General features: G+C 74.1%; 45 protein-coding genes (1 of these 45 running past the window's edge). 14 read left to right on the forward strand and 31 right to left on the reverse strand.

Features of this window, described 5'->3' with window-relative positions; all coding sequences use genetic code 11:
* The 7 genes from ACIA5F_RS00005 to ACIA5F_RS00035 form a co-directional block, all read right to left on the reverse strand.
* The coding region (locus ACIA5F_RS00005; RefSeq protein WP_399347378.1) for an adenosylhomocysteinase at positions 1–776 on the reverse strand (776 nt) is incomplete at its 3' end.
* A 298-nt stretch (positions 777–1074) separates the two neighbouring features.
* Positions 1075–2040, reverse strand: a complete 966-nt coding sequence (locus tag ACIA5F_RS00010; protein WP_399347380.1) for a cation diffusion facilitator family transporter — start codon at positions 2038–2040, stop codon at positions 1075–1077.
* A 71-nt stretch (positions 2041–2111) separates the two neighbouring features.
* Positions 2112–3269, reverse strand: a complete 1158-nt coding sequence (gene manA, locus ACIA5F_RS00015; protein WP_399347382.1) for a mannose-6-phosphate isomerase, class I — start codon at positions 3267–3269, stop codon at positions 2112–2114.
* 55 nt (positions 3270–3324) lie between these two features.
* Positions 3325–4458, reverse strand: a complete 1134-nt coding sequence (locus tag ACIA5F_RS00020) for an SIS domain-containing protein (protein ID WP_399347384.1) — start codon at positions 4456–4458, stop codon at positions 3325–3327.
* A 49-nt stretch (positions 4459–4507) separates the two neighbouring features.
* The gene (locus tag ACIA5F_RS00025; RefSeq protein WP_399347386.1) at positions 4508–4693 is read right to left on the reverse strand and encodes a Trm112 family protein; all 186 of its coding nucleotides are present in this window, start codon (positions 4691–4693) and stop codon (positions 4508–4510) included.
* Between the two features lie 378 nt (positions 4694–5071).
* Positions 5072–6442: a phosphomannomutase/phosphoglucomutase gene (locus tag ACIA5F_RS00030; protein ID WP_399347388.1), complete on the reverse strand. Its 1371-nt coding sequence runs from the start codon at positions 6440–6442 to the stop codon at positions 5072–5074.
* A gap of 77 nt (positions 6443–6519) precedes the next feature.
* Positions 6520–6984: a DUF3499 domain-containing protein gene (locus ACIA5F_RS00035; protein ID WP_399348134.1), complete on the reverse strand. Its 465-nt coding sequence runs from the start codon at positions 6982–6984 to the stop codon at positions 6520–6522.
* A gap of 133 nt (positions 6985–7117) precedes the next feature.
* Between ACIA5F_RS00035 and ACIA5F_RS00040 the strand changes: the two genes are divergently transcribed.
* Complete coding sequence (locus ACIA5F_RS00040; protein ID WP_399348136.1) at positions 7118–7618, forward strand: metallopeptidase family protein; 501 nt, start codon at positions 7118–7120, stop codon at positions 7616–7618.
* A gap of 122 nt (positions 7619–7740) precedes the next feature.
* Here the strand turns inward: ACIA5F_RS00040 and ACIA5F_RS00045 are convergent, their stop codons facing one another.
* The 3 genes from ACIA5F_RS00045 to ACIA5F_RS00055 all read right to left on the reverse strand — a co-directional run bounded on the left by ACIA5F_RS00045 (position 7741) and on the right by ACIA5F_RS00055 (position 13213).
* Positions 7741–9231, reverse strand: a complete 1491-nt coding sequence (locus ACIA5F_RS00045; protein WP_399347390.1) for a DUF5719 family protein — start codon at positions 9229–9231, stop codon at positions 7741–7743.
* Positions 9228–12710, reverse strand: a complete 3483-nt coding sequence (locus ACIA5F_RS00050) for a glycosyltransferase family 2 protein (RefSeq protein WP_399347392.1) — start codon at positions 12708–12710, stop codon at positions 9228–9230. Before ACIA5F_RS00050 ends, ACIA5F_RS00045 begins: the two co-directional genes overlap by 4 nt.
* Before the next feature lie 239 nt (positions 12711–12949).
* A complete protein-coding gene (locus ACIA5F_RS00055) occupies positions 12950–13213 on the reverse strand; it encodes a WhiB family transcriptional regulator (RefSeq protein WP_003983763.1) in 264 nt (87 codons plus the stop codon).
* Positions 13214–13868: 655 nt separating this feature from the next.
* Between ACIA5F_RS00055 and ACIA5F_RS00060 the strand changes: the two genes are divergently transcribed.
* The 3 genes from ACIA5F_RS00060 to ACIA5F_RS00070 all read left to right on the forward strand — a co-directional run bounded on the left by ACIA5F_RS00060 (position 13869) and on the right by ACIA5F_RS00070 (position 16774).
* Positions 13869–14411, forward strand: a complete 543-nt coding sequence (locus ACIA5F_RS00060) for a cysteine dioxygenase (RefSeq protein WP_399347394.1) — start codon at positions 13869–13871, stop codon at positions 14409–14411.
* 102 nt (positions 14412–14513) lie between these two features.
* Positions 14514–15473 carry a 2-phospho-L-lactate transferase gene (gene cofD / locus ACIA5F_RS00065; protein ID WP_399347396.1) on the forward strand — a complete coding sequence of 320 codons (960 nt, stop codon included), beginning with the start codon at positions 14514–14516 and terminating at the stop codon, positions 15471–15473.
* Positions 15470–16774: a coenzyme F420-0:L-glutamate ligase gene (locus ACIA5F_RS00070; RefSeq protein ID WP_399347398.1), complete on the forward strand. Its 1305-nt coding sequence runs from the start codon at positions 15470–15472 to the stop codon at positions 16772–16774. Before cofD ends, ACIA5F_RS00070 begins: the two co-directional genes overlap by 4 nt.
* A gap of 21 nt (positions 16775–16795) precedes the next feature.
* On the opposite strand, the gene ACIA5F_RS00075 is transcribed toward ACIA5F_RS00070, so the two are convergent.
* On the reverse strand, positions 16796–17845 hold the full coding sequence (locus tag ACIA5F_RS00075; RefSeq protein WP_399347400.1) for a DNA-3-methyladenine glycosylase family protein: 1050 nt from the start codon (positions 17843–17845) through the stop codon (positions 16796–16798).
* 364 nt (positions 17846–18209) lie between these two features.
* Positions 18210–19601 carry a peptidoglycan recognition protein gene (locus ACIA5F_RS00080; protein ID WP_399347402.1) on the reverse strand — a complete coding sequence of 464 codons (1392 nt, stop codon included), beginning with the start codon at positions 19599–19601 and terminating at the stop codon, positions 18210–18212.
* Positions 19602–19761: 160 nt separating this feature from the next.
* Between ACIA5F_RS00080 and ACIA5F_RS00085 the strand changes: the two genes are divergently transcribed.
* The 4 genes from ACIA5F_RS00085 to ACIA5F_RS00100 all read left to right on the forward strand — a co-directional run bounded on the left by ACIA5F_RS00085 (position 19762) and on the right by ACIA5F_RS00100 (position 25734).
* The gene (locus ACIA5F_RS00085) at positions 19762–20517 is read left to right on the forward strand and encodes a TIGR03089 family protein (protein ID WP_399347404.1); all 756 of its coding nucleotides are present in this window, start codon (positions 19762–19764) and stop codon (positions 20515–20517) included.
* A gap of 229 nt (positions 20518–20746) precedes the next feature.
* Positions 20747–21982: an LCP family protein gene (locus ACIA5F_RS00090; protein ID WP_399347406.1), complete on the forward strand. Its 1236-nt coding sequence runs from the start codon at positions 20747–20749 to the stop codon at positions 21980–21982.
* Positions 21983–22205: 223 nt separating this feature from the next.
* Complete coding sequence (locus ACIA5F_RS00095; RefSeq protein ID WP_399347408.1) at positions 22206–23936, forward strand: LCP family protein; 1731 nt, start codon at positions 22206–22208, stop codon at positions 23934–23936.
* Between the two features lie 103 nt (positions 23937–24039).
* Positions 24040–25734, forward strand: a complete 1695-nt coding sequence (locus tag ACIA5F_RS00100; RefSeq protein WP_399347410.1) for an LCP family protein — start codon at positions 24040–24042, stop codon at positions 25732–25734.
* Between the two features lie 141 nt (positions 25735–25875).
* On the opposite strand, the gene ACIA5F_RS00105 is transcribed toward ACIA5F_RS00100, so the two are convergent.
* Positions 25876–26901: a glycosyltransferase family 2 protein gene (locus ACIA5F_RS00105; RefSeq protein WP_399347412.1), complete on the reverse strand. Its 1026-nt coding sequence runs from the start codon at positions 26899–26901 to the stop codon at positions 25876–25878.
* A 275-nt stretch (positions 26902–27176) separates the two neighbouring features.
* Between ACIA5F_RS00105 and ACIA5F_RS00110 the strand changes: the two genes are divergently transcribed.
* Positions 27177–28568 carry an LCP family protein gene (locus tag ACIA5F_RS00110; RefSeq protein WP_399347414.1) on the forward strand — a complete coding sequence of 464 codons (1392 nt, stop codon included), beginning with the start codon at positions 27177–27179 and terminating at the stop codon, positions 28566–28568.
* A 19-nt stretch (positions 28569–28587) separates the two neighbouring features.
* On the opposite strand, the gene ACIA5F_RS00115 is transcribed toward ACIA5F_RS00110, so the two are convergent.
* The 3 genes from ACIA5F_RS00115 to ACIA5F_RS00125 all read right to left on the reverse strand — a co-directional run bounded on the left by ACIA5F_RS00115 (position 28588) and on the right by ACIA5F_RS00125 (position 32101).
* Entirely contained in the window at positions 28588–30102 is a 1515-nt protein-coding gene (locus ACIA5F_RS00115; protein ID WP_399347416.1) for a glycosyltransferase family 39 protein, read from the reverse strand.
* 129 nt (positions 30103–30231) lie between these two features.
* Entirely contained in the window at positions 30232–31410 is a 1179-nt protein-coding gene (locus ACIA5F_RS00120) for an acyltransferase family protein (protein ID WP_399347418.1), read from the reverse strand.
* Between the two features lie 154 nt (positions 31411–31564).
* The gene (locus tag ACIA5F_RS00125; protein WP_399347420.1) at positions 31565–32101 is read right to left on the reverse strand and encodes an acyl-CoA thioesterase; all 537 of its coding nucleotides are present in this window, start codon (positions 32099–32101) and stop codon (positions 31565–31567) included.
* Between the two features lie 105 nt (positions 32102–32206).
* Here ACIA5F_RS00125 and ACIA5F_RS00130 point away from each other — a divergent pair, with 105 nt between their 5' ends.
* Complete coding sequence (locus tag ACIA5F_RS00130; RefSeq protein ID WP_399347422.1) at positions 32207–33583, forward strand: LCP family protein; 1377 nt, start codon at positions 32207–32209, stop codon at positions 33581–33583.
* 185 nt (positions 33584–33768) lie between these two features.
* Here the strand turns inward: ACIA5F_RS00130 and ACIA5F_RS00135 are convergent, their stop codons facing one another.
* From ACIA5F_RS00135 to ACIA5F_RS00145, 3 genes are all read right to left on the reverse strand, one after another.
* Positions 33769–34578 (reverse strand): polyprenol monophosphomannose synthase, encoded by an 810-nt coding sequence (locus ACIA5F_RS00135; RefSeq protein WP_399347424.1) that lies wholly within the window; start codon positions 34576–34578, stop codon positions 33769–33771.
* A gap of 48 nt (positions 34579–34626) precedes the next feature.
* Positions 34627–35709: a sugar phosphate nucleotidyltransferase gene (locus tag ACIA5F_RS00140; protein WP_399347425.1), complete on the reverse strand. Its 1083-nt coding sequence runs from the start codon at positions 35707–35709 to the stop codon at positions 34627–34629.
* 276 nt (positions 35710–35985) lie between these two features.
* The gene (locus ACIA5F_RS00145) at positions 35986–37158 is read right to left on the reverse strand and encodes an acyl-CoA dehydrogenase family protein (RefSeq protein ID WP_399347427.1); all 1173 of its coding nucleotides are present in this window, start codon (positions 37156–37158) and stop codon (positions 35986–35988) included.
* A gap of 262 nt (positions 37159–37420) precedes the next feature.
* Between ACIA5F_RS00145 and ACIA5F_RS00150 the strand changes: the two genes are divergently transcribed.
* The gene (locus ACIA5F_RS00150) at positions 37421–38764 is read left to right on the forward strand and encodes a UDP-glucose dehydrogenase family protein (protein WP_399347429.1); all 1344 of its coding nucleotides are present in this window, start codon (positions 37421–37423) and stop codon (positions 38762–38764) included.
* Between the two features lie 148 nt (positions 38765–38912).
* Here ACIA5F_RS00150 and ACIA5F_RS00155 read toward each other — a convergent pair whose 3' ends face one another.
* The 3 genes from ACIA5F_RS00155 to ACIA5F_RS00165 form a co-directional block, all read right to left on the reverse strand.
* Positions 38913–40106: a dipeptidase gene (locus ACIA5F_RS00155; RefSeq protein WP_399348138.1), complete on the reverse strand. Its 1194-nt coding sequence runs from the start codon at positions 40104–40106 to the stop codon at positions 38913–38915.
* Between the two features lie 65 nt (positions 40107–40171).
* Positions 40172–40720 (reverse strand): 5-(carboxyamino)imidazole ribonucleotide mutase, encoded by a 549-nt coding sequence (gene purE / locus ACIA5F_RS00160; protein ID WP_399347431.1) that lies wholly within the window; start codon positions 40718–40720, stop codon positions 40172–40174.
* Positions 40717–41856 carry a 5-(carboxyamino)imidazole ribonucleotide synthase gene (locus ACIA5F_RS00165; RefSeq protein WP_399347433.1) on the reverse strand — a complete coding sequence of 380 codons (1140 nt, stop codon included), beginning with the start codon at positions 41854–41856 and terminating at the stop codon, positions 40717–40719. Before ACIA5F_RS00165 ends, purE begins: the two co-directional genes overlap by 4 nt.
* Positions 41857–42072: 216 nt before the next feature.
* On the opposite strand from ACIA5F_RS00165, the gene ACIA5F_RS00170 reads away from it, so the two are divergent.
* Positions 42073–42591 (forward strand): GtrA family protein, encoded by a 519-nt coding sequence (locus ACIA5F_RS00170; protein ID WP_399347435.1) that lies wholly within the window; start codon positions 42073–42075, stop codon positions 42589–42591.
* A 237-nt stretch (positions 42592–42828) separates the two neighbouring features.
* Here ACIA5F_RS00170 and ACIA5F_RS00175 read toward each other — a convergent pair whose 3' ends face one another.
* Both ACIA5F_RS00175 and ACIA5F_RS00180 read right to left on the reverse strand, forming a co-directional pair.
* Positions 42829–44094 (reverse strand): ATP-binding protein, encoded by a 1266-nt coding sequence (locus ACIA5F_RS00175; RefSeq protein WP_399347437.1) that lies wholly within the window; start codon positions 44092–44094, stop codon positions 42829–42831.
* A gap of 14 nt (positions 44095–44108) precedes the next feature.
* Positions 44109–44786 carry a response regulator transcription factor gene (locus ACIA5F_RS00180; protein ID WP_399347439.1) on the reverse strand — a complete coding sequence of 226 codons (678 nt, stop codon included), beginning with the start codon at positions 44784–44786 and terminating at the stop codon, positions 44109–44111.
* A 513-nt stretch (positions 44787–45299) separates the two neighbouring features.
* On the opposite strand from ACIA5F_RS00180, the gene ACIA5F_RS00185 reads away from it, so the two are divergent.
* A complete protein-coding gene (locus ACIA5F_RS00185; protein ID WP_399347441.1) occupies positions 45300–46817 on the forward strand; it encodes a peptide MFS transporter in 1518 nt (505 codons plus the stop codon).
* A 103-nt stretch (positions 46818–46920) separates the two neighbouring features.
* Here the strand turns inward: ACIA5F_RS00185 and ACIA5F_RS00190 are convergent, their stop codons facing one another.
* The 6 genes from ACIA5F_RS00190 to hutU all read right to left on the reverse strand — a co-directional run bounded on the left by ACIA5F_RS00190 (position 46921) and on the right by hutU (position 55437).
* A complete protein-coding gene (locus ACIA5F_RS00190) occupies positions 46921–48324 on the reverse strand; it encodes a hypothetical protein (RefSeq protein ID WP_399347443.1) in 1404 nt (467 codons plus the stop codon).
* Entirely contained in the window at positions 48321–49397 is a 1077-nt protein-coding gene (locus ACIA5F_RS00195; protein ID WP_399347445.1) for a neocarzinostatin apoprotein domain-containing protein, read from the reverse strand. The genes ACIA5F_RS00190 and ACIA5F_RS00195 overlap by 4 nt, the downstream gene beginning before the upstream one ends.
* Positions 49398–49533: 136 nt before the next feature.
* Positions 49534–50826: an imidazolonepropionase gene (hutI, locus tag ACIA5F_RS00200; protein WP_399347447.1), complete on the reverse strand. Its 1293-nt coding sequence runs from the start codon at positions 50824–50826 to the stop codon at positions 49534–49536.
* Between the two features lie 17 nt (positions 50827–50843).
* Complete coding sequence (locus ACIA5F_RS00205) at positions 50844–52187, reverse strand: formimidoylglutamate deiminase (protein ID WP_399347449.1); 1344 nt, start codon at positions 52185–52187, stop codon at positions 50844–50846.
* Positions 52188–52372: 185 nt separating this feature from the next.
* Positions 52373–53656: a Zn-dependent hydrolase gene (locus ACIA5F_RS00210; protein ID WP_399348140.1), complete on the reverse strand. Its 1284-nt coding sequence runs from the start codon at positions 53654–53656 to the stop codon at positions 52373–52375.
* Positions 53657–53760: 104 nt separating this feature from the next.
* Positions 53761–55437, reverse strand: a complete 1677-nt coding sequence (gene hutU / locus ACIA5F_RS00215; protein ID WP_399347451.1) for a urocanate hydratase — start codon at positions 55435–55437, stop codon at positions 53761–53763.
* Between the two features lie 47 nt (positions 55438–55484).
* On the opposite strand from hutU, the gene ACIA5F_RS00220 reads away from it, so the two are divergent.
* On the forward strand, positions 55485–56969 hold the full coding sequence (locus tag ACIA5F_RS00220) for a diaminopimelate decarboxylase (RefSeq protein ID WP_399347453.1): 1485 nt from the start codon (positions 55485–55487) through the stop codon (positions 56967–56969).
* 49 nt (positions 56970–57018) lie between these two features.
* On the opposite strand, the gene ACIA5F_RS00225 is transcribed toward ACIA5F_RS00220, so the two are convergent.
* Positions 57019–57671, reverse strand: partial view of a MurR/RpiR family transcriptional regulator gene (locus tag ACIA5F_RS00225; RefSeq protein WP_399347455.1) — the 3' portion only. The gene runs 193 nt beyond the window's last position; only the last 653 of its 846 coding nucleotides appear in the window; its start codon lies off the right edge, out of view; the stop codon is at positions 57019–57021.

The following is a 57671-nucleotide window of genomic DNA, read 5'->3' on the forward strand; positions in this document are numbered from 1 at the left end:
TTGCCACCGATCAGGACATCCGTCGCACGGTTGATCCCGTCGATCAGCGAATGACGGCAGCCGTACTTGTTGTCGAACTTCGACTTCGTCACCGCGTCGTTCACATTGATCGCCGGGAACAGCAGAGTCCCCTCGGCCATCATCTCGTACAGACGGTGCACACCCGTGGTCGTCTCCTCCGTCACCCCACGGATCTCCGACGCGAGCTGCGTCCACTTCTGCGGGGACTCGCCCAGGGTGCGGTTCAGCAGCGTGAGGATGTAGGCGTACTCCTCGGAGTCCGCCGTCGACGGGTCCGGAGCCGCGCCCGCCTTCTCGAACTCGACGCCCTTGTGGACGAGGAGGGTGGCGTCACCACCGTCGTCAAGGATCATGTTCGGGCCGCCGGTGGGGGTGTTCGGCCAGGTCAGCGCCTGCTCCGTGCACCACCAGTACTCCTCCAGCGTCTCGCCCTTCCAGGCGAAGACCGGAATGCCCCGAGGGTCCTCCGGAGTACCGTCCGGGCCCACCGCGATCGCGGCGGCCGCGTGGTCCTGCGTCGAGAAGATGTTGCAGGAGGCCCAGCGGACATCGGCGCCGAGCGCGACGAGCGTCTCGATCAGCACCGCCGTCTGCACCGTCATGTGCAGCGAACCCGTGACCCGGGCACCCGCCAGCGGCTGAGCCTCCGCGTACTCCCGGCGGATCGACATCAGACCCGGCATCTCGTGCTCGGCCAGCGTGATCTCCTTGCGGCCGAAAGCGGCAAGGGAAAGGTCTGCGACCTTGAAGTCCATGGGTGCTGCTCCTCATGGTGAGAGAGGGTGGGTACGGCTGAGCCGCGCGGCGTCCGGGAGGACGACACGCCGGGCACAGTCCGTCGGGGGCCCTCTCTCCCCTCGGCCGGTCGCGAGGACCGCCCGACCGCCATCAGCAGCGACGCCTGGCACTGGGGACGAATCTACACCGGGCGGTGGAGCCCGCCCCAGTCCCCCGGGGAAATCGGTTCCGCCCGCAGGGATGTCCGCACGAATCTCCGCACGGGGCTCCGGCCGGGTGCGCGTGCCGGGCTCCGCCCCGGCCGGCCGCGCGGCCTCAGTGGCCGTCGCCGCCGGGCGGGCGGCCCGGGTCGGTACCCGCGGCGGCGGACTCGGCGTGGTGGATGTCCGGCTCCAGGTAGATCACCCGGGCGATCGGGACGGCCGCCCGGATGCGGGCCTCGGCCGCGTCGATGGCGTCGGCCACCTGGGCCGCCGTGTCGTCGTGCCGGACGGCGATCTTGGCGGCGACCAGGAGTTCCTCCGGGCCGAGGTGGAGGGTCCGCATGTGGATGACGCCGGTGACGGTGGCCCCGTCGACGGCCGCGGCCTTGATCTTCTCGACCTCGTCCGTGCCCGCGGCCTCGCCGAGCAGCAGGGACTTGGTCTCGGCGGCCAGGACGATCGCGATGACGATCAGCAGGACGCCGATGCAGAGGGTCCCGATGCCGTCCCAGACGCCGTCGCCGGTCAGCAGGGCGAGGCCGACGCCCGCGAGGGCCAGGACCAGGCCGACGAGCGCGCCGAGGTCCTCCAGGAGGACCACCGGGAGCTCGGGGGCCTTGGCGCGCCGGATGAACTGGCCCCAGCTCAGGTCGCCCCGGGTCCGGTTCGACTCCTGGATCGCCGTCCGGAAGGAGAAGGACTCGGCGATGATCGCGAAGACGAGGACGCCGACCGGCCAGTACCAGTTCTCGATCGGGTGCGGGTCGTGGACCTTCTCGTAGCCCTCGTAGATGGCGAACATGCCACCGACGGTGAAGAGCACGATGGAGACGAGGAAGGCGTAGATGTAGCGCTCGCGCCCGTACCCGAAGGGGTGCTCGGGTGTCGCCTCGCGCCGGGCCCTTCTGCCGCCGAGGAGCAGCAGGCCCTGGTTCCCGGAGTCGGCCACGGAGTGGACGCTCTCCGCGAGCATCGAGGAGGAGCCGCTGAAGAGGAAGGCCACGAATTTGGCCACAGCGATGGCGAGGTTGGCGACGAGTGCCGCCACGATCGCCTTGGTGCCGCCCGACGCGCTCATGGGTGCAGGGTGTCCCTTCTGGCCGCTGACTACGGCCGCACATTGTTGCAGCCGCGGGGGCGGACAGGGCGTCAGATCACCACCGTGGCGCGGAAGACCGTACCGGTTCCCGACAGGACGGCGCTCTCCCCCGCCGGGACGAAGACCGACCCGCCGGGGGCCAGGGTCAGTTCACCGGCCTTCGGGGAGCCCTCGGTGCAGAGGAGGATCTGCGGGGCGGTGTCCGCGAGGACGCGGGGGGCGCCGCCGGGGGCGAGGACGAAGCGGGAGAGGCGGAACTCGTCGACGGGGGTCTCGTAGACCTCCTCGCCGTTGCCCTCGGGGCGCAGGATCGCGGGGTCGGCCGGGGTGAAGCGGACGACCTTGAGCAGTTCGGGGACGTCGATGTGCTTGGGGGTGAGCCCGCAGCGCAGCACGTTGTCGGAGTTGGCCATGATCTCGACGCCGAGGCCGTCGAGGTAGGCGTGCGGGACGCCCGCGCCGAGGAACATGGCCTCGCCGGGCTGGAGCCGGACGTGGTGGAGCAGCATGGCCGCGATCACGCCCGGGTCGCCCGGGTAGTGGTGCACGAGCGAGGCGTACGGGGTGTACGGGCCGCCCAGGCGGTCGGCGGCGGCGGCGGCCTCGGTGACCGTACGGGCCATCTCCTCGGGGTCGGCGGTCAGGACGGCGGTGAGGACCTCGCGCAGGGCCGCCTCCTCGGGGCGGGCGTGCAGGAGGTCCACGTACGGCTTGAGGCTGTCCACCTCCAGGCCGGCGAGGAGCGCGGCGGCCTCCAGGGGCGGGCGGAAGCCGCACAGGCCCTCGAAGGGGGTGAGCGCGCAGATCAGTTCGGGCTTGTGGCTGGCGTCCTTGTAGTTGCGGTGGCCCGCGTCGATCGGGATGCCGTGCCGCTCCTCGCGCGCGAAGCCCTCCCGGGCCTGGGCCAGGTCGGGGTGGACCTGGACGGAGAGGGGCGCGCCCGCGGCGAGGAGCTTGAGGAGGAAGGGGAGCCGGGGGCCGAACGCGGCGACGGTGGCGGCTCCGAGCTCGCCCACCGGGTCGGCGGCGACGACGTCCGCGAGGGTGACCTCGCCGGCGCCCCGGTCGAGGCGGGAAGGGGCACCGGGATGGGCGCCCATCCACATCTCGGCCTGGGGTTCACCGGTGGGCTCGGCCCCGAGGAGTGCGGGGATCGCGGTGGTGGAGCCCCAGGCGTAGGGGCGGATCGTGTTCGTCAGGCGGTCCATCGGTCGTCTTCCTGCGTCTTCCTGGATCTGGATGGTGCGGGCACAGGTGTGTGCCTCAGTGGTGTCCCCGGGAGGCCAGCGCCAGGTAGGCGGTGGCGAAGTCGGTGACGGCGAGGAGCTCGGCGAGCTGTTCGAGCTCCACGCCCTCCTCGGGTTCGAGCTCGCTGATGGCGGTGTCGTGGCCGAGGGCGAGTTCGCGGGCGGCGGTGGCGGCGGTGAGGCCGCCGGCCGGGCGGTCGCGCAGCAGGACGATGCGGGCGCGCAGGGCCTGGGGCTCCTCGACGCGGTCGCGGAAGAAGTCCCCGGGGTCGGCGCCGGCGGCGAAGGCTCCCGCGAGGAGGACGCCGTGGGCGGGCAGCGCCTCGGGGAGTTCGGCGGCGAGCGCGGGGCGCCCGGCGAGTTCGGCGAGGGTCGCGGCGAAGCGGCGGCCCGCGGGGCCGGCGGCGGCGCCCTCGCTCCAGATGAGCGGGAGGGAGTCGGCGAGCTCGGAGGCGAGGGTCTTGGCCGGGTTGGAGTAGGTGGCGACGGCGGGCCCGCAGCGGGCGGCGGTGCGGTCGAGCCGGTCCGCGACGAGCTGGAGGGTCCCGGGGTCGGCGGTGACCAGGCCGACCCTGTCGAGGAGGACCAGCAGCGGGGTCAGCAGGGCCCAGAGGGCGCCGGGTCCGGCCGCGGCGGATTCGTCGTACTCCTGGTACGGGGCCTTGGCCATCGGGACGAGGAGGCCGTGCGCGCCGTCGACGGCCTCGCTGAGCGGTGAGCGCTCGGGGGCGACGGCGACGACGGTGCAGCCGCGCCGGTACGCCTGTTCGGCGAGGACGGCGAGGCCGGGCTCGGTGCCGTCGGTGGTGGCGAGGAGGAGCAGGTCGACGGGGCCGGCCCAGCCGGGGAGCGCCCAGCGCAGCGCGCCGGCGGCGGGCGCGACGCCGGTCGGGTGCAGCCGGGTGACGGGGGCGCCGGCTCCGGCGAGGGCGCCGAGCAGGTCGGCGACTCCGGTGGCGGCGGTGCCGGGTCCGGCGATGAGGACGGCGCGGGGGCGGCCGTCGGGGCGCAGGTCGGCGAGGCCCGCCTCGGTGGCGTGCCGGGCGGCGGTGCGGACTCTGGCACCGGCCTCGGCGGCGCCGCGGAGCAGGCCGCGGCGGTCGGCGCGGACGAGTTCCTCCGGTGCGTCGAGCAGCGACTCGTCGAGCATGGCGGCCTCCGGCGGGGTGGGCGGGCGGGCGGCGGGGTGGCCCGGTGGCTCAGGCGGGGCGGCGGGCCTCGTCGACGAGGAGGACCGGGATGCCGTCGCGGACGGGGTACGCGAGACCGCAGCCCTGACCGGTGCAGATCAGCTCGGGGGCCGCCTCCTCGGCCGACTTGTCCTCAAGGGGCGAGTGGCAGGCGGGGCAGGCGAGGATCTCCAGAAGGCCGGCTTCGAGCGGCATGGGGGGTTCCCTTCGAACATGCGGTTTGGGCGAGGTCAGCGTACCGCCGAGTCACCTCCGGTGCGGTCCTGTGGGGTCCGGGCTGCGCCCCGGACCTGCGGGGCGGGCTGCGCCCGGGCGGGGTCGGGGCGTGCGGGGCGGCGGGGTCGGGGCGTGCGGGGCGGGCTGCGCCCGGGGCTTTACGGGGCTCCGCCCCGCACCCCGCGCCTCAAACGCCGGCGAGGCTGAGAATGCGGCCGGTGGCCCCTGGCGAGGCGGAAAAATGCGCCGGGGCTGAGAATGCGGCCGGGGCCCCCTGGCGAGGCGGAGAAGGGGCGGCGGGGGCGGGCGTGGCTGAGCCCCCGCCCGGGGGTGGGCGGGGGCTCGGAAGGCGGCGGGTCAGGCGCGGATGAGGGACAGGACCTCGTCGCGGACCTTGGCGAGGGTGGCCGCGTCGCGGGCCTCGACGTTCAGGCGGAGCAGGGGCTCGGTGTTGGAGGGGCGCAGGTTGAACCACCAGTCGGCGGTGGTCACCGTCAGGCCGTCCAGTTCGTCGAGGGTGACGCCGTCCTGGGTGCCGTAGGCCGCCTTGACGGCGGCGGTGCGGCCCGCCTGGTCGGCGACGGTGGAGTTGATCTCCCCGGAGCCGGCGTAGCGGTCGTAGGAGGAGACCAGCTCGGAGAGCGGGCCGTCCTGGCCGCCGAGGGCCGCGAGGACGTGGAGCGCGGCGAGCATGCCGGTGTCCGCGTTCCAGAAGTCCTTGAAGTAGTAGTGCGCGGAGTGCTCGCCGCCGAAGATGGCGCCGGACCTGGCCATCTCCTCCTTGATGAAGGAGTGGCCGACGCGGGTGCGGACGGGGGTGCCGCCGTGCTCGCGCACGACCTCGGGGACGGACCAGGAGGTGATCAGGTTGTGGATCACGGTGCCGGAGCCGCCGTTGCGGGCCAGCTCGCGGGCGGCGACCAGGGCGGTGATCGCGGACGGGGAGACTCCCTCGCCGCGCTCGTCGATGACGAAGCAGCGGTCGGCGTCGCCGTCGAAGGCGATGCCCAGGTCGGCGCCCTCGGCCTTCACGCGGGCCTGGAGGTCGACGACGTTCTTCGGGTCGAGGGGGTTGGCCTCGTGGTGGGGGAAGGTCCCGTCCAGCTCGAAGTACATCGGGACGAGGTCCAGCGGGAGGCCCGCGAAGACGGTGGGGACGGTGTGGCCGCCCATGCCGTTGCCCGCGTCGACGACGACCTTGAGCGGGCGGACGGCCGTGAGGTCGACCAGGCCCTTGAGGTGGTCGGCGTAGCCGGTGAGGGTGTCCTGCTCGGTGACGGTGCCCGGGACGGTGCCGGCGGGGATCGCGGGGGCGCCCTCGTCGCTCCACTTCTCGGCGAGCGCGCGGATCTGCGCGAGGCCGGTGTCCTGGCCCACGGGGGCGGCGCCGGCGCGGCAGAGCTTGATGCCGTTGTACTGGGCCGGGTTGTGCGAGGCCGTGAACATGGCGCCGGGCAGGTTCATGGACCCGGAGGCGTAGTACAGCTGGTCGGTGGAGCAGAGTCCGATGAGGGTGACGTCCACGCCGCGGGCGGCGGCGCCCCGGGCGAAGGCGCCGGACAGGCCCGGGGAGGAGGGGCGCATGTCGTGGCCGATCACGATCGCGGTGGCTCCGGTGACCTCCACGAACGCGGCGCCGAACAGCTCGGCCAGGTGCTCGTCCCACTCGTCCGGTACGACGCCGCGTACGTCGTATGCCTTGACGATGTTCGAAAGATCTGCGGCCACTGCCTGCCCTCCTGAGGTTCTGTACGGTCGGGCAAACCTACCTTGTACGGAGAGCGGCTTTTCGGACAATCGGAGTGTCAGGAGTCCGGTGAACGCAGGACGCGCAGGTGTCCGCGCCGGGTCTCGCCGGTCGCCGGGCCACTCTGGCCGGGAGTGGTGGCGGAGGAGGGGGCGCCGGGTTCGGCCGGGCGCTCGTAGGGGCGGGCGGACTCCCGGACGGCGTTGGCCAAGGCTTCGAGATCGTCGCCGCCGGGACGGGCCGGGGCCGTGGCGTCGGCCAGCCGGACGACCTCCCAGCCGCGCGGGGCGGTGAGGCGTTCGGAGTGCTCGGCGCACAGGTCGTAACAGTGGGGCTCGGCATAGGTGGCGAGCGGGCCGAGAACTGCGGTCGAATCGGCGTAGACGTACGTCAGTGTTGCGACGGCAGGGCGACCGCACGCGGTGCGCGAACAGCGACGTACAGGGCTCACGACGTTGGACGGTACCTCACTCTTGACCGGGCCGCGACGACGCTCCCGCCGGTCACTCCCCCGTGTCGTGATCACCGTGGGGCCGCGGGCGGGCCGGGGAAGGGCGGAGGGGCCCCGGGTGCGGCCCCGGCCGGGGGTGACACCGGGCCGGGACCCGGGCGTGGTCCGCCGTGCGGGCTACCCTGCGGGGGTGACGGACAGCCCCCTGACTCCACGCCCTGCCGGGACCCCCGGGCAGCCGCCCGCCGGTCCCCCCGCCGGGGCTCCGGCCGGTCCCCCCGCCGAGCCCCGGACCCGTCGGCGGGACCGGCACGGGCGCGGGATGCGCGGGCCGCTGGCTCCGCCCCAGGTGCCGCTGTCGGCGAGCCGGGCGGAGCTGTTCGGGGACCTCGTACGGGACTCGGTGGAGCGGCTGGAGCGGCGCTGGCCGCAGTTGGCCGAGGTGGAGTTCCTGGTCGGTGACGTCCCGGGGCCGCCGGGCGGCGCGGACGGCGGCTGGAACGACGAGGCGGTGCCGCTGGGCGCGCTGTCGGAGCCCGGCGAGGGCCGCCCGGCCCGGATCGTGGTCTTCCGGCGGCCGGTGGAGATCCGTACGAAGACGCGGGACGAGAAGGCGCTGCTGGTCCACGAGATCGTGGTGGAGCAGGTGGCGGAGCTGCTGGGGCTCTCACCGGAGACGGTGGACCCCCGCTACGACGAGGACTGACGGGACCGGCGGCGCTGACGGGGGTTCACCCGGGCCGTGCGGCCCGGGTGAACCCCCGTCACACCGGCAGCGCGTCACACCCTCGTCCCCCCTCATCTCCTCGCCCCCTCATCTCCTCGCCCTCATCGCGTCAGGACCGAGAGGTCCTGGGCGGCGCGGGGCACCGAGACCGTGGAGCGGTCGTCCGCGAGGGTCTGGACGGTGAACATCGGGACGCCCTCGTGCGGGAGGGTCAGGGTGCGGGCCGCGTGGACCGGGCCGCCCGAGAGGGTCTCGACCGTCAGGGCGTAGGTACCCCTACCGGCCCCGGCCGGGGCCAGGGAGAGCGTCCGGGTCGTGCCCGCCTTGACCGTGACCTCCCGGGTGGCCGCCTCGCCGCCCTCGGTGGCGGCCGAGGCCACCACCTTGACCTTGGCGTCGGTCCCGCCCGGGGCCGTCAGGGAGAGCAGCGTCGCGTTCTCCTCGGCCCGGTTGCCGGACACGGTGGCCCGCGCCCCCACCGGCCCGGTCGCCGGGACGAAGCCCAGCTCCTGCTTGGTGCCGGCGCCGCGGACCACCCGTACCGCCGCGACCACCGGGACGGGGTTCTTCTCGTCCACCGGGGTCAGCAGCAGTGAGCCCGGTTCGCCGCGGGTGAGGTCCTTGAGGTCCAGAGCGGCCGTCAGGCCGGCCTTGACGTGCAGTTGTTCGTTGCCGGCCGGGGTGAGGGAGCCGTTCGGGCCGGCCAGCCGGAGCCGGAGGTCGGCGTCCTCGTCGCCGGGGGCGAAGGCGACCAGCCGGACGGAGGTGGCGTCCGCCGGGATGCCGGGGAGGACCAGCGAGCCCGCCGGGTCGGTGGAGGCGGGCAGCCAGTCGGCGCCCACCCCCTCCTCGGCGGCCTGCACCGAGGCGCCGACCCGGCCCGCGCGGGTGGTGACGTGGGCGGTGACGTCCGCGAGCTGGGCCCCCGGGGCGAGGGAGGCCAGGGAGACGGTCCGGGTGGAGCGGGGGTCGATCCGGATGTTCTCGCTGGTGCCCTCGTCGGGCTCGGCCGCGCCGTCCGGGCCGAAGAGGGTGATGTCGACGACGGCCGCGGTGGCGTCCGGGTTGGTCAGGTGGAGGTAGTCCTCGCGGCCCTTGGCCGTGCTCGTCCCGGGGAACCAGAAGTCGGTGCCCGGCGCGGTGCAGGCGACGCCGAGGACGCCGCGGGCCCGGCCGGCCGTGACCCTGGTGGTCTGCTGCGTGGTCCAGCCGGGGGCGAGGGCCCCGTCGGCGGTCCCGGTCAGCGCGGGCGCGTCCGCCCCGGTGGCGGTGGCCCCGGCGGGCCGGCCCGGCTCCTTGGGTTCCAGTACGGGCCTGGCGTCCTTGGTGGCGCCGAGCAGCCGGGCCGAACCGGTGCGCCCGGGTCCGGGCGGGCCCGGGGTGTACGCCGTGTACGCCGTGTCGGCGGTGTCCGAGGCGCTGGGCGCCGGGCAGACCAGCAGGGACCGCTCCACCGGCATCCGGGCGGCGGCCGTGGCCCGGCCACCGGTGCCCGCCGGGCCCGCGGGGGTCCCGGTGAGCGCGGCGAGGGCGGTGACGGCGGCCAGCGCCGCGGCCACGGCCACCGGCGGCAGGAGTGCGCGCTGCTTCACTGCGTGGGGCTCCCGTCCGGACGCGGGTCGTGCGGTCCGTAGGTGTCGTGCGGCTCGTACGGGTGGGGGTGGGGCGGGGCCGGGTGGCCCTGCGGGGGGTACGGGTACGGCTCGTGCGCGTACGCCTCCTGCGGGTGCTGCTGGGCCGGGATGTGCGGGGGCGGGTCGGTGGCGGGGGGCGTGGGGGCCGGGGCGGGGCCGGCCCGTGCGCGCAGGCGGCGGGCCCGGCGGCCCTCGCCGGGCACGGCCGGGCCGGGCTGCGCCGGGACGGCGGCCTCCTGCTCGGGGAGGTCGTCGTCGAGCCGTGTCCGGCGGCCCGGCAGGGCCATGACCAGCAGGACCAGGGCGGACAGGCCCTGGGTCCCGTGCCAGGCGGTCCGGGTGAGGGAGTCCTCGTGGACGAGGTCGAGCCTGCCTCCGGCGGCGGGGAGGGCGAAGGCCTGGGCCCAGCCGTCCAGGGTCCTGGGCGCGAGCGGCCTGCCGTCGAGCGTGGCCCGCCAGCCGGGGTCGGCCCGGTCGGCGATGCGCAGGACGCGGCCCGCCTCCCCGGCCGGGATCTTGGTGTGGGCCTCGACGGGGCCGGAGGCGACCGGGATCGGGGCCTCGCCCGGCCGGGCGGGGACGATGACGGCGCGGGGCAGCCAGGGTTCGACGGCCCAGAGGGCGGTGCCGTCCTGCTGGTGGCGGCGGCTGAGTCCGGGGGTGGCGTCGAGGACGCGGCGGATCTCCTCGGGGCCGCCCGCGCGGAACATGACGAAGCGGACGGCGTAGCCGCCGAGCTGGCCGGACTGGTCGGCGCCGGAGCCCGCGACCAGGTGGGAGACCACCGTGTCGAGGCGGGCGTCGCCGCCGGTGGCGTCGGTGAGTTCGGCGTCGCCGAGGACGGCGCCGGAGCCCCGGACCAGGCTGTAGGAGACGGTGGCGGGCGGGCGGAGGTCGAGGACCAGGGTGCGGGTCCGGTTGTCGTCCCCACCGGCCTCGGCGACGAAGGCCGGGACCTGGACCGGGTCGCGGCGCTCCAGGGGGCCGTCCGCGCCGGAGAGCGTCCAGGCCGCCGCGGCGAGCAGCGGGCCCACGGCGGCGGCGAGCGCGACGAGGACGGCCAGCGGCTGGCGCCAGCCGAAGCTGCGGGCGGCGACCCGGTACTTGGCGCCGTCGGCGCCGACGAGGGCGGCGGCGAGCAGGGCGAGCCCGTACACGAGGGTGGCGGGTCCGGCCCAGCCGGTGCGGTCGAGGAGGACGGCCAGGAGCAGCGCGGCCAGGGCGGTGGCCCAGGCGGTGCGGACGGCGAAGGTCCGGTCGGCGCGGAGCAGGGCGGCGAGGGCGGCGAGGACGACTCCGGCGAAGAGGAGCCCGCCGGTGGTGCCGGGGCCGCCGGGGCTGGTGCCGAGGAGGCCGAGGGCGGTGGCGGAGCCGGTCGCGTAGGGCAGTCCGGCCTCGCGCAGGAGGCGGCCGGGGTGGGCGAGGAGCGTCAGGGACCAGGGGGCGAGGACGAGGAGGGGCACGGCGAGGGCGACGAGGAGCCTCGGGCCGTACGTCCTGAGGTGCGCGCGGCGCACGAGGAGCGCGGCGGCGCCGAGGACGGCGGCCAGCGGCCAGACGACGGGGGTGAAGGCGGTGGCCACGGTGAGCAGCAGGGCGTACGTCCACACCGCGCGCCGGGTGGTGCGGGCGGCCTGGCGGGGGTCGTCCGCGCCGAGGGCGAAGGTGGCGACGGCGGCGCGGGCGGCGAGCGGCAGCAGGACGGCGAGGACGGCGGTGCCTAGGCGGCCCCCGGCGAGGGCTCCGGTGACGGCGGGCAGGAAGGCGTAGGCGACGGCGGCCCAGGCGCGCAGCAGCCGGGAGGTGACCAGGGGCCGGGAGGCGAAGTAGGCGGTGAGTCCGGCGAGCGGGACGGAGCCGACGAGGAGCAGGGTCAGGGCGGCCTGGGGGGAGCCGAGGAGCAGGGTGGAGAGGGCGCCGAGGACGGCGAGGTAGGGGGGTGCTCCGGCGGTGGAGCCGGTGGAGACGGGGTGCCAGTCGCCGGTGTAGGTGTGCCAGAGGCCGAGTCCGGTGGCGGGGGCGGGCAGCAGGGCGCCGCCCATGAGGGAGCCGGTGGTGAGGAGGGAGCGGCAGGCGAGGAGGGAGGCGAGCAGGAGGAGGCCGAAGAGGGCGGGCGCGGGGTTGCGGGCGGTGCGCCGCAGGCGGGCGAAGGGTTCGGTCCCGGGGTGTCCGGGCCCGGATTCGGCGGCCGGGCCGTGCCGGCCGGAGGGGGTGGTGGCGGCGGTCTCGGTGGCGCGGCTCTCGCCGAAGTACCCGGCGAGCTGTTCGGCGTCGGCCCGCAGGGTGGCGCCGGGCGGCGGGAAGAGGTGGCGCAGTTCCCGGGCGGGGACGGCGGTCTTGCGGCGGGCCTTGCGGGCGGCGAGGACGCGGCCGGGGCGGAGCAGGGTGGTGAGGAGTCCGGCGATCTCGTCGACGGCCTGGCCGGGGGCCTTGCCGACGAGGTAGGCCAGGGCGCGGAGCACGGTGGAGAGCAGGACGCGCAGCAGGACGTAGGGCAGGGCGCGGGCGGAGGAGTTGGCCAGCATCGTGTAGACGCCGCCGGCCTTGTCGACGCGGTGCGGTCCGGTGGCCGTGCGTCCGGCGCAGTCCAGGGTGCGGCGTTCGCGGGCGGAGGCCTCGGCGTGGCGCAGGACGGCGTCGGGGGCGACGAGGACGGTGTGGCCCGCGCTCTGGGCGCGCCAGCAGAGGTCGACGTCGTCGCGCATGAGGGGGAGGCGGCGGTCGAAGCCGCCGAGGGCGTCGTAGACGTCGCGGCGGAGCAGCATGCCGGCGGTGGAGACGGAGAGGACGGGGCGGACCTGGTCGTGCTGGCCCTGGTCCTGTTCGCGGCGGTCGAGTCCGGTCCAGCGGCGTCCGCTGCGGGCGATGGTGACGCCTGCTTCGAGGAGTTGCCGCTCGTCGTACCAGCCGCGCAGTTTGGGCCCGATGACGGCGGCCTCGGGGTTCTCCTCGGCGACGCGCAGGAGTTCGGCGAGGGCGTCGGGGGCGGGGGCGCAGTCGTCGTGGAGGAGCCAGAGCCACTGGACGGGTTCGCCGTGGGGGAGGTCGGGGAGTGCGTACGCGTCGTCGTGCCAGGTGCGGGTGGCGGGGTCCCAGCCGCTGGGGCGCTTGAGGTACGGGAGGTCCTCGGGTGTCAGGGTGCCCGCGGTGCGGGCCGATTCGTCGACGGCGGCGCCGAATCCGGTGCGGCGGGCGAGGTGGAGGACGCGGTCGGGGCCCAGGGCTTCGGCGAGGAGGCGGGCGGAGTCGTCGGCGCTGCCGGTGTCGGCGGCGATGTGGTGCTGCGCGGGGCGTTCCTGGCCGAGGAGGCCGGCGAGGGTCCGGGGGAGCCAGCGGGCGCCGTCGTGGGCGACGACGACCGCGGTGACGACGTGCCGGGGGAACTGGGGGGTGGCGGCAGCCCGGTGGGAGGCCGTCGACTGGCTGTGCAGGGACATCGCGGTACGGGCCCTCCGGCCGGGGGTCCGGGGGCTGTTGGGCCCTCGGAGGCTGCTGGACAGCGCCCCACACTAACGGCTGGGCCAGGGCCGGTCCGCCTCCTGCGGGGAAGGTGCGGGAGGCGGGCCGCTGGTCTCCGAGGTGCCCTGCCGGCGGGTGTGGCCGGGGGGTGTGGCCGGTCGGCCGGATATGTCGCGCGATGAGGGGTGGCCGCCCGGGAGGGGGGTTTTCGGCCGGATCAGACCGCTGCCTTCTTCAGGCGGCGGCGCTCGCGTTCGGACAGGCCGCCCCAGATGCCGAAGCGCTCGTCGTTGGCGAGGGCGTACTCAAGGCATTCGGAGCGGACTTCGCAGGCGAGGCAGACCTTCTTGGCCTCGCGGGTGGAGCCGCCCTTCTCGGGAAAGAAGGACTCGGGGTCGGTCTGGGCGCACAGCGCGCGCTCCTGCCATCCGAGCTCTTCGTCCGCCTCCTCGACCAGCAGTTCCTGAAACAGCTCGGTCATGTGCGCCCCTCGCTCTGTCTGTGCGTCCCCGTCGGTGTCGTCACTGATCGCTACGTAACGACACGAGTGAAATTACAAGTGCGTGGCTCCAGCCCAGTCAAGCCGAGGTCTGCTATTGGGCCCCTTATTCACTCTGCGGAACCAAGCGTATGCAGAAAGTGTTCATATCGCTAAAAATCGTGACACATGCCCCGGGTACCCCCAGAGCACCCGACTTCACCCGTCATCGACGCGTCACCCCGGGGGGTGGTTGCGATCCGGCCAAAGAAGCGGCGCAGATCACATTCCGGTCACGGGCCGGTCATCGGGTTTGAACCCGGCCCCCGTGTGTTCGGCGGGTTCCGGTGTGGTTTCAGCGCCTTTGCCCCTGCGTGACGTGCACAAACCTTTCTCCGCCCGACCTGACCGAATGAGGTGAAATTGTTCGGCGAACCGGGTGGCGGGTTGACAGTCCGGCCCCCGACCCGCTCTCCTAGTTCGCATGTCAGCAACCTCAGCCGCCACTCGGACCCCCATTCGTGGGTTCCTCTGCGCCGGCCAGGTTCGCTGTTGCTGTCGCGGCTGTTGATGCCCACGGAGCCTTCGCTCCCTTGCGCTCCGGCCGGCCCCCGCAGCAACCGCCAGCACGACTGACATACGCCGAGGTACCTTCCCGATGAACACCACCACCGCGACCACCGCCACCCCGCAGCCCGCCGCCCCGGCGGACTGCGAGAGCGACCTCCAGATCGCCGGTGACATCCTCGCCGTCCAGCACCTCCTGCAACCCGCCCGTGAACACCCGGTCACCGTCGCCGAGTTCGCCGGACTCGCCCGTGACCTCGCCGGGGACCGGGCCGCCTGGGAACACCTGGTCCGCTACGACGCCACCACCCGCTGGTACCACCGGCTGCGCACCGGCCCCGGCTACGAGGTCTGGCTGCTCAGCTGGGTCCCCGGCCAGGGCAGCGGCCCGCACGGCCACGGCGCCTCCAGCGGAATCCTGACCGTCCTCGACGGCGAGCTCACCGAGCACACCGCCCGCGGGACGCTCGCCCTCGGTGCCGGGGCCCAGCGCGTCTTCGCCCCCGGCTACGCCCACGAGGTCGTCAACGACACCCTCGACGGGGCCGTCAGCCTGCACGTCTACTTCCCCGGGCTGACCGAGATGCCGATGCACAGCTGCTCGCCGGCCCACCCGCGGACCGTCCCGGCCTGACCTCCGCCCGCCCGCCTGGGCCGACCGGCTGGCCGTGCCGCGGCCGGGACGCGGGGCGGGGCGGGGAGCGGGGCGGGGCCCGGCCCTGACAGACTTCGGCGCATGCGCATTGTTGTTCTGGCCGGCGGTATAGGCGGCGCCCGTTTCCTCCGCGGACTCCTGTCGGCGGCCCCCGACGCGGAGATCACCGTCATCGGCAACACCGGTGACGACATCCACCTGTTCGGACTCAAGGTCTGCCCCGACCTGGACACCGTGATGTACACCCTCGGCGGTGGCATCGACGAGGACCAGGGCTGGGGCCGCGCCGAGGAGTCCTTCACCGTCAAGGAGGAACTCGCGGCGTACGGGGTCGGCCCCACCTGGTTCGGCCTCGGCGACCGCGACTTCGCCACCCACATCGTCCGTACGCAGATGCTCGGCGCGGGCTACCCGCTCAGCGCCGTCACCGAGGCGCTCTGCGACCGCTGGCGGCCCGGGGTGCGGCTGCTGCCGATGACCGACGACCGGGTCGAGACCCACGTCGCGATCACCGACCCCGACAGCGGCGAACGCCGGGTCGTCCACTTCCAGGAGTACTGGGTCCGGCTGCGCGCCTCGGTGGACGCGCAGGCCGTCGTCCCCGTCGGGGCCGAGCAGGCGAAGCCCGCGCCCGGCGTGCTGGAGGCCCTCGCCGCCGCCGACGTGATCCTCTTCCCGCCGTCCAACCCGGTCGTCTCCGTCGGGACGATCCTCGCCGTGCCCGGGGTCCGCGAGGCCGTGGCCGCCGCCGGGGCGCCCGTCGTCGGCCTCTCCCCCATCGTCGGGGGCGCGCCCGTGCGCGGCATGGCCGACAAGGTGCTGGCCGCGGTCGGCGTCGAGGCCACCGCCGCCGCGGTCGCCCTGCACTACGGGACCGGGCTGCTCGACGGCTGGCTCGTGGACACCGCCGACGCGGACGCCGTCGCCGAGGTGGAGGCCGCCGGGATCGCCTGCCGCGCGGTGCCGCTGATGATGACCGACCTCGCGGCCACCGCGCGGATGGCCCGCGCGGCGCTGGAGCTGGCCGAGGCCGCCCGGTGAGCGCCGGGCGCGTGCCCTCGTACGAGGTACGGGCCGTCGGCGGCATCCCCGAGGTGCGGCCCGGCGACGACCTGGCGGAGCTGATCGCGGCGGCCGGGCCCGCCCTGCGCGACGGCGACGTCCTGCTCGTCACCTCGAAGGTCGTCTCCAAGGCGGAGGGCCGGATCGTGGCGGCCTCCTCGCGGGAGGAGGCCATCGACGCGGAGACCGTACGGGTGGTCGCCCGCCGGGGCGCCCTGCGGATCACCGAGAACCGGCAGGGGCTGGTGATGGCGGCGGCGGGCGTCGACGCCTCGAACACGGCGGCGGGCACCGTGCTGCTGCTGCCCGAGGACCCGGACCGCTCGGCCGCCGCGATCCGCGCGGGGGTGCGCGAGCGGCTCGGCGTCGACGTGGGCGTGATCGTGACGGACACGTTCGGGCGACCCTGGCGCGCCGGGCTGACGGACGTGGCGATCGGCTCGGCCGGGGTGCGGGTCCTGGACGACCTGCGCGGCGGCGCCGACGCGCACGGCAACCCGCTGAGCACGACGGTCGTGGCGACCGCCGACGAGCTGGCCGCCGCCGGCGACCTGGTCAAGGGCAAGGCGGCCGGGCTGCCCGTGGCCGTCGTGCGCGGGCTCGCGCACGTCCTGGGCGAGGGTTCCTCGGCCCGGGACCTCGTCCGGGCCGCGCGGGACGACATGTTCCGGCTCGGGACCTCGGAGGCGGTCCGGGAGGCCGTGGCGCAGCGCCGCACCGTACGGGCCTTCACCGCGGAGCCGGTCGACCCGGGCGCGGTGCGGCGGGCGGTGGCGGCGGCCGTGACGGCCCCGGCGCCGCACCACACGACGCCGTGGCGGTTCGTCCTGCTGGAGTCCGCCGCCGCGCGGACACGGCTGCTCGACGCGATGCGCGACGCGTGGATCGCGGACCTGCGGCGCGACGGCCGCTCCGAGGAGTCGGTGGCGAAGCGGGTCCGGCGCGGCGACGTGCTGCGCCACGCGCCCTACCTGGTGGTGCCCTGTCTGGTCACGGACGGCGCGCACGCGTACGGCGACGCCCGCCGGGACGCGGCGGAGCGGGAGATGTTCGTGGTCGCCATGGGCGCGGGCGTACAGAACCTGCTGGTCGCGCTGGCCGGGGAACGGCTGGGCTCGGCGTGGGTCTCCTCGACCATGTTCTGCCGGGACGTGGTGCGCGAGGTGCTGAAGCTGCCGGACGACTGGGACCCGATGGGCGCGGTGGCGGTGGGCCACCCGGCCTCGGCGCCCGGCGGGCGGCCGGAGCGGCCGGTGGACCGGTTCGTCGAGGTCCGGTAGACGGGCGCCCTGCCCCCCCGGCTACCAGCGGCCGATGTCGCCGCGAGGCATCCGGGGCGCGCGGCGGGGCGGGGTGCGGCCCGCGAGGAGGATCAGCCGGACGGCGCGGTGGCGCTGCCCGGCGTAGGGGGCGAGGAGCTCCAGCATGGCGGCGTCGTCGGCGTCGCGGTCACCGGCCAGGGCGTACCCGACGATGCCGGGCAGGTGGAGGTCGCCGGTGGTGACGGCGTCGGCGGCGCCGTTGCTGCGCTGGAGCGTCTCGGCGGAGGTCCAGGGGCCGATGCCGGGGACGGTCTCCAGCCGGGCGGCGGCCTCGGCGAGCGGCATCCGGGCCGCCTCCTCCAGGCGGCCCGCGACCCGGGCGGCCCGGACGACGACGGCGGAGCGCCGGGCGTCGACCCCGGCCCGGTGCCAGTCCCAGGACGGGATCAGCGCCCAGGCGCGGGCGGCGGGCGGGACGCGCAGCTCCGGCGGGCCGGGGCCGGGGGCGGGTTCGCCGTACCGGCACACCAGGCGGCGCCAGGAGCGGTACGCCTCGTCGGAGGTGACCTTCTGCTCCAGGACCGTGGGAACCAGGGTCTCCAGGACCAGGCCGGTACGGGTCAGCCGCAGGCCGGGGCTGCGGCGGTGGCTCGCCAGGACGAGGCGGTGGCGGGGGACGAAGGCGGCGGGGTCGTCCCCGGCGCCGATCAGGTCCGGCATCCGGTCGAGGAACCACGCGGCGCCGGGGCCCCACGCCTCGGCGTGGATCTCCGCGCCCGACGCGGCCAGGCGGAGCGTGGCGGGGCCCTCGGGGGTCCGGGAGGCCCGCCAGAACGCCCCGTCGGGGGTGGTCCGGAAGGTGGGGTCGCCGGGGCCGCGCCGGAGCGGGCCGAGCGTGAGCCCGAGGTCGACGGGGACCGGGCCGCCGGGCCCGTCGCCGGGACTCCAGCGGCGGACCCCGCCGGACGCGGTGGGGGCCGGGCCCCTGGGCGGCGGGGGCTGCGCGGGCGCCCCGCCCGGGACCGGGGGCACGCGGGCCGGGCCGCCGCGCGTCGCGGTACGGGAGCGGGGATCGAAGCGTCCGGCCATCCTCCGAGCGTAGGCCCTCCCGGGCGGGGTACGGGCGCCGCCCGGGTCCGGCGGTGCGGGCGTGCCGACCCGCACGGGTACGGGCGTGCCCGGACCGCCGGACCCGGCGCCCCTGCCCCGGCGGGGCCCGGACCGCCGGGGGCACGGCCGTGACGGGTCCTGCCGTACGGGTACGGGCGCCGCCGGGGGCGGCGGAGCCGGGGCCCGGCCCGGGGAAGCCCGGCTCCGGTACCCCGTCCCGACCCGCTGCCGGGGCGGCCGGGACGGGGGGCGCTGCCCGCCCCGACTCATGGGGCGGGGCGGCAGCCGCGCCCTCCCGCCGGGGGCCCGGTGGCGGCCCGGGGGACCCGCCCGGCCCCGGTGGCTACGGGCGGCCCTGGAGGCGGGCCGAGGCCGTGCGGGTTGCCGGGAGCTTGCCGTACAGCAGCCGTCCCGGGCATTCCGTGGCGAAGCCGTCGCGGTGGCCCGAGATGACGTTCAGGCGCGCGTTGCGGCCCTTGCCGTAGAGGTTGCCGCCGGCCGACTTCAGGGTGGTCCTGCCGCGCGGGTCCGCGCCGAAGAGGCCGAGCTTCCAGGCCGTCAGCCGCGAGACCGCGTCGACCGCCGCCCTGGGCGGGGCCGTGGAGCCGTAGGAGCCGATCACCGCGATGCCCATGCTGTCGCTGTTGAAGCCCATGGTGTGGGCGCCCAGGACCGGCTTGGCGACCCCGCCCGCGCGGCCCTCGTAGACCGTGCCGCACTTGTCGACGGCGAAGTTGTAGCCGATGTCGCGCCAGCCGCTGCTGACCACGTGGTAGCGGTAGAGGCTGCGCAGCACCGCCGGGGCGTCCGCGCAGGCGTAGTTGTTGCCGGAGGCGGTGTGGTGGACGAAGGCGGCCTTGACCGTGCCCGTGTAGACGAAGCCCTTCTCGCGCAGGCTCTCGTTCGCGCCCCAGCCCTTGCGGGTGACGATCCGGGGGCGCGGGCCGATGTACGGGCGGGCCGCCGGGACCAGCGCGCCCTCGCTCGCGAAGAGCGCGTCGGCGGTGGAGTCGGCCTTGTCGAGCGCGGAGAGTTCCGTCGCGCCGAGCGGGGCGTGCGGGGCGTTCGCCGAGGACGCCTCGGCCGCCGCCATCGACAGGCCGGGCCGGGTGGCGCCGGACGCGCCCTTGTCGTCGTCCTCGGGGCGGCCGGTCTTGCCGTCGAGCACCGCCACCGGTTCCGCCTCGCCCGGGTCGACCAGTTCGATGCGCATGCCCGAGGGCAGCCGGGCGGCGACGCGGCCGGCCGGGGCGTCGGGCTCGGCCTGGACGCGGACCTCCACGCCGTCGGACTCGCCGACCCACAGCGGGGCGGTGGCGCCCCGGACCCGGCCGGAGCCGCGTTCCGCCGTGCCGGGGTCGGCCGCGTGCTCGCTGTTGTGGGTCTCCACGTCCTGCCAGCCGGACCAGGCGGCGGTGGCGGTGGAGCGGGTACGGACCTGCACGTGCCCGGAGAGCTGGGTGCTCGCGTCGTCCCAGACGACGCCGACCAGCGAGAACGTCCTGACATCGTGTGCGGCCAGGCCCCGCGCCTCGGGCAGGTGGGGCGAGGTGTCCGTGGAGGGGACGCCGGACCGGTCCGCCGCCCGTCCCAGGGGGACGAGCGGCAGCGACTGGGTGGACCCGGCAGGGGTCACGGGGACGGACTCTGCCAGGGCCGGGGTGGGAAGCGCGACGGGCAGGGCCAGGGCCGCTGCCGTCGCGACGACGATCGAGGAAGCAAGGAGTCCACGCATGAGAAAGATGCTGGGCACAGTCACCGCCGGGCGCCATCCGAGAACTGATACTCCGTCCGATATACCCTGAATAACCCCCCCTCATACGGAGCATCCCGTTTCGCTCTGACGGAGGACCGGGGCCGCCGCCGGGGAGGGGCGCCCGCGTACCCTGTGCCGGGTGAACGCCACTGACCGCACCCCTGCCGACCTGCTGCGATCCGCGCTCGCCGCCGATCCGGGCCGCCCGCTCGTCACCTTCTACGACGACGCCACGGGCGAGCGCGTCGAATTGTCCGTCGCCACCTTCGCCAATTGGGTGGCCAAGACCGCCAATCTGCTCCAGGGCGACCTGGGCGCGGAGCCGGGCGACCGGCTCGCGCTGCTGCTGCCCGCGCACTGGCAGAGCGCCGTGTGGCTGCTCGCCTGCGCCTCCGTCGGGGTCGTCGCCGAGGTGGGGGGCGACCCGGCCGGCGCCGATCTCGTCGTCAGCGGCCCGGACACGCTGGAGGAGGCCCGCGCGTGCGGGGGCGAGCGGGTCGCCCTCGCGCTGCGCCCGCTGGGCGGGCGGTTCCCGCAGCCGCCGGACGGGTTCGCGGACTACGCGGTGGAGGTGCCGGGGCAGGGCGACCGGTTCGCCCCCTTCGTCCCCGTCGACGCGGACGGCCCGGGGCTGGTCGTCGACGGCGGGGAACTCTCGTACGCGGAGCTGACCGGGCGGGCGCGCGAGGACGCGGCGCGGCTCGGGCTCGGCGCGGGCTCACGGGTGCTGACCGGGCTGGGCTACGACACCTGGGAGGGGCTCTCGGCCGGTCTCTTCGCCGCCCTGGCCGCCGGGGGTTCCGTCGTCCTGTGCCGGAACCTGGAGCTGCTCGGGGCGGACGCCCTGGCCCGGCGGACCGAGGACGAGCGGGTCACCCACACCGTCCCCGCGTAGGTCCCCGTCCGCGCCGCCCCGGCGGGGAGTCCCGGCGGGGAGTCCCGGCGGGAGTCCGGGCGGGGAGTCCGGGCGGGGAGTCCGGGCGGGGAGTCCGGGCGGTTTGTCACCCGCATGGCCCTGTACGGGCCCCTGCCCCCGGGCCGCCGTCGCCGCCCGGGGGCAGGATCGGCAGTAGCCGTACCCACCCGTACGGCCGGTCGCCGGAGCGGTGAGGGGACGGACCCGAGTGAGTGACAGCGCGGGCATACCCGGCGGCGCCGGAGCGGGCGGACGGGCTCCACGGCGCCCGCGCGGTCCCCGCGAGCCGCGCGGGCGCCGACGACGGCTGCTGCGCCGGCTCGGCCTCGGCGTGGTCCTGCTGCTCCTCGCCGGGGCGGGCACCGGCTGGTGGCTCTACAACAAGCTGGACGGGAACATCACCGCGGACGCCGCCGCGGCGGCCGAGCTGGAGCGCTACGAGCGCGAGCGCCCCGCGCACGCCGTCAGCGGGGCGGAGAACATCCTGGTGATCGGCTCGGACTCGCGCGCCGGCAGGGCGAACGGCCGCTACGGGCGGGACGAGGACAGCCAGCGCTCGGACACCGTGATCCTGCTGCACCTGTCGGCGGACCGCGGGAGCGCGACCGCCGTCTCGATACCCCGGGACCTGATGACCGACATCCCGAGCTGCCGCACCCCGGACGGGAGCCGCACCACCGAGCAGTTCGCCCAGTTCAACTGGGCGTTCGAGTGGGGCGGGGCCGCCTGCACGATCCGTACGGTGGAGAAGCTCAGCGGAATCCGCGTCGACCACCACATGGTGGTGGACTTCGGGGGGTTCACCCGGATGGTAGACGCCGTCGGCGGGGTGGAGGTCTGCCTCAAGCAGCCGGTGAACGACGCCGAGGCCCGGCTGCGGCTGCCCGCCGGGCGCCAGACCCTCCGGGGCGAGCAGGCCCTCGGCTTCGTCCGCGCCCGCCACAGCCTGGGCGACGGCAGCGACACCGAACGGATCGCGCGCCAGCAGGAGTTCCTCGGTTCGCTCGTCAAGAAGGTGCAGAGCGACGGGGTCCTGCTCAACCCGACCCGGCTCTACCCGCTGCTGGACGCGGCGACCTCCTCGCTGACGACGGACCCGGGGCTGGCCTCGCTGCGCGACCTGTACAACCTCGTACGGGACATCCGGGACGTCCCGACCGGCCAGGTCCGGTTCCTGACCGTGCCCCGGCAGCCCTACGAGGCCGATCCGAACCGGGACGAACTGGTGGAGCCCGACGCGGCACTGCTGTTCGACCGGCTGCGGATGGACCGGCCGGTGCGGGTGGTCCCGCCGAAGCCGCAGGACCAGGCGGCACAAGGGGCCGAGGGAGGCCGGGGGAACCGGCCGGCGGCCGGGGCGGGGACGCCCGGAGGGGGCCGCGCCGGACCCACGCCCGCCCCCGCTTTCACCGGCACCACGGCGGGCCGGGCCGACTGCCGGTAAAGCAATCCCAAAAGCCGGTGACCGAACCGGGTGGGATGAGGTGTTCGCCCCGTTATAAGGGAAGTGGAATTTGTCACCGGCATGGTTTGCGGCTGAACTGGCCGGATAAGGTGGGCGATCCGGTGTTCCGGCCGCTCAAGAGGCCGGGCGCCAGCAGCCGGATCGTTGACCGTGCGCCTGGGGGAGGCGCTTCGCGAGGCACCGACGGAGGATTCGAGCAACCGTGGATGCGCAGAGCCGTGGGCGGGCGGACGAGATCGACCCCGCAGACCAGTGGGTACTCAATCCCCGCACCGGCCACTACGAAATGCGACCGGACCACTCCGCTGCGCCACCGCAGGCGCAGCCCACCGTCGCCTCCCCCCGCAGACCCGGCACCGCCCCCACCGCCCCCTCCCCCTCGGTGCCCAAGCCCCGCCGGGGCGACGGCCCGCCCGGCGGGCGGCGCGGCGGCCGCTCCCGCAGGGCCGGCGGCGCGGGCGACACCAAGCGGCGGCGCAAGGCGCTCGTCGTCACGGGCGGGGCGCTGGCGTTCCTCCTGGTCGGCGGCTCGGTGGGGTTCTACGTCTACTACGAGCACCTGAACGGCAACCTCAACGTCACCGACATCGGGAACGCGGGCAGCGGCGGCTTCAAGAAGGACCAGCCCGTCAACATCCTGGTCATCGGCACCGACAAGCGCAGCGGTGCGGGCAACGGCGGCTACGGGGACCCGGACAGCGTCGGCCACGCCGACACCACGATCCTCTTCCACGTCTCCAAGGACCGCAGCAACGCCACCGCCCTCTCCATCCCGCGCGACCTGATCACCGACATCCCGGTCTGCCCGACGAAGCAGCCGGACGGTTCGACCAAGGACATCGCGGCCGAGAAGGGGACCCGCTTCAACAACAGCCTCGGGCAGTCGGGCCGCGACCCGGGCTGCACGATGCGCACGGTCAAGGAACTCACCGGAATCCAGGTCGACCACTTCATGATGGTCGACTTCAACGCGGTGAAGAACCTGAGCACGGCGGTGGGCGGGGTGCCCGTCTGCGTGGAGAAGCCCGTCGACGACAAGGACTCCAAGCTCAAACTCGCCGCGGGGGACCACCGGTTGTCGGGCGAACAGGCGCTGGCCTTCGTCCGGACCCGGCACGCCTTCGGCCAGAAGAGCGACCTGGACCGGATCAAGACCCAGCAGCAGTTCCTCAGTTCGATGCTGCGGGAGATGAAGTCCAAGGAGACGCTGACCAGTCCGAAGAAGTTCCTGTCCCTGGCGGAGGCGGCCACCAAGTCGCTGACCGTGGACGCGGGTCTGGGCTCCATCAGCAAGCTGACCGGTCTCGCCGGTGAGTTGAAGAGCATGAACCTGGAGAACATCACCTTCACGACGCTGCCGGTGCGGGACAACCCGAACGATCCGCCCAACCGGCCGGCGACCGTCGTGGTCGTCCCCGCGCAGGCCGACCCGCTGCTCCAGATGATCCGGGAGGACGTCTCCCTCACGGAGGTCGAGCGCAAGGAGAAGGCCGCCCAGGACGCGGCCGACTCGGAGGCCAGGAAGAAGCAGGACGCGCTGCTCCAGGGCGACCGGGCGCCCGCGGCCGACGTACGGGTGGACGTCTACAACGGCGGCGGGCCCCCGGGCGCCGCCTCCACCACCTTGACCTGGTTGCAGAACACCAAGGGCGTCGGGAAGTCGGGCAACCTCGGCAACGCCCCCGCCAAGACCGGCACGACCCGGCTGGAGTACGCACCCAACCAGGCCGGCCAGGCCCGGGCCCTGGCGGACATGATGGGCCTGCCGGCCACCGCGCTGGCGATGGGTACGGCGGACGCCGCACCGAAGACCCCGATGAAACTGACGCTCGGCGCCGATTTCAAGGAACCGGGAGCCCCGCTGTCGGCCCCGCAGCACACGCCCGAGGGCGTGCAGCGGATCGAGGCGGACAAGGTGACCTGCGCGAAGTGAGCCCCCGAGCACGGGGTGGCGGCCGGAAGGTGCTCCGGTGACGGGCCGCAGCCGGTAGGACCGGCACCACAACAGAACGAGCAGGATCGTGAGGGGGGTACGCGTGAGACAGAGCAGCGTGCGAGGGGAGGGGTCGCCCGTCCAGGACGCCGGGGGCATACCCGGCGGCCCGGACGCGTCGGGCGCCGTGCCCCCACCGCGGGACGGCTCCGGGCCGGGCCGCCGTCCCTCCGGCGGGCCGCCCAAGCGTCAGGGCCGCCGGCGCGTGCTGCGCTGGGTCGCCTGCGTCCTGTCCCTGCTCATACTCGCGACGGCGGCGGCCGGCTACCTGTACTACCGCCACCTGGACGGCAACCTCCGCAGCGGCCAGCGGCTCAGCGGCCGGAGCGACGTCCCCCGCACCGAGGTGAACGCCGCGGGCCAGCGCCCGCTGAACATCCTGATGATCGGCTCGGACAGCCGTGACAAGCCGGAGAACCTGGAACTCGGCGGCAGCCGCGACAGCGTCGGGGCGGCGCCGCTGGCGGACGTGCAGATGCTCCTGCACGTCTCCGCCGACCGGAAGAACGCCTCGGTCATCAGCATCCCGCGTGACACCCGTGTCGACGTCCCCGAGTGCAAGGACCCCCTGACCGGGGAGAAGTTCAAGGCGACGAACACCGTGATCAACCAGACGCTCGGGCGCGGGGGTCCCGGCTGCACCCTGGCCACCTGGGAGAAGCTCACCAACGTCTACATCGACCACTGGATGACGGTCGACTTCTCCGGCGTCGTGCACATGGCCGACGCGATCGGCGGCGTCGAGGTCTGCGTCAAGGACAACGTCTGGGACCGGCCGCTCCCCCTGGTCTCCGGCGGCTCCGGCCTCAAGCTCCAGGCGGGCAAGAGCAAGGTCAAGGGCGAGCAGGCGCTCCAGTGGCTGCGGACCCGGCACGCCTTCAGCAGCGACCTGGGCCGGGCGCAGGCCCAGCACATGTACATGAACTCGATGATCCGCGAGCTGAAGGGGCAGAACGCGTTCACCGACGTCGCCCGGCTCACGGGGCTGGCCGAGGCCGCGACCCGGGCGCTGGTGGTGTCCGAGGAGATCGGGACGGTCAAGAAGCTCTACGACCTGGCCCTCCAGCTCAAGGACGTCCCTGTCAACCGCATCACGATGACGACGATGCCGACGCTGCCCGACCCCCAGAACCCGAAGAACTGGCTGGTCGCCGACCGGGAGGACGCCGCCCAGCTGTGGACGATGGTCCGCAAGGACGTCCCCTTCGACAAGAACGGCGCGCCCGCGGCCCCGGAGGGGCAGCAGCCGGGCGCCCAGCCCTCGCAGCAGCCGGGCGGGCAGCCGGGCCAGACGCCGTCGAAGCCGCCGGTGACCTCGCCGGACAAGGTGGCCGTGCACGTGGTCAACGGCACCGGGGCCGGCACCGGGGCCAGCAAGGCCCCGGCGCCCCGGCGCCCCGCGGAGGTCGTGGGGCAGCTCGTCGCCAAGGGGTTCACCTCGGCGAAGGCGGAGACCGCCCCCACCCCGGAGAAGACGACGGTCGTCCGCTACGCGACCCCGGAGCAGGAGGCCGACGCGCAGAGCGTCGCGGCGGCGCTGGGGATTCCGGCGAGCTCGGTGCAGCGGTCGGCCGGGGTCCACCGGATCACGCTGGTGATCGGCGCGGACTGGCGCGAGGCCGGTCCCTACCCGCAGCAGCCGGCCCCCGAGGCCGGGGCGCTCCCGGAGACGGCCGGAGCGCTCAACGGGTCCGACAGCGAGGCCTGCATGGACGTGTACAAGCCGTACCGCTGGTGACCTGACGGGCTCCCCGCAGACACGGACGGGCACGGACGCGGGCACGGACGCGAAGGGCGCCCCGGTCCTCGGTGGACCGGGGCGCCCTCCTGCGTGCGCGCGGGTGTCTGCGGGTGTGCGGACGGCTGCGCGCGGGTGCTGTCAGACCTCCGCGGCGTCGCGGCGGACCGAGGGGCGGCGGCTCGCGATGACCTTCCGCGCGAGCGCGCGCGGGCTGGTCAGGAAGCCGAAACCCCAGGACATGTGCATGGTGGCGAGGGCGAGGGGAATCTGCGCGCGGGCCTTCGGCCCGAGCCCCTTGCCCGCCGGGACGGAGCCCGCGGTGATCGCCGCGAGGTAGCCGGCCGGGACGGCGAGCGCCCACGGGGTGACGGTGACGCCCACGACCAGGCCCGTCACGATCGCGCAGACGGCGGCCGGCGGGGCCAGGTAGCGCAGGTTGATGGAGCCGGAGTGGTAGCGGGCCACCACGTGCCGCCACCGCCCGTAGTCCTTGTACTGCTTGGCCAGGGCCCGTACGGAGGGCCTCGGCCGGTACTGGACCGTGAGCTCCGGCGAGAACCAGATGAGGCCGCCCGCCTCGCGGATGCGGAAGTTCAGCTCCCAGTCCTGGGCGCGGACGAACTCCTCGTTGTAGCCGCCCTGCTGCTCCAGCGCCTCGCGGCGGAAGACCCCCAGGTAGACGGTGTCGGCGGGGCCGGCCCGGCCGCCGGTGTGGAAGGCGGCGTTGCCGACGCCGATCTTCGAGGTCATCGCGGCGGCGACGGCCTGTTCCCAGGCGTTCTCGCCCTCGGCGTGCATGATGCCGCCGACGTTCTGCGCGCCGGTCTCGTCGAGGAGGCGGACGGCGGTGGCGATGTAGTGCGGCGAGAGCATGCCGTGGCCGTCGACGCGGACGACGACCGGGTGACGGGAGGCCTTGATCGCGGCGTTGAGGGCGGCCGGGGTGCGGCCGGAGGGGTTCGGGACGGTGTGGACGCGGGAGTCCTCCCGGGCGAGCTCGGCGGCGATCTCGTCGGTGCGGTCCGTGGACGGCCCGAGCGCGATCACCACCTCCAGCTCGCCGGCGTACTCCTGTCCGAGGATGTGGTGCACGGATTCGCGCAGATGGCGTTCCTCGTTGAGCACCGGCATGATCACCGAGACTGCGGGCTGCTGGGCGGGCATGTCGTCCTTCGAAGTCGGGTATCGGTTGTCACGTTACCGCGTACGGGGGAAACGGGTGCGCGCCGAACGAGCGGTACGGACAGAGGCTGATCGTATGGGCCTACTGTTCTGACGAATCGGCCGAACGTGTCCTTCAGCCCCCTGCGGAGGTGTCCACCGTGCCCCAGCCGCACCGTCCCGCCCGTCCCGCCGGGCCACCGGAGCCGCCCCGCCCGCGGGGTGGCGGCCCGGGGGGCGGTCCGGCCCGGCGCCGGGGCGAGCGGCCCCGGTGGGGGGTGCGGATCGCGGCCGGGGTGGCGGTGCTGGTCCTGGGCTCCGGGGCCGTGGGGCACGCGATGATGACCGGGCTGGACACCGGGATCGAGCGGGTGGACCCGTTCAAGGACATGAAGAACCGCCCGCAGGCCGGGCACGGGGTGAACTTCCTGCTGGTCGGCACCGACGGCCGGGAGAAGATCAGCGCCGACGAGAAGCGCGAGTACCGCCTCGGCGGGGCCCCCTGCCACTGCACCGACACGATCATGCTGGTGCACCTCTCGGCGGACCGGGAGCGGGCGAGCGTGATCAGCCTGCCCCGCGACAGCTACGCCGAGGTCCCGGCCCACCAGGACCTGGTCACCGGCAAGGCCCACAAGGCCCACGCGGTGAAGCTCAACGCGGCGTACGCGGAGGGCGGGCCCAACCTGACCGTGCGGACGGTCGAGAACATGACCCGCGTCAAGATCGACCACTATCTGGAGGTCGACTTCACCAGCTTCATGCGGACGGTCGACGCGGTCGGCGGCGTGGAGATCTGCACCGCCAAGGCCATGCACGACCCGTACACCGGCCTCGACCTGCTGCCCGGCACCCACCGGCTGACCGGCGGGCAGGCCCTGCAGTACGTCCGCTCGCGCCATGTGGACGGGGCCTCCGACCTGGGCCGGATGCAGCGTCAGCAGCGGTTCGTCGCCGCCCTGCTCCAGCAGGCGACGGGCGGCGGGATGCTGCTGAACCCGGTGAAGTTCAAGGAGGTCACCTCCACCCTGCTCGGCTCGGTCCGGGCCGACCGGGGCTTCGGCTCGGAGCAGATGATCGCGCTGGGGCAGGCGATGCGGGACTTCGCCCCGTCCTCCTCGGAGTTCGCCTCGGTGCCGGTCGGCGACCCCGCGTTCCAGGTCAAGGGCATCGGCTCCACCGTGAAGTGGGACGAGCCGAAGGCCGCGAAGCTCTTCGAGGCGCTGCGGGAGGACCGGCCGCTCACCCCGGCCCGCCCCGGCGGGCAGCCGGGCGGCCGGCCGGCCGGGCCCGCCGCCGTCCCGGTGGACGTGCCCCCGCAGCAGGTCCGGGTCCAGGTGGAGAACGGTACGAGGACCGACGGGCTGGGCGGCCAGGTCGACGCGGCGCTGCGCGCCACCGGCTTCGACACCACCCGGGCCCCGGGCAACGGCGCCAGCCGCGAGATCAGGCGCACGGTGATCACGTACGACCCGCGCTGGGACCGTTCGGCGCGGACGGTGTCGGCCGCGCTGCCGGGCAGCGAGCTGCGGGCGGTGGCGGGCCGGGGCCGCACGGTGCTGGTCACCGCGGGCGCCGACTACCGCAAGGTGGTGCCGGTCCGCGCACAGGACCCGTACCAGGGCCAGCACGGGGTGGTCACCGGGGACCAGGTGGTGTGCGGGAAGTGACGCGGCCGCGCGCGGCCGGTCAGCGGGTGCGTTCGGCCAGGGAGACCTGGAGGCCGCGCACGTTCTTGGTCTCGACCACCTTGTAGTGGGCCGACAGCGCCGCGGCCTGCTCCTCGGGGAGCTTGTGGTACGGGTTCTTCGTGCCGCTCCAGGTGACCACCCACACCCGCTCGGTGGTGCCGAGGCACTGGACGGGCTGTTCGCACTCCACCGGGAAGAGGTCGTCGCCGGCGACCGCCGAGCGCTGCGCGAACACGTCGCGGAGCTTGACCCGCTCGGGCAGGAAGTACTCGACCTGGAAGTCGATCATGAATACCCGGTCGGCTCCCCGGACGGGCACGAAGCCGTCGCCGGGCCGGTAGCCCTGGGCGATGACCTCGGCCGCGGCCTCGCCGTCGGTGCCGACCCGGACCATCTCCGTACGAAGCTGACGCTGGTCGGGAAGGCCGAGGACGATCAGCGCGGCCAGCCCGGCCACCCCCGCCGGCCGGGGCCGCAGCGCGGCGAGCCCGGCACCGGCCAGCAGCGCCCAGGCGGGCAGCGTGAAGAGCAGGTAGCGGTCCATGAAGTAGGAGGTGGTGCCCTGCGAGACGATCCAGGCGGCCCCGATCGGGACGGCGGCGACGAGCAGCAGCTCCACCGCGGGACGCCGGGCCCGGTTCCAGGCGAGCGGCAGCAGGGCCGCCGTCGCGATGCCGAGCGCGACCACGGGGGAGCCGAAGAGGCTGTCCCACAGATCGGCGACGCTCCGCAGCTGCGGGGTCTTGATCCAGCTGATCTGCCGCCCCACCTGCCGCTGCCCCAGGAGCACCAGCGGAATCACCGGCACCAGGGCCACGGCGGTCGTCACCGCGAAGGAGACGACGGTGCGCCCGCGCCGGTCGCTCCACCAGCGCGCCACCACGATCAGCGCGTGCGGCAGCAGGAAGAGCAGGGAGACGATGTGGAACAGCCCGGCCGCCGCCACCGCGAGGGCGTACGGGGCCCAGCGCCGCGGGGTCGGCCGCTCCAGCGCCCGTACCAGCAGCCAGGTGGCGGCGGCGACGGCGAGGACGACGAAGGCGTACGAGCGGGCCTCCTGGCCGTACCGGGAGACGGCCGGCAGGAGCGCGAAGAGGAGACCGGAGAAGACGGCGGTACGGCGGTCGAAGAGCGTACGGGCCGTCAGGACGACGAAGGCCGCGGCGCCCGCCATGGCGAGCGCCGAGGGTATCCGGAGCATCGCCTCGGAGTCGCCGAAGACGGAGATCCAGCCGTGCAGCAGCAGGTAGTAGAGGCCGGAGACGGCGTCCACCCGGCCCAGCATGCCGATCAGGTCGCCGGTCTCGCGCGAGGCCGCGTTCCAGCTCGCGAGCTCGTCGCGCCAGGGCTGGGCGCCGCCGATGCCCACACAGCTCACGGCGAAGGTCAGCAGGGCTGCCCAGAGCCAGTCGAAGCGGGCCGCGCGCGGTGTCCGCGCGCTGTCCCGGCGGGCCGCTCCGTCGTACTGGACGGCGCCGGTCCCGGCGGGCGCGGCCGTACTGCTGGTGGTCATCTGCTCGTAACCTTCCGGGTCCATCGGGTCAGTTGCGGGAGCGACCTCGGCGCATGGGGTTCCGGACCGAGTTCGACGTGTCAGGGTAGTTCAGGGCCCCCGGACGGCAACCAGCCGCCCGGCCCCTCCTCACCTGCGGCGGACCGGCGGGTCCAGCTTGGGCAGCGACAGGGTCCGGCTGTCCAGCATGCGCTTGAGCCAGGCCGACAAGGGGCGTTCGACGATCCGGTGGACCAGCCAGGACAGCAGCAGGATCGCGGCCAGGCACATCGCGAGCAGCGGGAAGGGCGTGATCCCGTGGTCGCGGCCCCAGCGGATCATCGCCCAGCCCATCTCCTGGTGGAGCAGGTAGACGGGGTAGGTCAGGGCGCCCGCCACCGTCAGCCACTTCCACTGGATGCGGTCGAAGACGCCCGTCGCGGCGGCCAGCATCACGAGGAAGAACACGGCCGAGAGCCCTGCGGTGACCTTCCAGGACAGGTCGAAGCCCACCTCGTGGCGGTAGGCGCCGAGGGTGTTGTGCATCCGGTTCTGCGCGAGGAGCCAGGAGAAGCCGATGACACCGAGCAGCATCGGGTTCATGCCGAACCGGTAGACCAGGTAGAGGGCCACGCCCGCGATGAAGTAGGGGGCGTCGTTCGGCAGGAAGAGCAGGTCCAGCAGGCCGATCTCCGTGTACGGGGTGATCACCGCGATGATCGTCCAGATCCCGCAGAAGGCCAGGACCCTGCGGTAGGTCAGCCCCATGACGGCGACGACGGCGAAGAGCAGGTAGAAGCGGAGCTCGACCCACAGGGTCCAGTAGACGCCGTCGACCTCGGGGACCCAGAGCGGCCGTTGCAGCATCGTGAGGTTGGTCAGCACGTCGCTGATGCTCAGGGGCTTGCGGCTGGGCCGGACCGTGACGGCGTAGTTCACCACCAGGGCGGTGGCGATGACCGCGAACCAGTAGGCCGGGTAGAGCCGGATCACCCGGGAGACGAAGTACTCCCGGGGGGAACGGCCCCAGCAGGACATGCAGATGACGAAGCCGCTGATCAGGAAGAAGAGCTGGACGCCCGTCCAGCCGTAGCTGGCGACGGCGTTGACGGTGGGCATCAGCGTCTTCGGTTTCTGCCCCCACACCTCCGGGTGCAGGTTGACCCCGGCCCAGTGGAAGCCGACCACGGAGAGCGCCGCGATCAGGCGCAGCCCGTCCAGGACGTAGAGACGGGGGCGGCGGGGGCCTCGCCCGCCACCGTCCCGGCGGTCGGGCTGCGGGGACGGGATGCCGTCACGCACGGGCAACGGCGGTATGACAGTCGACATGGTGGGGCACGACTCCGTGATGGGTCCGGTCCGGCGGTCTGACGTGCCGTCTGTCGGCATGCGCACCCGGACGTCGGACGTCACTTTACGTGCGGCCCCCTGGAGCGGTGCGGCCCGGAGCCCGATCAGTGATCTGAAACACGCGGGCGCGTGCTCACTCGTCGAACCCCTGTGCCGCCCGCTCCTCGCGCAGGGCCATGATCGCCTGGCGCCGGGCCAGCCGGTGGGTGCGGCGGATCTGGGCCTCCTGGTAACGCCGTTCGTCCTGTTCCGTCTCCGGGACGACGGGCGGCACCGTGCGGGGCTTGCCCTCGGCGTCGACCGCGGCGAAGACGAGGTAGGCGCTGCCGACCTGGGTGGCGGGGGTGGACTCGTTCCACCGCTCCGCGAGGACCCGTACGCCGATCTCCATGGAGGAGCGGCCGGTCCAGTTGCACTGGGCCTTCACGTGGACGAGGTCGCCGACGCGGACGGGGGCGAGGAAGGCCATCTCGTCCATCGAGGCGGTGACGGCGGGGCCGCCCGAGTGGCGTCCGGCGACGGCGCCCGCCGCGTCGTCCACCAGTTTCATGATCACGCCGCCGTGCACGGTGCCGAGGAGGTTGGTGTCGTTGGCCGTCATGATGTGGCTGAGGGTGGTCCGGGAGGCCGAGGTCGGCTTCTCCGGCGGCAGGCCCGGCGTCTTCGTCATACAAACACTCTAAAGCCGTCCCGGAGGCATCAGCTCTGCAACAGCACCGGTACGGTCCGCCACCCGGGCTGTCGCACGACACGCCCGGCCAGGCATCCTTGGCCCATGACTGACTGGCCAGCCGGCGGGACCGGCAACCGCGACGACCGCGGACGCCGAGATGACGGGTACGGACACGGGCACGGACACGGCTACGACGGCGCGCCGCCGCAGCCGGAGGGGGCGCGCCGGGCGCGCCCCCTCCAGCGGCAGCCCCAGCGCCCCCCGCAGCCCCCGCACCCGGCCCGTCCGGCGCCGCCCCCGCCCGCGTACGGGGTCCCGCAGCAGCCGGCGCGGGGCAACGACACCTACGGCGGCTACGACAGCGGCTACAACACCGGCCAGGTGTACGGCGCGCCCTCGGGCGGGCCGGGCGGCCACGGGGGTCCCGGCGGACCGGGCGGGCCGGGCGGCCACGGCGGGCCCGCCGGGCCCGGCCGTCCCGGACGCGCGCCCGGCCCCGCGCCGGACTGGCGCAGACGCATCAAGGTCGGCTCGATCGTGCTGGTCTCGGTGCTGCTGGTGACCACCGTCGCCACCTACTTCTGGGCCGACTCCCAGGTGCGTCGCGAGGTCGACCTCGCGAAGGTGATCGAGCGCCCGAAGGAAGGCGCCTGCACCACCTACCTGATCGTGGGCTCCGACAGCCGCGAGGGCATGTCCGCCGAGGAGAAGAAGAAGCTCCACACGGGCTCGGCCGAGGGCAAGCGGACCGACTCCATGATGATCCTGGCCAAGTGCTCCAGCGGGAACACCATGGTCTCGCTGCCCCGCGACTCGGAAGTGGAGATCCCCTCCTTCGTCGGCTCGCAGTCGGGCAAGAAGTACCCGGCCGCCGGCAAGCGGACCAAGCTCAACGCGGCGTACGCGGACGACGGCCCGGAACTGCTGGTGCGGACGGTGGAGTTCAACACCGGGCTGCGCATCGACCACTACGCGGAGATCGGCTTCGCCGGCTTCGCGAACATCGTGGACGCGCTGGGCGGCGTGGAACTCGACATCGACCAGGGCTTCAAGGACGAGAAGTCGGGCGCCGACTTCCGGGCGGGCCGCCAGACCCTCGACGGCGAGCAGTCGCTGGCCTACGTACGCACCCGGTACGCCTTCGCCGAGTCGGACCTCCAACGGACCAAGAACCAGCAGAAGTTCCTGGCGGCGCTGGCGAGCCAGGCGGCGACCCCGTCCACGATCGTCAACCCGTTCACGCTGTACCCGACGCTGGGCGCGGGGCTGGACACCCTGATCGTGGACAAGGACATGTCGCTGTGGGACATGGGGCAGATGTTCTTCGCGATGAAGGGCATCACCGGCGGTGACGGCGTCTCCATGAACATGCCGATCTCGGGCCAGCGCGGCGGCAACCTGGTCTGGGACAAGGCGAAGGTGCAGCAGCTGGTCAAGGAGATCCAGAACGACAAGAAGGTCACCGTCCGGGCCGAGTGAGCCACGGCCGGGCGCGGGGCCGGTACGACGGACCGGCGGACACGGTGGGTATGACGGAGAGGGGCACCCCCGCGGGGGTGCCCCTCTCCGTCATACCCACCGTGTCCGCCGCACCTGTCGCGGACGAATCCGGTACGTACCGGCCGCGGACGATCCGGTACGTACCGGACGGCGACCGGTGCGGGTCAGCGCTTGCCGGCGCGGGCGCGCAGCTTCCAGGGCATCGCGATGGACTCCAGCTGGACCGCGAGGTTCATCTTGGACTCGCCGACCGTGCGGTCCTCGAAGTGGATCGGGACCTCCATGACCTGGAAGTCGCGGCGCAGGGCCTTGAACTTCATCTCCACCTGGAAGCTGTAGCCCGCGCTGCCGACCGACGCCAGGTCGATCGCGCGCAGCGCCTCGGCGCTCCACAGGTTGAAGCCGCCCGTGATGTCACGGACGCGGGTGCCCAGGATGGTGCTCGCGTAGGCGTTGGCCCAGCGGGAGAGGAGCTTGCGGTGCGCGCCCCACGCGTCGGACAGGGTGCCGCCGGGCACGTACCGGCTGCCGACGACGAGACCGGCTCCGGTGGAGAGGGCGACGCCCAGCATCTCGGCGATCTTGCCCGCCGGGTGGGAGCCGTCCGCGTCCATCTGGAGCACGTACTCGGCGCCGTTCTCGACGGCCTGGGTCATGCCGGCCGCGTAGGCGCGGCCGAGGCCGTCCTTGGTGGTGCGGTGGAGCACGGACATGCGCGGGGCGCCGTCCTCGGTGAGGTAGCCCTGGGCGAGCTCCTCGGCGATGTTCCCGGTGCCGTCGGGCGACGAGTCGTCGACGACCAGCAGCCGCAGACCGGGGTGGTCCAGGCCCATGAGGAGCTCGGCCATGCCCGGCAGGTTGCCCGCCTCGTTGTACGTGGGCATGACCACGGTGAGCGGGGTGTGCGCCCAGGCGCCGGGGAGCTTCGTGGTCGCGATGTCGCTCGCGCGGGGAGTCTGCTGCTCGCCTATCACAGGGTTAAGCCTCACTGAAGTCGGTCGGTACGCGCGCCCCCGCCCGGATCACCGGTCCGAGGAGAAGCGGACTGAGGCGGAGGGCAGTTCGGCCCCGCACCACACCCGCACCCCTGCGCGAAGTTCGTTGTCAGCCCCTACGACGGCACCGTCACCGATGACCGCGCCGTCCAGCACAGTGCGCGGTCCCACCGAGGCTCCGGCGCCGATCAGGCTGGCGCTCACATGGGCGTCCGGGCCGATCGTCGCTCCGTCCAGCACGATGGTGCCCTGGACGACCGCGCCCGATGCGATCCGAGCACCAGCGCCCACAACGGTACCCCCCGACAGCTTGGCTCCGTCGTCCACCTGGGCACCCGGGAGGACGAGTGCCTCACCGCGGGGACCGGGGACGGCCGGGGAGGAGACGACACCGCGCACCAGATCGGCCGAAGCCTGGACAAAGGACTCCGGCTTGCCGAGGTCGAGCCAGTAGGTGTTCTCGGTGACGCCGTGCAACTTGGCCCCGGAGGCGAGGAGACCGGGGAAGGTCTCGCGCTCGACGGAGACGGGCCGGCCCGCCGGGATGGAGTCGATGACGCTGCGGCGGAAGACGTAGCAGCCGGCGTTGATCTGGTCCGTGATGATCTCTTCGGGGGTCTGCGGCTTCTCCGTGAAGGCCAGCACCCGCCCGTCGGGGTCGGTGGGGACCAGGCCGAAGGCGCGCGGGTCCTCGACCCGCACGAGGTGCAGGGAGACGTCGGCGTCGGCCGTGCGGTGGGACTCGACCAGACCGGCGATGTCCAGGCCCGTGAGGATGTCACCGTTGAAGACGAGGACCGGGGCGTTTGGCCCGCCGGTCAGGCGCTGCGCGGCGTTGCGGATGGCGCCGCCGGTACCCAGCGGCTCGTCCTCGACCACGTACTCCAGGGTGAGGCCGAAGTCCGACCCGTCGCCGAAGTAGGGCTCGAAGACCTCGGCGAGGTAGCAGGTGGCCATCACGATGTGCGTGACACCTGCGGCAGCGGCCCTGGCTATCTGGTGGGCGAGGAAGGGGACACCGGCGGCCGGGACCATCGGCTTGGGGGTGTTCACCGTCACGGGCCGCAGACGCGTCCCCTGCCCGCCGACCAGCAGGATCGCTTCCGTCATGTGCTTCTCCCCAACCGATTCGGGCGTACGAAGGTTCAAATTTAGCCCATCCGGGAACATGCCGGAGCCGTACGGATGGACACCACCGCCTCCGGCCCGGGGAGTTGACCACGGCGCCCCCACCCCATGACAGTCCGCCGGACCTGGTGGGTGACCGGGTCCGAGACCGGGTCCGCGCTTCGTGTGTCCGGGAGTTCAGGCGGTACGGCGGTGCCGGCCGCGCCCCGGGCGCCCTGCGCCGAAGGCGCCCCGGTGGTGACGGGTGGGGGCTCAGGGCTACGGGAGGTTTCTCGCCATGACGATGCGCTGGATCTGGTTGGTGCCTTCGTAGATCTGGGTGATCTTCGCGTCGCGCATCATGCGTTCCACCGGGTAGTCGCGGGTGTAGCCGTAGCCGCCGAGGAGCTGGACGGCGTCCGTGGTGACCTCCATCGCCACGTCGGAGGCGAAGCACTTGGCCGCGGCGCCGAAGAAGGTGAGCTGTTCCTTGTCGGCGCCGAGGGAGACGCGTTCCGAGCGGGCGGCGGCGGAGTAGGTGAGCTGGCGGGCGGCCTCGATCTTCATGGCCATGTCCGCGAGCATGAACTGCACGCCCTGGAAGTCGCCGATCGGCTTGCCGAACTGCTTGCGCTCCTGGACGTAGCCCTGGGCGTAGTCCAGGGCGCCCTGGGCGATGCCGAGGGCCTGGGCGGCGATCGTGACGCGGGTGTGGTCGAGGGTCTTCATCGCGGTGGCGAATCCGGTGCCCTCGGCGCCGATCATGCGGTCGGCGGGGATACGGACGTCGTCGAGGTAGACCTCGCGCGTCGGGGAGCCCTTGATGCCGAGCTTCTTCTCCGGGGCCCCGAAGGAGACGCCCTCGTCGCCCTTCTCCACGACGAAGGCGCTGATGCCCTTGGAGCGCTTCGTGGGGTCGGTGACGGCCATGACCGTGTAGTACTCGGAGACGCCCGCGTTGGTGATCCACCGCTTGACGCCGTCGAGGACCCAGAAGTCGCCGTCGCGCACGGCGCGGGTCTTCATGCCGGCGGCGTCGGAGCCCGCGTCCGGCTCGGAGAGCGCGTACGAGAACATCGCGTCGCCCTTGGCCAGCGGGCCCAGGTACCTGGCCTTGAGCTCCTCGGAGCCGGAGAGGATCACCGGGAGCGAGCCGAGCTTGTTGACGGCCGGGATGAGGGAGGAGGAGGCGCAGACGCGGGCCACCTCCTCGATCACGATCACGGTGGCGAGGGCGTCCGCGCCGGCGCCGCCGTAGGACTCGGGCACGTGGACGGCGTGCAGGTCGCTGGCGACGAGGGCGTCGAGGGCCTCCTGCGGGAAGCGGGACTCCTCGTCGACCGCGGCGGCGAACGGCAGGATCTTCGCCTCGGCGAGCGAGCGGACGGACTCGCGGAGCATCTCGTGCTCCTCGGCCGGGCGGTACAGGTCGAAGTCGGCAGAACCCGCCAAGATCTCTCACTCCCCAAGGTGGTGCGCGATGCTAACTACCGTTAAGTAACCCCAGCTTAGTGTCCGGCGTCCCGGCCGCGATATGAACGGCGCACGTGAGCTGCGTGACAGCGGCCGCGTGACGGCGGGAGCCGCCCGGAGGTCCCCCGAAGGCCCCCGGACGCCCCCGGGGCTTCCCGGGGAACCTCCCCGGGACGGGCCCGACTATGCTCGGTGGCCGCAACAGGCCCCGCACCGCCGGCCCCGTACCTCTGGAGCACACATGGCCCCCCTCAGGATCACCGTGATCGGCACCGGCTACCTCGGCGCCACGCACGCCGCGGCAATGGCCGAGCTGGGTTTCGAGGTGCTGGGGCTGGACGTGGTGCCCGAGAAGATCGAGCTGCTGGCGTCGGGCCGGGTGCCGATGTACGAACCCGGCCTGGAGGAGCTGCTGAGGGCGCACGTGGCCGGACTGCCCGGTTCCACGGGCCGGCTGCGGTTCACGACCTCCTGGGAGGAGGTCGGCGCCTTCGGCGACGTCCACTTCGTCTGCGTGAACACCCCGCAGAAGCACGGCGAGTACGCGTGCGACATGAGCTACGTCGACTCCGCCGTGGAGTCGCTCGCCCCCCACCTGACCCGGCCGGTGCTGGTCGTCGGCAAGTCCACGGTGCCGGTGGGCTCGGCGGAGCGGCTGGCGGCGCGCCTGGCGGAGCTGGCCCCGGCGGGCGCCGGGGTGGAGCTGGCCTGGAACCCGGAGTTCCTCCGCGAGGGCTTCGCCGTCCAGGACACCCTGCACCCGGACCGGATCGTGATCGGCGTCCGGGGCGGGCGCGGGGAGGCGCTGCTGCGCGAGGTGTACGGGAAGCCGATGGCGGAGGGGACCCCGATGGTCGTCACCGACTTCCCCACCGCCGAGCTGGTGAAGACGGCGGCCAACTCCTTCCTCGCCACCAAGATCTCCTTCATCAACGCCATGGCGGAGGTGTGCGAGGCGGCCGGCGGGGACGTGGCCAAGCTGGCGGAGGCCATCGGCCACGACGAGCGGATCGGCGCGAAGTTCCTGCGGGCCGGGATCGGCTTCGGCGGCGGCTGCCTGCCCAAGGACATCCGGGCCTTCATGGCCCGCGCCGGTGAGCTGGGCGCCGACCAGGCCCTGACCTTCCTGCGCGAGGTCGACTCCATCAACATGCGGCGCCGCGGCCACATGGTCGAACTCGCCCGGGAGGCGGTCGGCGGCTCCTTCCTCGGCAAGCGGGTCGCCGTGCTCGGCGCCACCTTCAAGCCGGACTCCGACGACGTCCGCGACTCGCCCGCGCTGAACGTGGCCGGGCAGATCCACCTCCAGGGCGGCCAGGTCACGGTCTACGACCCGAAGGGCATGGACAACGCCCGGCGCGTCTTCCCCACCCTGGGGTACGCGGACTCCGCGCTCGCGGCGGCCCGGGGCGCGGAGGTCGTCCTGCACCTCACCGAGTGGCGCGAGTTCCGTGACCTCGACCCGGCCGAGCTGGGCGCCGTCGTCACCGACCGGCTCGTCCTCGACGGCCGCAACGCCCTGGACCCGGCCCGCTGGCGCGCGGCCGGCTGGACCTACCGCGCGATGGGCCGCCCCCACGCGTAGCCCGTACGCCTCCCCGCGCGGCCCGGACGGGCGGCGCGGGCGGCAGGCGAGGTGGGTACGGGCCGGGCCCGGCTCCGCCCCACCGCCGCCGCGCCTCCCGGGGCTACCGGGGCTACCGGGGCTACCGGGGCTACCGGGGCTACCGGGGCTACCGGGCGGGGGTCAGTACCGCGTTGGACGGGGGCCGGGTCGCCGACAGGTCGCGGGCCACCGCTTCCGCGTCGCGCAGCACCCGTACCGCGTTGGTCCAGGTCAGCTTCGCCAGATCGGCCCGGGACCAGCCGCGGGTCAGCAGTTCCGCGACCAGGTGCGGGTAGCCCGCCACGTCGTCCAGGCCGGCCGGGGTGAAGGCCGTGCCGTCGTAGTCCCCGCCGATGCCGATGTGGTCCACCCCGGCGACCTCGCGCATGTGGTCCAGGTGGTCGGCGACCGTCGCGGCCGTGGCCACCGGGCGCGGGGTGCGCTCCTCGAAGGCCCGGTGCAGGGCCATCGCCGCGGGCGAGGTGTCCAGGTGGTGGAAACCGTGCGCCCGCAGGTTCTCGTCCGCCGCCCGGGTCCAGCCGACCGCGGCCGGGAGGATGAACTTCGGGACGAAGGTGGCCATGGCCACCCCGCCGTTGCCCGGCAGCAGCGCCAGGACGTCGTCCGGGATGTTGCGCGGGTGGTCGCAGACGGCCCGCGCGGAGGAGTGCGAGAAGATCACCGGCGCCGCCGAGACGGCGATCGCGTCACGCATCGTCGTCGCGGCCACGTGCGAGAGGTCGACCAGCATGCCGACGCGGTTCATCTCGCGCACGACCTCGCGGCCGAAGTCGGTGAGGCCGCCGTGGCGGGGCTCGTCGGTCGCCGAGTCCGCCCAGTCGATCGTGTCGTTGTGGGTGAGGGTCATGTACCGCACGCCCAGCAGGTGCAGGGCGCGCAGGGTGGCGAGCGAGTTGTCGATGGAGTGGCCGCCCTCGGCGCCCATCAGCGAGGCGATCCGGCCGTCCGCGCGGGCCGCCTCCATGTCGTCCGCGGTCAGGGCCCGGACCAGGTCGCCGGGGTAGCGGTCGATCAGCTGGGCGACGGCGTCGATCTGTTCCAGGGTGGCGCTGACCGCGTGGTCCCCGGCGTAGTCGGAGCGGACGTAGACGGACCAGAACTGCGCGCCGACGCCGCCGGCGCGCAGCCGGGGGATGTCGGTGTGCAGGTGGCCGGACTGGTCGCCCGCGATGTCGCGGCGGGCGAGGTCGTAGCGGACCTGCTCGCGCAGGGCCCACGGCAGGTCGTTGTGGCCGTCGACGACCGGGTGCTCGGCGAGCAGCGCGCGCGCCTCGGCCAGCCGCCCGGCCGCGTCCGGCACGTCCGGCGCGTCCACGGTGGTCACCGCGTCCGCCGTGGTCACCACACCCGTGGTGTCCGCCGCGCTCACTGGGCGAACCCGAAGGACTCCGTGCCCGCCGCCTTCGCGCGCAGCCGGCGGCCCTTCTCGGTGGCCTGGTCGTTCAGCTCCTGCTGGAACTCCCGCATCCGGCCCAGCAGCTCCGGGTCGTGCGCGGCCAGCATCCGTACGGCCAGCAGCCCCGCGTTGCGCGCCCCGGCGACCGAGACGGTGGCGACGGGAACTCCGGCGGGCATCTGGACGATCGACAGCAGCGAGTCCATGCCGTCGAGGTACTTCAGCGGCACCGGGACCCCGATGACCGGCAGCGGGGTGACCGAGGCGAGCATGCCGGGCAGGTGGGCGGCTCCGCCCGCGCCCGCGATGACCGCCTTCAGCCCGCGCCCGGCGGCCTGCTCGCCGTACGCGATCATCTCGCGCGGCATCCGGTGCGCGGAGACGACGTCGACCTCGTAGGGGACGTCGAACTCGTCCAGGGCCTGGGCGGCGGCCTCCATGACGGGCCAGTCCGAGTCGGAGCCCATGACGATGCCTACGACGGGAGGGCGGGAGGAACCCGCGGGGGCGGTGCTCATTCGGTGATCGTCCCTCGGAGGTAGCCGGCGGCGTGACGGGCGCGCTCCAGCACGTCGTCCAGGTCGTCGCCGTAGGTGTTGACGTGGCCGACCTTGCGGCCGTGCTTCACGTCCTTGCCGTACATGTGGATCTTCAGCTGCGGGTCGTGGGCCATGCAGTGCAGGTAGGCCGCGTACATGTCGGGGTACTCGCCGCCCAGCACGTTCGCCATGACCGTCCAGCGGGCGCGCGGGCGCGGGTCGCCCAACGGGAGGTCCAGGACCGCGCGGACGTGGTTGGCGAACTGGGAGGTGACGGCGCCGTCCTGGGTCCAGTGGCCGCTGTTGTGCGGGCGCATCGCCAGCTCGTTGACGAGAATCCGCCCGTCGGGGGTCTCGAACAGTTCCACGGCCAGGTGGCCGGTGACGCCGAGCTCGTGGGCGATGCGCAGGGCGAGGGCCTGGGCCTCGCCCGCCAGCGCCTCGGAGAGGCCGGGGGCGGGGGCGATCACCGTGTCGCAGACCCCGTCCACCTGGACCGACTCCACGACGGGGTAGGCCACCGCCTGGCCGTGCGGGGAGCGGACGATGTTGGCCGCGAGTTCGCGGACGTACTCGACCTTCTCCTCCGCGAGGACGGGGACGCCCGCCCTGAAGGGGGCCTGCGCGTCCTCGGGGGTGCGCACGAACCACACGCCCTTGCCGTCGTACCCGCCGCGCACGGTCTTGAGGATGACCGGGAACCCGCCCACCTCCCGCGCGAAGGCCGCCACGTCCTGCGGATCGCTCACGATCCGGTGGCGGGGGCTGGGCGCGCCGATCTCGTCGAGCCTGGCGCGCATCACCCCCTTGTCCTGGGCGTGCACCAACGCGTCGGGCCCCGGCCGGACGGGGATGCCGTCCGACTCCAGGGCCCGGAGGTGTTCGGTGGGGACGTGCTCGTGATCGAAGGTGATCACGTCGCAGCCGCGCGCGAAGGCGCGCAGTGTCTCCAGGTCGCGGTAGTCGCCGATGACGACGTCGCTCACGACCTGGGCCGCCGAGTCCTGCGGTGTGTCACTGAGGAGCTTGAATCTGATGCCGAGGGGGATGCCCGCCTCGTGGGTCATGCGGGCGAGCTGTCCGCCGCCGACCATGCCGACTACCGGGAACGTCACGGCCCCAGGGTATCCGGCGGTATCCCGCCACCCGGACATGGCCCTGGCCGGTACCGGCCCGCCCCCGTTGGCCGGTATGCGGCACGGGGCCGCCGGGAAGCGGACGGGGCGGCGGGGTGACACTTAACATGGCCCGGTTGACGAAATGAAGACCGAAGAACGCCAGACGCCCAGACGCCCCATGCCGGGCGGCGACCGACAGGGACGAACCATCACATGAGCACGCCGAAGAACGGATCTGTCCTCGCACGCGTACGCGGTCTCGCCCGGGAGGTCGTCAAGTTCGGGGCGGTCGGCGGGCTGGGCGTGCTGGTCAACCTGGGTGTCTTCAACCTGATCCGCAGCACGACCGACCTCCAGGTCGTGCGCGCGAGCGTCATAGCCACCGTCGTGGCCATCGCCACGAACTACGTCGGCTTCCGCTACTTCACCTACCGGGACCGCGTCCAGAGCAAGCGCAGCCGTGAGCTGACGCTCTTCGCCGCCTTCAGCGGGATCGGCCTGATCATCGAGAACGGCGTGCTGTACACGGCGACCTACGGCCTGGACTGGGACGGTCCGCTCGCGAGCAACTTCTTCAAGTTCCTCGGCATCGGCATCGCCACCGTCTTCCGTTTCTGGTCCTACCGCACCTGGGTGTTCCAGGCCCTGCCGACGCCCGCCGCGAACTCGCTGGTCGTGGAGCAGCGTGACGGCCAGAGCCCCGCGCGCGCGCCCGAGCCCGCGCAGAAGTAAGAAGAAGCAAGCAGAAGGCGGAAGGCAGGAGCGACCCGGACCGCGCCCGCGCGGGTCGCGGCGCCGACAGGGCTAGTGCTGTGACCGGAAAGGTTCACCGGCCCTCGACGCCCGGCACGGCGCCTCGCCGCGTTGTCGGACCACGCAAGTACGTCCAGTACAAGCCGTGACCCTCCGCCTTGCGATCCACCGCACCGGACGCCGCGGGCCTACCGGCAAACCTTTCCGGTCACAGCACTAGCGGACCGTCTTCTGTTGTTCCGTCGGGGCCGGGGCCGTGCGGCTGAGGAAGAGCGCGAAGACCGGCGGGTAGGCCTGGAGCAGTTCCAGCCGTCCGCCGTCCGCCTCCGCGAGGTCACGGGCGACGGCCAGGCCGATGCCGGTCGAGTTGCGGCCGCTGATGGCCCGCTCGAAGATCCGGTTGCCGAGGTCCGCGGGGACCCCGGGCCCCTCGTCGGTGACCTCCAGCACCGCCTGGTTGCCCGTCACGCGGGTCCGCAGCGCGACCGTGCCGCCGCCGTGCATCAGCGCGTTCTCCACCAGGGTCGCCAGGACCTGCGAGACCGCGCCCGGGGTGCCCACGGCCCGCATGCCCTGCTTGCCGGAGCGGACGATGGCCCGGCCCGCGCTGCGGTACGCCGGGCGCCACTCCTCCAGTTGCTGCTTGACGACCTCGTCCAGGTCGAAGGGGACCGCCGAGCCCGTCCTGGGGTCCCGTGAGTTGGTCAGCAGCCGCTCCACCACGTCCGTGAGCCGCTCCACCTGGGTGAGGGCGATCGTCGCCTCCTCCCGTACGGTCGCCAGGTCCTCGGTGACGGTGATCTCCTCCAGCCGCATCGACAGGGCCGTGAGCGGGGTCCGCAGCTGGTGCGAGGCGTCCGCGGCGAGGCGCCGCTCGGCGGTCAGCATGCGGCCGATCCGCTCCGCGCTGGCGTCCAGCACGTCCGCGACCCGGTCCAGCTCGGGGACCCCGTACCGCTTGTGGCGGGGCCGGGGGTCGCCGGAGCCGAGGCGTTCGGCGGTCTCGGCGAGGTCGGTGAGCGGGGAGGTCAGCCGGTTCGCCTGCCGGACGGCGAGCAGGACGGCCGCCACGACGGCCAGCAGGGCCACCGCGCCGACCACGGACAGGGTCCGCACGACCTCCTGGGTCACCGACGCGCGGGACTGTTCGACGACGACGACCTCGCCCTGTTCACCGCGGGCGGTGCCCCGGATGACGCTGTCGGTGATCTGCCTGCCCACCTCGACGGTCGGCTGCCCGGGGATGGTGACCCGGGCGTACCTGCCGACGACGAGCTGTTCGCCGAGGGTGACGGGGGAGACGGACTTCCGTTCCAGGGCGTTCGCCTCGACGATGGCCATCAGCCGCAGCGCCTCGGACTCGATCCGGTCCTGGGCGCTGCTGGTGATGGTCCGGGTCTCCACGATGACCAGGGAGATCCCGAAGACGGCGATGACGACGAGCACCACGGCGAGTGTGGAGTTGATCAGTCGGCGGCGCATGGCTCAGCGGGTACTCAGCTCTTCTCGAAGCGGAAGCCGACGCCGCGGACGGTGGCGATGTAGCGGGGGTTGGCGGCGTCGTCGCCCAGTTTCTTGCGCAGCCAGGAGATGTGCATGTCGAGGGTCTTGGTCGAGGACCACCAGGTGGTGTCCCAGACCTCGCGCATCAGCTGGTCGCGGGTGACGACCCGGCCGGCGTCCCGGACCAGGACCCGCAGCAGGTCGAACTCCTTGGCCGTGAGCTGGAGCTCCTCCTCCCCCATCCAGGCGCGGTGCGACTCGACGTCGATCCGGACGCCGTGGGTGGCGGGGGGCTGGCTGGTCTCGGCGGCGCCGCGCCGCAGCAGGGCGCGGACCCGGGCCAGCAGTTCGGCGAGGCGGAAGGGCTTGGTCACGTAGTCGTCGGCGCCCGCGTCCAGGCCGACGACGGTGTCGACCTCGTCCGCGCGGGCGGTGAGCACCAGGATCGGGAAGCCGTGGCCCTCGGCACGCAGCCGGCGGGCGACCTCCAGGCCGTCCATCCCCGGTAGTCCCAGGTCCAGGACGACGAGGTCGACGCCGCCCTGCAGTCCCGCGTCCAGGGCGGTGGGGCCGTCCTCCCGGACCTCGACTTCGTACCCCTCCCGGCGCAGGGCGCGGGCCAGGGGCTCCGAGATGGATGCGTCGTCCTCGGCGAGCAGTACACGCGTCATGTGGGTGATGGTAGTCCGCGCCGGGTCAAAGCAGGGGCGTGCCGGGACACCCCTCTCCATCCGGGTCAGGGGGTGGTTCACACCTTCGAATGGGCCCGAACGGTTCCCTCCCCCCTTGTGATCCATATCTCAAGTCCATTCATATCGGGCACTGTCGTGTCGTATGGTGGCGAGACGCCTGATGCAGTACCAGGGGACCTTTATGCGGAAAAGATCGCCAAGGGTCTCCGTTATCTCTGTTCCAGCCTGTTTCGGTACCCCTCCCGGATGTGACGCGAGGGGCCGACCGGACCGGCCGGGACGACAGTGAATGACCTGTGGGCCGGGCCCCGCGCGCGATGGAGCGTGGCGGGGCGTGGATCTCGGTGACGACCTGTCCCCCCGCCTCCGTCACACCGGAGACGAAGATCCCCCGGGCGTGGGATCGGGGCACTCGTCGCCGGTGCCGGCCACCCCCCACCGGGCGCTGCACAGCTCAAGAAGCCGAGCGTCCCGAGCAAGCAAGGATCGACCATGGCTTCCAGCCTGACGAAGGGATCGGCGGACCCGTCCGCCGAGCAGACCTTCTTCGGCCACCCCCGTGGCCTGGCCACTCTGTTCATGACCGAGATGTGGGAGCGCTTCTCCTACTACGGCATGCGCGCCCTCCTCGTCCTGTACCTGGTCTCCGGCGGAACCGAGGCCGCGACCGGGACGCAGGGCGGCGGCCTCGGCTTCACGATGGCCACGGCCACGGCGATCTACTCCGTGTACGTCGCGATGGTCTACCTCATGGCGATGCCCGGCGGCTGGTTCGGCGACCGGGTCTGGGGCGCCCGCAAGACGGTCGCGATCGCCGGTGGTGTGATCATGGCCGGTCACGTGTCGCTGGCCGTTCCCGGCCAGGCGATGTTCTTCCTGGGCCTGGCCCTGGTGGCGGCCGGTTCCGGTCTGCTGAAGGCCAACATCTCGACGATGGTCGGCCACCTCTACGACGGCCCGGACGACCCGCGCCGTGACGGTGGCTTCACGATCTTCTACATCGGCATCAACCTCGGTGCCTTCATCGCGCCCCTCGCCGTCGGCACGGTCGGCGAGAAGGTCAACTGGCACCTCGGCTTCCTGCTGGCCGCGGCCGGCATGGGCCTGGGCCTGCTCCAGTTCCTGATCGGCACGAAGACCCTGAGCCCGCGCAGCAGCCTGGTCCCGAACCCGCTGTCGCAGCAGGAGCGCAAGGCCGTCGTCCTCAAGGCCGCGGGCACCGTCGCCGTCGTCGCCGCGTTCTACGGTGTCGTGGTCGCCCTGGGCGCCTACACCCTGAACTGGGCGCTGGTCCCGATCACCCTGGCCGGTCTGATCATCCCGGTCGCCGTCCTGGTCCGCATCAAGCGCGACAAGGACCTGTCGGCGCCCGAGCAGTCGAAGATGACCGCGTACATCTGGTTCTTCGTCGCCGCCGCCGTCTTCTGGATGATCTACGACCAGGGTGGTTCGACCCTGTCGCTGTTCGGCTCCGGAAAGACCTCCGGCACCATCTTCGGCCTGGGCTTCCCGGCCACCTGGTTCCAGTCGCTGAACCCGCTGTTCGTGATGTCGCTGGCGCCGGTCTTCGCCTGGCTGTGGGTCTGGCTGGCCCGCAAGAACCAGGAGCCGAACACCATCGTGAAGTTCGCGATGGGTCTGGTCCTGATCGGCGGCTCCTTCTTCGTCTTCATCGTCCCGATGAACATGGCGGGCGACGGCACCAAGGTCTCCCCGATGTGGCTGGTCTCGATCTACATGATCCAGACCATCGGTGAGCTGTGCCTCTCCCCGGTCGGCCTCTCCCTCACGACGAAGATGGCCCCGCAGAAGTACGCCTCGCAGATGATGGGTGTCTGGTTCCTCGCGGTCACCGCGGGCGACTGCACCACCGGGCTGCTCTCGATCGCCGGGGTCAACCTCAACGGCACCGGGGTGATCGCCTTCGAGGCGTCGGCCGCGGTCCTGGCGGGCTTCGCGATCTACTCGTACCGCAAGAAGGTCCAGTCGCTGATGGGCAACGTGCACTGACGTACCCCGCCCCGCGCACGCGACGACAGCCGGCCCGGCGCCCCCAGAGGGGTGCCGGGCCGGCCGCGTTCCCCTGAGGGGCGGGGCCGCCGGGGACGGGCGCCTACCGCTGCCGGCGGGGGCCGCGCAGGCGCCGCCACGGGGTGAGGGCGAAGACCGCGGCGCCGAGCAGGAGGACCGTGGCGGCGGCCAGCGCCAGGGCGGCGATGCCGTCGTCCCGCGCGCCCGTCTCGGCCAGTCCGCCGCCGGAGGCGGCCCCGCCCGTGGCCGTACCGCCGGAGGCCGTACCGCCGGAGGCGGCCCCCGCCGTGGACGGCGAGCCGGAGCCGCCCGGCTGGGCGGCGGTGTCCAGCTCCAGCGAGACGCCGCTGCTCTTCGCCGTGCAGGGGACGCCGATCGGCGGGGAGCCGGGGGCCAGCGTGACGTCGATCGTCAGCCGGTCCGGGGTGAGCGTCACCTTGCCGGTCGCGCCGGGCCGGTAGGTGCCGGTCATGTCGCTGAGGCTGACCGGGGCCTTGTCGGGGATCGGTTCCGCGTTGGCCGGGCCCACCACCTTGACCGTGCCGCTGTCGGCGCCGCCGAGCCTGATCTCCATCGAGGGCTTGAGGGCCCCCGCCGGCAGGGCCATCGGGCTCGCCATCGCGCCCTTGGCCGTCCTGACGGTCAGGTCGTAGCCGCCGCCGTTCCTCTTCGCGCCGACCGTGACCGGGGTCCTGATGCCCCCGGGGACGGTCGGACCGCAGTCGTAGGCGACCTCGACGGGCTTGCCCGGGAAGTCGCTCCGGCCGTCGGCGCCGCCCGTGGTGGCACCCGTCGTACCGCCCGTGGCCGCAGCGTCGCCCGTCGTCCCGCCCGTCGTGCCGCCCGTCGTGCCGCCGGAGGACGTGGCGCCCGCGGCGGTGACCTTGACGGTGGCGGCGACACCCACCGGCCCCTGGGGCGCGCACGTGGTGACGAAGCCGCTGAAGTCCACCTCGTACCGGCCCGGGGTGAGGGTGCCCTCCCCGGCCTTGGTCAGCTTGACCTTGCCCTTCATGTCGGACAGGACCATGGGGGCCTTCTTCGGGACGGGCGGGTTCTTCCGCTCCCCCTCCAGCCTCACCTCCCCGCCGAGGGCGCCGCCCAGCGTCACGTACCCGGTGGGTTTGACGGTGTCCTTGCCCAGGTCCATCAGGTCGGTGTTGTCCGAGGCCGCCCGGACGGTCTTCCAGACCACCTCGGCCTCGTCACCGGCCCGCGCGGTGGCCGGTGCCGTGACCGAGACGGTGACCGTGCCCACGACCGGGCCTCCCCCGCCCGCGGGCGGCACGCACCGCACCGTGTACGAGAGGCCGGCGGACACGGCGGCGGGGGCGGGAACGGCGGCAGCGGCGTACGGGGCAGCGAGGTGCGGGGCAGCGGCGGGCGCGGCGACGGCCGCCCGGGCGGGGCCCGCCACCGGGAGGATGCCCGCTCCGCCGAACAGCAGCACGGCCGTGGCCGCGCCCACTCTCCGTTGGGTCTTCACGAGGGTCCCTTCGTCGTCGGACGGTTCTCGGACGGTGCGGGCGTCCGTGGTGGTCGTACCGGCCCCGGCGCGGTGTCCGGGACGGACCACGGCGAGGCCGCCGTGGTGGCGTGGGGGCCGGTCCGGGAGGCGTCCCCCGGACCGTCGGGGCGGTGCGGTGGCGCGGCGCGCGGGCGGACCCGGTCGACGAGCGCCATGCCCGTGCGGAAGGCCGCGACCGGGACGACCAGCAGGAGCAGGCACCGGAAGAGCAGCACCCCGTACGGGCGGTCCACGTCCCAGGACCCGGTGGCCACGACCGCCGCGCCGTGGGTGAGGGAGAGCCGGTACGCGCCGTGGGCGCCCGCGGCGAGGGCGACGGGCAGGGCGAGGTCGGCCCGGCCGCCCGGCGCGATCGTGCCCTTCCAGGGGGTCTCCTCCCACGACGGGGCGAACACGCCGTGGGCGGTGGCGAGCCGGAAGACCGGGTCGGTGACCGGGACGGGCCCGAGGTTGGCGACGGTGACCCGCAGCGTCCGGGCGGGCGGGGCGCCGAACCGGGTCAGCACCCCGTCGCCGCCCGTGAGGCGGACCCCGGTGAGCGCCGCGAGGCGGGGCGTGCCGGAGGGGGCGGGCGGCGCGGCCACCGGATGGCCGGGGATCGTGAGCGGGACGGTGACGGTGGACCGGTCGCCGTCGACGGAGGTGGCGCCGACGACGCAGGGGCAGGGCTCGGGCGGCGCGGCCACGGACAGCCGGGCGGTGAAGCGCCCGCCGTCGGCGACCGTGACCACGGCTCCGGCGGCGTTGGCGCAGCCGCTGGTGCCGCCGGCCATGTTCTGCCCGCAGACCAGCAGCGCCACCGTCGTACGGGCCCGCCAGCCGGTGCCGGTGACGGTGATCCCGGTGCCGGGGGCGGCCTCCTGGAGGGAGAGCGCCACGGCGGGCCGGGGCTCCTCGGCGGCGGCCCGGACAGCGGCCTGTGTGGCGGCCTGGGCGGGGGCCGCCGCCGGCACGGGGAGGGCGGCGCAGAGCACGGCGGAGAACACCACGGCCGCGGCCCGGACCGCCGTGCGACGTTTCCGGTCGGACACCTTCGGCTCCCCTCGGCTCCCCCTCGGACCACACCTGCCTGACGGGGCGTCAGATCGGTGGCTCAAGGTACGCCCGGGGCCTTGCGGAGGGAAGACGAGGGACCGCCCGGATCGGCGGCGCGCGGGCCGCCCCCGGTCAGACCACGCGCACGCCCCGCTGCCAGACGGCGGAGACCAGCGGGACGCCGGGCCGGTAGGCGAGGTGGACGTGGCTGGGCGCGTCGAGGAGGGCCAGGTCGGCGCGGGCGCCGGGGGTGACCGTACCGATGTCGGTGCGGCGCAGGGCGCGGGCGCCGCCCGCGGTGGCCGACCACAGGGCCTCGTCGGGGGTCATCCCCATGTCGCGGACGGCGAGGGCGATGCAGAACGGCATCGAGCTGGTGTAGGAGGAGCCGGGGTTGCAGTCGGTCGAGAGCGCCACGGTGGCGCCCGCGCCGAGCAGCCGCCGGGCGTCGGGCCACCGGGCGCGGGTGGAGAACTCGGCGCCGGGAAGCAGGGTGGCGACGGTGGTGGCCGAGGCCTGGCCGAGGGCGTCGACGTCGGCGTCGGTGAGGTGGGTGCAGTGGTCGGCGGAGGCGGCTTCGAGCTCGACGGCGAGCCGCACGCCGGGGCCGTGGCCGAGCTGGTTGGCGTGGACGCGCGGGACGAGCCCGGCGGCGGCGCCCGCGGTGAGGACCGCCCGGGCCTGGTCCCCGTCGAAGGCGCCGCGCTCGCAGAAGACGTCGATCCAGCGGGCGTACGGGGCGCAGGCGGCCAGCATCTCGCCGGTGACGAGGTCCACGTACTCCGCGGCCCCGTCCGGCCGGCCGGCGTAGTCGGGGGGCACGATGTGCGCGCCGAGGTAGGTGACCTCCTCGGTGTGCGCGGCGGCGATGCGCAGGGCGCGGGCCTCGTCGGCGACGGTGAGGCCGTAGCCGGACTTGGTCTCGAAGGTGGTGGTGCCCTGGCGGCGGGCCTCGGCGAGGTGGCGCACCAGGTTGGCTTCGAGCGCGGCGTCGGTGGCGGCGCGGGTGGCGGCGACGGTGGTGCGGATGCCGCCGGCGGAGTAGCCGCGCCCGGACATCCGGGCGTTGAACTCGGCGGTGCGGTCGCCCGCGAAGACCAGGTGCGAGTGGGAGTCGACGAAGCCCGGGACCACGGCCCGGCCGTCCGCGTCGAAGGCGTTGTCGGTGGCGGGTGCTTTGCTGGAGGGACCGACCCAGGCGATGCGGTCGCCGTCGATGACGATCGCCGCGTCCTGGATCAGTCCGAGGGGGGAACCGTCACCGAGGGAGGGGTCGTTGGTGACCAGGGCGGCGATGCGGGTGATGAGTGTGGTGCCGGTGGCGCCGGTGGCGCGTGGCAGGTCCGGGGCGCTCAGGGTGCTCGGGGCGGTGGTGTGCGGGGTGCTCGGGGTGTTCGGGGTGTTCATGAGGTGCGGGGTGTCCATGGTGTGCGGGGGCTCCTTCAGCCTCGTACGGCCGCGATCGAGGCGGCGAGGGCGGCGGGGACGTCCGGGACCAGGGTGTGGGCCCCGTCCCGTACGAGGTGCCGGCCGCCCACCACCGTGTGGCGCACGTCGGCCGCGGAGGCGGCGAATACGGCCGTCTCGGCGCCGAGCCGGGGCGGCGGGCCCGCGGTCCTGACGGAGTCCAGGGCGATCGTGGTGAAGTCCGCGAGCGCGCCCGGCTCCAGGCGGCCCGCGTCGGGCAGCCCGAGGGCCGCGTGGCCGTCCGCGGTGGCGGCGCTCAGCAGGGCGTTCGCGGTCCAGTGGCCCCGGGTGCGGCTGCGCAGGCGCTCGTCCAGCTCCATCGCGCGGGCCTCTTCGAGCAGGTCGATCACGGCGTGGCTGTCGCTGCCGAGGGAGAGCGGGCTGCCCGCGCGCTGGAGCCCCGCGGCCGGGCCGATGCCGTCGGCGAGGTCGCGTTCGGTGGTGGGGCACATGCAGGTGCCGGTGGCCGAGGAGCCGATCAGGGCGATGTCCGCGTCGGTGAGGTGCGTGTGGTGGACGCCGGTGGTGCGCGGGCCGAGCACCCCGTGGTCGGCGAGGAGCTGGGCCGGGGTGCGGCCGTGGGCAGCCTGGCAGGCGTCGTTCTCGGCGGTCTGCTCGGAGAGGTGGACGTGCAGGGGGGCCCGGTGCTCCTCGGCCCAGCGGGCCACCGTGGCGAGCTGTCCGGCGGGCACGGCGCGCACCGAGTGGACGGCGGCGCCGATCAGGGCGTGCGCGCGGGGCTTGAGGGCGCTCGCGCGCTCCGCCCAGGCGTCGGCGGTGCCGTCGGAGAAGCGCAGCTGGTGGGCGTCGAGGGGCTTCCCCCGGCGCGCGTCGAGGATGCCGGACGCGAGATAGGCGGTGTCGAGCAGGGTGATGCGGATGCCGGCCGCGGCGGCGGCCTCGATCAGGGCCTCGCCCATGGCGTTCGGGTCGGCGTAGGGCGTGCCGCCGGGGGCGTGGTGGAGGTAGTGGAACTCGCCGACGTTGGTGATGCCGGCCAGGGCCATCTCGGCGTACACCGCGCGGGCGAGCGCGAAGTAGGTGTCGGGGGTGAGCTTGTGGGCCACGCCGTACATGATCTCGCGCCAGGTCCAGAAGGTCCCGGAGCCGACCTGGACGGTGGAGCGCAGTGCGCGGTGGAAGGCGTGGCTGTGGGCGTTGGCCAGGCCCGGCAGGGTGAGGCCGCGCAGGGGTTCCGCGCCGGGCGGGGGCGCGGTGACCTGGGTGCGCAGGGCGGCGATCCGGCCGTCCCCGGCGACCTCCAGGACCACCCCCGGCTCGACGTGGGTGCCGAGCCAGGCGTGCTCCAGCCAGTACACGGTGCGCGGCGGCCCGGCGGCCGGTGCCGGGGCAACCTGAGCCGCCTGAGCCGCCCGGCCCGCCGGGCGGGGCCGGTCCGGCCCCGGCTGCGGCTGCGGCTGGTCCGGCTCCGTGGGCTGCCCCGGCTCCGGCCGCCGCCCGGCGGGTTCCGTCGGCTCTGTCGGCTCTGTCGTCCTGTGCGCGGTCAGCGGCACGCGAGACCTTCCAGTACGTCGGCGAGGGCGAGGACACCGGCCACGCAGTCGTCCTCGGCGGCGAACTCCCGGGGCGAGTGGGAGACGCCGGTGGGGTTGCGCACGAACAGCATCGCGGTCGGGACGGCGGCGGAGAGGATTCCGGCGTCGTGTCCCGCCCCGGTGCCCAGGACGGGGACGGAGCCGCCCAGGATGCGGTCGAGTTCGTCCCGCAGGGCGTGCGCGAACTCGACCACGGGGGTGAAGGACTCCCGGACGACGTCGAGGTCGACGCCGTCGCGCGCCGCCCGCTCGCGCGCCGCCTTCTCCACGGCGGTGACGACGGCGTCCAGGGTGGCCTGGTCGGCGGCGCGGGAGTCGAGCCAGCCGCGCACGAGGGAGGGGATGGCGTTGACCCCGTTGGGCTCGACCGCGACCTTCCCGAAGGTGGCGACGGCCCCGGCGAGGGCCGCCTCGGCACGGGCCGCGAGGACGGTCGCCGCGTACGTGAGCATCGGGTCGCGGCGGTCGGCGAGGCGGGTGGTCCCGGCGTGGTTGGCCTCGCCCCGGAAGTCGAAGCGCCAGCGGCCGTGCGGCCAGATCGCGGAGGCGATGCCGACGGCGGCCCCGGCCGCGCCGGAGCCGTTCGCGCCGTTCGCGCCGTTCGCGCCGCCCGCGCCGCCCGCGCCGCCCGCGCCGCCCGCGGGCCAGGTGTCCAGGGCCCGGCCCTGCTCCACGTGCAGCTCGACGAAGGCGCCGATCCGGGCGAGCCGGTCGGGGTCGGGCCCGATGACCTCGGGGTCGTACCCGGCGGCCTCCATGGCCCGGGGCAGCGTGATCCCGTCGGCGTCGCGCAGCTGGTACGCCTTCTCCCTGGTCAGCTGCCCGGCGGCGAGCCGGGAGCCGACGCAGGCGAGGCCGAAGCGGGCGCCCTCCTCGTCACCGAAGTTGGTGATGGCCAGCGGCCGGGTGAACTCGGCGCCGCGTCCGCGCAGTTCGTCCAGGGCCGCGAAGGCGGAGACCACGCCGAGGGGGCCGTCGAAGGCCCCGCCGTCGGGCACGGAGTCCAGGTGCGAGCCGGTGACCACGGCCTGGCCGGCCGCGGCGTCCCGGTACGTGCGTGCGCCGAGCCAGGCCCACTGGTTGCCGTTGCGGTCGGTCTCGTACGCCAGGCCGCGCGCCTCGGCCTGCTCCTGGAACCAGGTCCGGCAGTCGGCGTCGGCCCCGGTCCAGGCGTACCGGCGGTACCCGCCGGAGGCCGCGTCGCGCCCGATGGGCGCCAGCTCGGCCCACATGGCGTGGAACGAGGAACCGGTCACCGGGACCGCGGGACCACCGCTTGCCGCCGGGCCACCGGCATCGGGGGCCGCGGGACCGCCGGGGGTCCCGGGGGGCGGGGTCACGCGTCGCCCTCGCGCATCGGGACGCGCACGCCGCGCTCGTCCGCCACCGACCCGGCGCTGTCGTAGCCCGCGTCGACGTGGCGGATGACGCCCATGCCCGGGTCGTTGGTCAGGACGCGGCGGATCTTCTCCCCGGCCAGCGGGGTCCCGTCGGCCACCGTGACCTGGCCCGCGTGGATCGAGCGGCCCATGCCGACGCCGCCGCCGTGGTGGATCGAGACCCAGGAGGCGCCGGAGGCGACGTTGACCATGGCGTTGAGGAGCGGCCAGTCGGCGATGGCGTCGGAGCCGTCGAGCATGGCCTCGGTCTCGCGGTACGGGGAGGCCACCGAGCCGCAGTCGAGGTGGTCGCGGCCGATGACCACGGGCGCGGCCAGCTCGCCGGAGGCGACCATGTCGTTGAAGCGCTCACCGGCCCGGTCGCGCTCGCCGTAGCCGAGCCAGCAGATCCGCGCGGGCAGGCCCTGGAAGCGGACCCGCTCGCCCGCCATCTTGATCCAGCGGTGCAGGGACTCGTTCTGAGCGGACTCGGAGGCCGGGAAGAGGTCCAGGATCGCCTTGTCGGTCTTGTGGATGTCGGACGCCTCGCCGGAGAGCGCGGCCCAGCGGAAGGGGCCCTTGCCCTCGCAGAACAGCGGCCGGATGTAGGCGGGGACGAAGCCGGGGAAGGCGAAGGCGCGGTCGTAGCCGGCGAGCTTGGCCTCGCCGCGGATGGAGTTGCCGTAGTCGAAGACCTCGGCGCCCGCGTCCATGAAGCCGACCATGGCCTCCACGTGCCGGGCCATGGATGCGCGGGCGCGCGCGGTGAAGCCCGCCGGGTCCTTGGCCGCCCGGTCCGCCATGTCCTCGAAGGCGATGCCGGACGGGAGGTAGGCGAGCGGGTCGTGCGCGGAGGTCTGGTCGGTGACGATGTCGACGGGCGCGCCCTCGGCCAGCATCTGCGGCAGCAGGTCGGCGGCGTTGCCGAGCAGGCCGATGGAGAGCGGGCGGCGCGCGGCGCGCGCCTCGACGGCGAGCCGGAACGCGTGCTCCACGCTGTCGGCCCGCACGTCCAGGTAGCGGTGCTCGATCCGGCGCTCGATGGCGCGCGGGTCCACGTCGATGCAGATCGCGACGCCGTCGTTCATCGTCACGGCCAGCGGCTGGGCGCCGCCCATGCCGCCGAGACCGGCGGTCAGGGTGATGGTGCCGGCGAGCGTGCCGCCGAACCTCTTGGCCGCCACCGCCGCGAAGGTCTCGTAGGTGCCCTGGAGGATGCCCTGGGTGCCGATGTAGATCCACGAACCGGCCGTCATCTGCCCGTACATGGTGAGGCCGAGGGACTCCAGGCGGCGGAACTCCTCCCAGTTGGCCCAGTCGCCGACCAGGTTGGAGTTGGCGAGCAGGACGCGCGGGGCCCACTCGTGGGTCTGCATCACGCCGACCGGGCGGCCGGACTGGACGAGCATCGTCTCGTCCTGCTTGAGCGTGCGCAGGGTGCGCACCATCGCGTCGTACGAGCGCCAGTCGCGGGCGGCCTTGCCGGTGCCGCCGTAGACGACCAGCCGGTCGGGGTGTTCGGCGACCTCGGGGTCGAGGTTGTTCTGGAGCATCCGCAGCGCGGCCTCCTGCTGCCATCCCAGGGTGCTGAGTGCGGTACCGCGCGAGGCCCGTACGGGGCGAGGTCCTGACATGGCTGTGCCTCCTCCGATGGTGGTCAATCCATTCACATCCTTGCCTCATGAATAGATTCAGTCAACAGCTGCGGGCGGCCCCCTCGGATGATGGGATGGCGGGCATGGCCGCCCCGACGCCCCCGCACCCGACCCGGCACCCGACCCCGCGCCTGCCCCCGTACCCGCCCGCCGCCCGGCGGGACCTGGCCGTACGGGCCGTCGCCGCGCAGGGCCTGCTGGACCGGACGGACTCCGCGCAGCCGCTGGTCTGCCTGCTGGACGTGGACGGCATCCGCGCCTCCGCCGCCGCCCTGACCGGCGCCTTCGCGACCGCGCTCCCGCCGGGCACCCCCGTCCTGCACGCCTTCGCGGTCAAGGCCGCCCCGCTCGTCCCGGTGCTGCGGCTGCTCGCCGACGCCGGGCTCGGCTGCGAGGTGGCCGGCCCCGGCGAACTGGCCCTGGCCCGCGCGGCCGGGGTGGCCCCCGGGCGGACCGTCCTGGACTCCCCCGCCAAGACCGTTGCCGAGCTGCGCGAGGCCCTCGCCCTCGGGGTCGCCGTCAACGCCGACAGCCGCCAGGAGCTGGCCCGCCTCGACACCCTCGTCACCGCCGCACCCGGAAGCCACGGCCCGCCCGGGGGGCACGCCGCACCCGGGAGCCACGGCCCGCTCGGGGTCCGGGTCAACCCGCAGACCGGCGCGGGCACGATCGACGCGCTCTCCACCGCCACCGCGACCTCGAAGTTCGGGATCGCCCTGCGCGACCCGGGCGCGCGCGAGTGGCTCGTCCGGGCCTTCCTGGACCGCCCCTGGCTGACCCGCCTGCACGTCCACTCGGGCTCCCAGGGCGTCCCGCTCTCCCTGATCGCGCACGGCGTACGGGAGGTGCACGCCCTGGCCGAGGAGATCAACGCGGCGGCCGGGCGCCGCCAGGTCGACACCCTCGACATCGGCGGCGGCCTGCCCGTCAACTTCGCCTCGGACGCGCCCGTCCCGACCTGGACGCAGTACGTGTCGGCCCTGCGCGAGGCCGCCCCCGGCGCCTTCGACGGCTCCTACGGCCTGGTCACGGAGTTCGGCCGGTCCCTGCTGGCCAAGCACGGGCTGGTCGTCTCGCGGGTGGAGTACACCAAGACCACCGGCGCCCGCCCCGTCGCCGTCACCCACGCCGGGGTCCAGCTGGCCACCCGCACCGTGTACGCCCCGGCCGCCTGGCCGCTGCGCGTCCTGGCGTACGACGCCCTGGGCGAGCCGAAGAGCGGGCCGCCGCTCGCCCAGGACATCGCGGGCCCGGCCTGCTTCGCGGGCGATCTGCTGGCCACCGCCCGGGAGCTGCCGGAGCTGGTCCCGGGCGACCTGATCGCCGTCCCGGACACGGGCGCGTACTTCTTCACCGCCCACTACGGCTACAACAGCCTGCCCCGCCCGGCGGTCCACGGCTTCACCCTCACCCCGGCGGGCGAGGTCCGCTTCGCCCTGGCCCGCCCGGCGCAGGACCTCGCCTCCCTGGTCACGGAGTCCGGCGGCGCCTTCCGCGACGCCCTGCTCTGACGCCTCGCGCCGAGGAGCACCCGCCCGCCACTCCCCGTCCCCTACTCCGCTACTCCACGAAGAGGCCGTGCGCCGCCGCCCGCGCGTCGAACGCCTCCAGCCGGGCCTGCGCGTCCGGCAGCGCGTCCGCCATCGCCTCCAGCAGGACCCGGCCCAGCAGCATCGGCGCGCAGGCCGTGTCGAAGGCCAGCCCGGTGCCGACCGGAGCCGGGATCAGCAGGTCCGAGTGGTGGGCCACCGGGGCGAAGGCCGAGTCGGCGACCGTCACCACGGTCAGCCCGGCCCGGCGCGAGCGCTCCAGCGTGTCCACGACCTCCCGGGGATGGCGGGGCAGCGCGAAGCAGAGCAGCGCCGAGGCCCCGGCGGCCACGGCCGCGTCGATCCGGTCCTCCAGCATCGAGCCGCCCTCGTCGAGCAGGCGCACGTCCGGATGCACCTTGGCGGCGAAGTACGCGAAGCCGCGCGCCTGCGAGGACGCCGCCCGCAGCCCGAGCACCAGCAGCGGCGTGGACCCGGCCAGCAGCCGCCCGGCCTCCTGGACCGGCGCCGGGTCGGCCAGCACGGCCGCCAGCCGCCGCAGGTTCTCGATCTCGCCCCGCACGGCCTGCTGGTACTCGTTGTACGAGTCCTCGTGCCCGGCGCCGTCCGCCGACCCGGCGGGGGCCACCTCGCGCAGGTGCCGGCGGAGCGCCGGGTACCCGT

Origin of the sequence: Streptomyces sp. NPDC051567 (assembly GCF_044454165.1) — a bacterium.
In the GTDB taxonomy this organism is placed as follows: Bacteria; Actinomycetota; Actinomycetes; order Streptomycetales; family Streptomycetaceae; genus Streptomyces.

Excerpts from the sequence above, each read along its gene's own strand:
- ACIA5F_RS00080 (WP_399347402.1), bottom strand. The coding sequence starts at position 19,601 with ATGCGTGGACTCCTTGCTTCCTCGATCGTCGTCGCGACGGCAGCGGCC.
- ACIA5F_RS00055 (WP_003983763.1), bottom strand. The coding sequence starts at position 13,213 with ATGACCGAGCTGTTTCAGGAACTGCTGGTCGAGGAGGCGGACGAAGAG.
- ACIA5F_RS00150 (WP_399347429.1), top strand. The coding sequence starts at position 37,421 with ATGGCCCCCCTCAGGATCACCGTGATCGGCACCGGCTACCTCGGCGCC.
- ACIA5F_RS00175 (WP_399347437.1), bottom strand. The coding sequence starts at position 44,094 with ATGCGCCGCCGACTGATCAACTCCACACTCGCCGTGGTGCTCGTCGTC.
- ACIA5F_RS00185 (WP_399347441.1), top strand. The coding sequence starts at position 45,300 with ATGGCTTCCAGCCTGACGAAGGGATCGGCGGACCCGTCCGCCGAGCAG.
- ACIA5F_RS00105 (WP_399347412.1), bottom strand. The coding sequence starts at position 26,901 with ATGCCCGCCCAGCAGCCCGCAGTCTCGGTGATCATGCCGGTGCTCAAC.
- ACIA5F_RS00210 (WP_399348140.1), bottom strand. The coding sequence starts at position 53,656 with ATGTGGGCCGAGCTGGCGCCCATCGGGCGCGACGCGGCCTCCGGCGGG.
- ACIA5F_RS00140 (WP_399347425.1), bottom strand. The coding sequence starts at position 35,709 with ATGACGGAAGCGATCCTGCTGGTCGGCGGGCAGGGGACGCGTCTGCGG.
- ACIA5F_RS00180 (WP_399347439.1), bottom strand. The coding sequence starts at position 44,786 with ATGACGCGTGTACTGCTCGCCGAGGACGACGCATCCATCTCGGAGCCC.
- ACIA5F_RS00025 (WP_399347386.1), bottom strand. The coding sequence starts at position 4,693 with ATGCCGCTCGAAGCCGGCCTTCTGGAGATCCTCGCCTGCCCCGCCTGC.
- hutI (WP_399347447.1), bottom strand. The coding sequence starts at position 50,826 with ATGGACACCCCGCACCTCATGAACACCCCGAACACCCCGAGCACCCCG.
- purE (WP_399347431.1), bottom strand. The coding sequence starts at position 40,720 with ATGAGCACCGCCCCCGCGGGTTCCTCCCGCCCTCCCGTCGTAGGCATC.
- ACIA5F_RS00120 (WP_399347418.1), bottom strand. The coding sequence starts at position 31,410 with ATGTCGACTGTCATACCGCCGTTGCCCGTGCGTGACGGCATCCCGTCC.
- ACIA5F_RS00220 (WP_399347453.1), top strand. The coding sequence starts at position 55,485 with ATGAATAGATTCAGTCAACAGCTGCGGGCGGCCCCCTCGGATGATGGG.
- hutU (WP_399347451.1), bottom strand. The coding sequence starts at position 55,437 with ATGTCAGGACCTCGCCCCGTACGGGCCTCGCGCGGTACCGCACTCAGC.
- ACIA5F_RS00075 (WP_399347400.1), bottom strand. The coding sequence starts at position 17,845 with ATGGCCGGACGCTTCGATCCCCGCTCCCGTACCGCGACGCGCGGCGGC.
- ACIA5F_RS00020 (WP_399347384.1), bottom strand. The coding sequence starts at position 4,458 with ATGCTCGACGAGTCGCTGCTCGACGCACCGGAGGAACTCGTCCGCGCC.
- ACIA5F_RS00060 (WP_399347394.1), top strand. The coding sequence starts at position 13,869 with ATGAACACCACCACCGCGACCACCGCCACCCCGCAGCCCGCCGCCCCG.
- ACIA5F_RS00170 (WP_399347435.1), top strand. The coding sequence starts at position 42,073 with ATGAGCACGCCGAAGAACGGATCTGTCCTCGCACGCGTACGCGGTCTC.
- ACIA5F_RS00130 (WP_399347422.1), top strand. The coding sequence starts at position 32,207 with ATGACTGACTGGCCAGCCGGCGGGACCGGCAACCGCGACGACCGCGGA.
- cofD (WP_399347396.1), top strand. The coding sequence starts at position 14,514 with ATGCGCATTGTTGTTCTGGCCGGCGGTATAGGCGGCGCCCGTTTCCTC.
- ACIA5F_RS00050 (WP_399347392.1), bottom strand. The coding sequence starts at position 12,710 with ATGTCCCTGCACAGCCAGTCGACGGCCTCCCACCGGGCTGCCGCCACC.
- ACIA5F_RS00115 (WP_399347416.1), bottom strand. The coding sequence starts at position 30,102 with ATGACCACCAGCAGTACGGCCGCGCCCGCCGGGACCGGCGCCGTCCAG.
- ACIA5F_RS00125 (WP_399347420.1), bottom strand. The coding sequence starts at position 32,101 with ATGACGAAGACGCCGGGCCTGCCGCCGGAGAAGCCGACCTCGGCCTCC.
- ACIA5F_RS00010 (WP_399347380.1), bottom strand. The coding sequence starts at position 2,040 with ATGAGCGCGTCGGGCGGCACCAAGGCGATCGTGGCGGCACTCGTCGCC.
- manA (WP_399347382.1), bottom strand. The coding sequence starts at position 3,269 with ATGGACCGCCTGACGAACACGATCCGCCCCTACGCCTGGGGCTCCACC.